The organism is Hydrogenophaga sp. OTU3427 (assembly GCF_038440225.1).
In the GTDB taxonomy this organism is placed as follows: domain Bacteria; phylum Pseudomonadota; class Gammaproteobacteria; order Burkholderiales; family Burkholderiaceae_C; genus Hydrogenophaga.
The window spans coordinates 1-42,060 of the sequence record NZ_JASATI010000041.1 but is presented as its reverse complement, the minus strand read 5'-3'; the positions used below and the strand labels follow the sequence as shown (position 1 = coordinate 42,060).

Annotated in this window: 45 protein-coding genes; 22 read left to right on the top strand and 23 right to left on the bottom strand. The window is 68.7% G+C overall.

All coding sequences use genetic code 11. From position 1 onward, the window contains the following. Window positions 1-407: 407 nt before the first annotated feature. The 6 genes from AAHB17_RS19345 to AAHB17_RS19320 are packed head-to-tail and all read right to left on the bottom strand — an operon-like array spanning window position 408 to window position 6,082. Window positions 408-1,580: an acyl-CoA dehydrogenase family protein gene (locus AAHB17_RS19345; protein WP_342132450.1), complete on the bottom strand. Its 1,173-nt coding sequence runs from the start codon at window positions 1,578-1,580 to the stop codon at window positions 408-410. Between the two features lie 14 nt (window positions 1,581-1,594). After that, complete coding sequence (locus AAHB17_RS19340) at window positions 1,595-2,728, bottom strand: DNA alkylation repair protein (protein ID WP_342132448.1); 1,134 nt, start codon at window positions 2,726-2,728, stop codon at window positions 1,595-1,597. A 3-nt stretch (window positions 2,729-2,731) separates the two neighbouring features. Further along, window positions 2,732-4,354 carry an acyl-CoA carboxylase subunit beta gene (locus tag AAHB17_RS19335; RefSeq protein ID WP_342132446.1) on the bottom strand — a complete coding sequence of 541 codons (1,623 nt, stop codon included), beginning with the start codon at window positions 4,352-4,354 and terminating at the stop codon, window positions 2,732-2,734. Further along, window positions 4,351-5,232, bottom strand: coding sequence for an SDR family oxidoreductase (locus AAHB17_RS19330; protein ID WP_342132444.1), 882 nt, complete (start codon window positions 5,230-5,232; stop codon window positions 4,351-4,353). The genes AAHB17_RS19335 and AAHB17_RS19330 overlap by 4 nt, the downstream gene beginning before the upstream one ends. After that, the gene (locus AAHB17_RS19325) at window positions 5,229-5,888 is read right to left on the bottom strand and encodes a TetR/AcrR family transcriptional regulator (protein WP_342132442.1); all 660 of its coding nucleotides are present in this window, start codon (window positions 5,886-5,888) and stop codon (window positions 5,229-5,231) included. The genes AAHB17_RS19330 and AAHB17_RS19325 overlap by 4 nt, the downstream gene beginning before the upstream one ends. After that, a complete protein-coding gene (locus AAHB17_RS19320) occupies window positions 5,885-6,082 on the bottom strand; it encodes a hypothetical protein (protein WP_342132441.1) in 198 nt (65 codons plus the stop codon). The genes AAHB17_RS19325 and AAHB17_RS19320 overlap by 4 nt, the downstream gene beginning before the upstream one ends. Here AAHB17_RS19320 and AAHB17_RS19315 point away from each other — a divergent pair. Continuing rightward, the gene (locus AAHB17_RS19315; RefSeq protein ID WP_342132439.1) at window positions 6,072-7,475 is read left to right on the top strand and encodes a glutamine synthetase family protein; all 1,404 of its coding nucleotides are present in this window, start codon (window positions 6,072-6,074) and stop codon (window positions 7,473-7,475) included. The genes AAHB17_RS19320 and AAHB17_RS19315 overlap by 11 nt on opposite strands. A 31-nt stretch (window positions 7,476-7,506) precedes the next feature. Continuing rightward, on the top strand, window positions 7,507-8,802 hold the full coding sequence (locus AAHB17_RS19310) for an NAD(P)/FAD-dependent oxidoreductase (RefSeq protein WP_342132438.1): 1,296 nt from the start codon (window positions 7,507-7,509) through the stop codon (window positions 8,800-8,802). Window positions 8,803-8,822: 20 nt separating this feature from the next. Here the strand turns inward: AAHB17_RS19310 and AAHB17_RS19305 are convergent, their stop codons facing one another. The 6 genes from AAHB17_RS19305 to icd all read right to left on the bottom strand — a co-directional run bounded on the left by AAHB17_RS19305 (window position 8,823) and on the right by icd (window position 13,403). Further along, window positions 8,823-10,097 carry an RNA polymerase sigma factor gene (locus tag AAHB17_RS19305; protein WP_342132437.1) on the bottom strand — a complete coding sequence of 425 codons (1,275 nt, stop codon included), beginning with the start codon at window positions 10,095-10,097 and terminating at the stop codon, window positions 8,823-8,825. Between the two features lie 7 nt (window positions 10,098-10,104). Continuing rightward, complete coding sequence (locus tag AAHB17_RS19300; protein ID WP_342132436.1) at window positions 10,105-10,515, bottom strand: VOC family protein; 411 nt, start codon at window positions 10,513-10,515, stop codon at window positions 10,105-10,107. Between the two features lie 29 nt (window positions 10,516-10,544). After that, window positions 10,545-11,075: an SRPBCC family protein gene (locus AAHB17_RS19295; RefSeq protein ID WP_342132435.1), complete on the bottom strand. Its 531-nt coding sequence runs from the start codon at window positions 11,073-11,075 to the stop codon at window positions 10,545-10,547. A gap of 8 nt (window positions 11,076-11,083) precedes the next feature. Continuing rightward, window positions 11,084-11,509 (bottom strand): YciI family protein, encoded by a 426-nt coding sequence (locus tag AAHB17_RS19290; RefSeq protein ID WP_342132434.1) that lies wholly within the window; start codon window positions 11,507-11,509, stop codon window positions 11,084-11,086. An 11-nt stretch (window positions 11,510-11,520) separates the two neighbouring features. Next, window positions 11,521-11,913: a VOC family protein gene (locus AAHB17_RS19285; RefSeq protein WP_342132433.1), complete on the bottom strand. Its 393-nt coding sequence runs from the start codon at window positions 11,911-11,913 to the stop codon at window positions 11,521-11,523. A gap of 236 nt (window positions 11,914-12,149) precedes the next feature. Then, the gene (gene icd, locus AAHB17_RS19280; protein ID WP_342132432.1) at window positions 12,150-13,403 is read right to left on the bottom strand and encodes an NADP-dependent isocitrate dehydrogenase; all 1,254 of its coding nucleotides are present in this window, start codon (window positions 13,401-13,403) and stop codon (window positions 12,150-12,152) included. A gap of 61 nt (window positions 13,404-13,464) precedes the next feature. On the opposite strand from icd, the gene AAHB17_RS19275 reads away from it, so the two are divergent. Next, window positions 13,465-13,917, top strand: a complete 453-nt coding sequence (locus AAHB17_RS19275) for a DUF192 domain-containing protein (RefSeq protein WP_342132431.1) — start codon at window positions 13,465-13,467, stop codon at window positions 13,915-13,917. A 48-nt stretch (window positions 13,918-13,965) separates the two neighbouring features. Here AAHB17_RS19275 and AAHB17_RS19270 read toward each other — a convergent pair whose 3' ends face one another. Further along, window positions 13,966-16,203: an NADP-dependent isocitrate dehydrogenase gene (locus AAHB17_RS19270; protein ID WP_342132430.1), complete on the bottom strand. Its 2,238-nt coding sequence runs from the start codon at window positions 16,201-16,203 to the stop codon at window positions 13,966-13,968. A gap of 231 nt (window positions 16,204-16,434) precedes the next feature. Here AAHB17_RS19270 and AAHB17_RS19265 point away from each other — a divergent pair, with 231 nt between their 5' ends. Then, a complete protein-coding gene (locus AAHB17_RS19265; protein ID WP_342132429.1) occupies window positions 16,435-16,836 on the top strand; it encodes a GFA family protein in 402 nt (133 codons plus the stop codon). A gap of 89 nt (window positions 16,837-16,925) precedes the next feature. Here AAHB17_RS19265 and AAHB17_RS19260 read toward each other — a convergent pair whose 3' ends face one another. Next, window positions 16,926-17,507: a superoxide dismutase gene (locus tag AAHB17_RS19260; protein ID WP_342132427.1), complete on the bottom strand. Its 582-nt coding sequence runs from the start codon at window positions 17,505-17,507 to the stop codon at window positions 16,926-16,928. Window positions 17,508-17,565: 58 nt separating this feature from the next. Then, entirely contained in the window at window positions 17,566-18,873 is a 1,308-nt protein-coding gene (gene xseA, locus AAHB17_RS19255; protein WP_342132426.1) for an exodeoxyribonuclease VII large subunit, read from the bottom strand. A gap of 343 nt (window positions 18,874-19,216) precedes the next feature. Here xseA and AAHB17_RS19250 point away from each other — a divergent pair, with 343 nt between their 5' ends. From AAHB17_RS19250 to adk, 6 genes are all read left to right on the top strand, one after another. Beyond that, window positions 19,217-19,858, top strand: a complete 642-nt coding sequence (locus tag AAHB17_RS19250) for a MotA/TolQ/ExbB proton channel family protein (RefSeq protein ID WP_342132425.1) — start codon at window positions 19,217-19,219, stop codon at window positions 19,856-19,858. Beyond that, entirely contained in the window at window positions 19,855-20,292 is a 438-nt protein-coding gene (locus tag AAHB17_RS19245; RefSeq protein WP_342132424.1) for an ExbD/TolR family protein, read from the top strand. Before AAHB17_RS19250 ends, AAHB17_RS19245 begins: the two co-directional genes overlap by 4 nt. Before the next feature lie 14 nt (window positions 20,293-20,306). Further along, window positions 20,307-21,350 (top strand): tetraacyldisaccharide 4'-kinase, encoded by a 1,044-nt coding sequence (gene lpxK / locus AAHB17_RS19240; protein ID WP_342132423.1) that lies wholly within the window; start codon window positions 20,307-20,309, stop codon window positions 21,348-21,350. After that, window positions 21,331-21,513, top strand: coding sequence for a Trm112 family protein (locus AAHB17_RS19235; RefSeq protein WP_342132422.1), 183 nt, complete (start codon window positions 21,331-21,333; stop codon window positions 21,511-21,513). The genes lpxK and AAHB17_RS19235 overlap by 20 nt, the downstream gene beginning before the upstream one ends. Continuing rightward, on the top strand, window positions 21,510-22,313 hold the full coding sequence (kdsB, locus tag AAHB17_RS19230; protein ID WP_342132421.1) for a 3-deoxy-manno-octulosonate cytidylyltransferase: 804 nt from the start codon (window positions 21,510-21,512) through the stop codon (window positions 22,311-22,313). Before AAHB17_RS19235 ends, kdsB begins: the two co-directional genes overlap by 4 nt. 155 nt (window positions 22,314-22,468) lie before the next feature. Further along, window positions 22,469-23,125 carry an adenylate kinase gene (gene adk, locus AAHB17_RS19225; protein ID WP_342132420.1) on the top strand — a complete coding sequence of 219 codons (657 nt, stop codon included), beginning with the start codon at window positions 22,469-22,471 and terminating at the stop codon, window positions 23,123-23,125. 60 nt (window positions 23,126-23,185) lie between these two features. On the opposite strand, the gene AAHB17_RS19220 is transcribed toward adk, so the two are convergent. The 3 genes from AAHB17_RS19220 to AAHB17_RS19210 are packed head-to-tail and all read right to left on the bottom strand — an operon-like array spanning window position 23,186 to window position 25,098. Beyond that, complete coding sequence (locus AAHB17_RS19220) at window positions 23,186-23,665, bottom strand: DUF6152 family protein (protein WP_342132419.1); 480 nt, start codon at window positions 23,663-23,665, stop codon at window positions 23,186-23,188. A gap of 12 nt (window positions 23,666-23,677) precedes the next feature. Next, window positions 23,678-24,094, bottom strand: a complete 417-nt coding sequence (locus tag AAHB17_RS19215) for a hypothetical protein (protein ID WP_446719622.1) — start codon at window positions 24,092-24,094, stop codon at window positions 23,678-23,680. Further along, on the bottom strand, window positions 24,094-25,098 hold the full coding sequence (locus AAHB17_RS19210; RefSeq protein ID WP_342132417.1) for an asparaginase: 1,005 nt from the start codon (window positions 25,096-25,098) through the stop codon (window positions 24,094-24,096). Before AAHB17_RS19210 ends, AAHB17_RS19215 begins: the two co-directional genes overlap by 1 nt. Window positions 25,099-25,196: 98 nt before the next feature. On the opposite strand from AAHB17_RS19210, the gene AAHB17_RS19205 reads away from it, so the two are divergent. The 3 genes from AAHB17_RS19205 to AAHB17_RS19195 all read left to right on the top strand — a co-directional run bounded on the left by AAHB17_RS19205 (window position 25,197) and on the right by AAHB17_RS19195 (window position 26,830). Continuing rightward, window positions 25,197-25,796, top strand: a complete 600-nt coding sequence (locus AAHB17_RS19205; RefSeq protein ID WP_342132416.1) for an IMPACT family protein — start codon at window positions 25,197-25,199, stop codon at window positions 25,794-25,796. A 115-nt stretch (window positions 25,797-25,911) separates the two neighbouring features. Next, complete coding sequence (locus tag AAHB17_RS19200) at window positions 25,912-26,490, top strand: bactofilin family protein (RefSeq protein ID WP_342132415.1); 579 nt, start codon at window positions 25,912-25,914, stop codon at window positions 26,488-26,490. Between the two features lie 142 nt (window positions 26,491-26,632). Then, entirely contained in the window at window positions 26,633-26,830 is a 198-nt protein-coding gene (locus AAHB17_RS19195) for a hypothetical protein (RefSeq protein ID WP_342132414.1), read from the top strand. Here AAHB17_RS19195 and AAHB17_RS19190 read toward each other — a convergent pair. Both AAHB17_RS19190 and AAHB17_RS19185 read right to left on the bottom strand, forming a co-directional pair. Further along, window positions 26,807-27,970 (bottom strand): acyl-CoA dehydrogenase family protein, encoded by a 1,164-nt coding sequence (locus tag AAHB17_RS19190; protein WP_342132412.1) that lies wholly within the window; start codon window positions 27,968-27,970, stop codon window positions 26,807-26,809. The two genes, AAHB17_RS19195 and AAHB17_RS19190, sit on opposite strands and share 24 nt — an antisense overlap. 76 nt (window positions 27,971-28,046) lie before the next feature. After that, entirely contained in the window at window positions 28,047-30,071 is a 2,025-nt protein-coding gene (locus AAHB17_RS19185; RefSeq protein WP_342132411.1) for a S9 family peptidase, read from the bottom strand. A 123-nt stretch (window positions 30,072-30,194) separates the two neighbouring features. On the opposite strand from AAHB17_RS19185, the gene AAHB17_RS19180 reads away from it, so the two are divergent. From AAHB17_RS19180 to AAHB17_RS19145, 8 genes are all read left to right on the top strand, one after another. Beyond that, window positions 30,195-31,400 (top strand): acetyl-CoA C-acetyltransferase, encoded by a 1,206-nt coding sequence (locus AAHB17_RS19180; RefSeq protein ID WP_342132410.1) that lies wholly within the window; start codon window positions 30,195-30,197, stop codon window positions 31,398-31,400. 20 nt (window positions 31,401-31,420) lie between these two features. Next, entirely contained in the window at window positions 31,421-33,568 is a 2,148-nt protein-coding gene (locus AAHB17_RS19175) for a 3-hydroxyacyl-CoA dehydrogenase NAD-binding domain-containing protein (protein ID WP_342132409.1), read from the top strand. A gap of 1 nt (window position 33,569) precedes the next feature. After that, entirely contained in the window at window positions 33,570-34,313 is a 744-nt protein-coding gene (fabG, locus tag AAHB17_RS19170; protein ID WP_342132407.1) for a 3-oxoacyl-ACP reductase FabG, read from the top strand. 57 nt (window positions 34,314-34,370) lie between these two features. Beyond that, window positions 34,371-35,708 (top strand): HD-GYP domain-containing protein, encoded by a 1,338-nt coding sequence (locus AAHB17_RS19165; RefSeq protein ID WP_342132406.1) that lies wholly within the window; start codon window positions 34,371-34,373, stop codon window positions 35,706-35,708. A gap of 104 nt (window positions 35,709-35,812) precedes the next feature. Beyond that, entirely contained in the window at window positions 35,813-36,766 is a 954-nt protein-coding gene (locus AAHB17_RS19160) for a bifunctional helix-turn-helix transcriptional regulator/GNAT family N-acetyltransferase (protein WP_342132404.1), read from the top strand. A gap of 59 nt (window positions 36,767-36,825) precedes the next feature. Beyond that, complete coding sequence (locus tag AAHB17_RS19155; RefSeq protein WP_342132403.1) at window positions 36,826-37,440, top strand: chromate transporter; 615 nt, start codon at window positions 36,826-36,828, stop codon at window positions 37,438-37,440. Then, complete coding sequence (locus AAHB17_RS19150) at window positions 37,437-38,033, top strand: chromate transporter (protein ID WP_342132402.1); 597 nt, start codon at window positions 37,437-37,439, stop codon at window positions 38,031-38,033. Before AAHB17_RS19155 ends, AAHB17_RS19150 begins: the two co-directional genes overlap by 4 nt. A gap of 63 nt (window positions 38,034-38,096) precedes the next feature. Further along, window positions 38,097-39,284, top strand: coding sequence for a methyl-accepting chemotaxis protein (locus AAHB17_RS19145; RefSeq protein ID WP_342132401.1), 1,188 nt, complete (start codon window positions 38,097-38,099; stop codon window positions 39,282-39,284). Between the two features lie 55 nt (window positions 39,285-39,339). Here the strand turns inward: AAHB17_RS19145 and AAHB17_RS19140 are convergent, their stop codons facing one another. Together AAHB17_RS19140 and rlmB are read right to left on the bottom strand one after the other, a co-directional pair. After that, complete coding sequence (locus AAHB17_RS19140; RefSeq protein ID WP_342132400.1) at window positions 39,340-39,693, bottom strand: hypothetical protein; 354 nt, start codon at window positions 39,691-39,693, stop codon at window positions 39,340-39,342. A gap of 23 nt (window positions 39,694-39,716) precedes the next feature. Beyond that, on the bottom strand, window positions 39,717-40,460 hold the full coding sequence (gene rlmB / locus AAHB17_RS19135) for a 23S rRNA (guanosine(2251)-2'-O)-methyltransferase RlmB (RefSeq protein ID WP_342132399.1): 744 nt from the start codon (window positions 40,458-40,460) through the stop codon (window positions 39,717-39,719). Window positions 40,461-40,627: 167 nt separating this feature from the next. On the opposite strand from rlmB, the gene AAHB17_RS19130 reads away from it, so the two are divergent. Next, a complete protein-coding gene (locus AAHB17_RS19130) occupies window positions 40,628-41,686 on the top strand; it encodes a GGDEF domain-containing protein (protein ID WP_342132398.1) in 1,059 nt (352 codons plus the stop codon). A gap of 23 nt (window positions 41,687-41,709) precedes the next feature. Here AAHB17_RS19130 and AAHB17_RS19125 read toward each other — a convergent pair. Next, window positions 41,710-42,060 (bottom strand): ATP-binding cassette domain-containing protein (locus tag AAHB17_RS19125; protein WP_342132397.1); only part of this gene is annotated, 351 nt, incomplete at its 5' end.

The window sequence follows — 42,060 nt, the reverse complement described above, 5'->3', positions numbered from 1 at the left end:
CCCCCCCCGGGGGGTCCGTTCGGGGGGGGGCCTGGATCTTGGGTCTGGACGCCGACTGCGGGCTACAAACGATGCGCCACCACCACCCGTGCACACCACGGCCCTGGCGCTGCGGTTGGGACCGCCGGCTGGCGTCCTTGCTCGGCACCGCGCGTCGGCGCTGCGCGCCTGCTCGTTCTGGCACGCGCAGCGGCCAGCGGCGCCGAGCCATGCCGTTCGAGGCAGCCCCAACCGTGGGTTCGCGCCGTGGCGTGCAAAGGTGGTGGCGACTTGCCGCACGTGTTCCGTGATCGGCGCGAAGGGGTCAAATCCAGGCCCCCCCCTTTCCGCCCCTGCGGGGGCGGAAAGGGGGGCTGGGGGGGATAGGGGGGGAAACGTGGTGCAACGCATAAAAAACCTCCGAACCCTCAAGCACCAGGCCGCTTCATCATCCCCATCGTCTTGGCTAGAATCCCCATCATCACCTCGTCGGCCCCGCCACCAATCGACGCCAGCCGCCCATCGCGGTACAGGCGCGAGACCTTGTTCTCGTAGGTGAAGCCCATGCCGCCCCAGAACTGCAGGCAGGTGTCGGGCACGGTGCGGTTGAGCCGGCCGGCCTTGAGCTTGGCCATGGTGGCCCATTCGGTCACGTCCTCGCCGGCCACGTAGTGCTCGCAGGCCTGGTAGGTCAGCGCGCGCAGGGCTTCGATCTCGGTCTTGAGTTCGGCCAGCTTGAACTGCACCCACTGCTGGTCGGACAAGGCACCGCCGAACAGCTTGCGCTCCTTGGCATAGTCGATGGTCCACTGCACGCAGTTGGTGAGGCTTTGCAGGCAACTCGCGGCACACCACAGCCGCTCTTCCTGGAACTGCTGCATCTGGTAGATGAAGCCGGCGCCTTCCTGGCCGATCAGGTAGCGTTGCGGCACACGCACCTCGTCGAAATGGATCAGCCCGGTGTCGCTGCTGTGCATGCCGATCTTCTTGATCTTCTGGCCCACCGTGATGCCCTTGCGCAGCTGGCCGTTCTCCCGCATGGGCACCATCACCAGGCTCTTGTTCTTGTGGATCGGACCCTCGCCCGTGTTGACCAGCATGCACATCCAGTCGGCCTGGATGCTGTTGGTGATCCACATCTTGGAGCCGCTGATCACGTAGTCGTCGCCGTCCTTGCGTGCCGTGCTCTTGATGCCGGCCACGTCGCTGCCAGCGCCCGGCTCGCTCACGCCGATGCAGCCCACCATGTCGCCGGCGATGGCCGGTGCCAGGAACTCGCGCCGCAGCTCGTCGCTGCCGAAGCGGGCCAGCGCGGGCGTGCACATGTCGGTCTGCACGCCGATGGCCATGGGCACGCCACCGCAGTCGATGTGGCCCAACGCCTCGGCCATGGCCACGCTGTAGCTGTAGTCCAGGCCCGCGCCACCGTAGGCCTCGGGCTTGGTCAGGCCCAGCAGGCCCAGGTTGCCCATCTTCTTGAACACCTCGTGCGCCGGGAAGATCTCGGCCGCCTCCCATTCGTCCACATGCGGGTTGATCTCCTCGTCAATGAAGCGCTTGAGGGTCTTCTGGATTTCGCGGTGTTCGTGGGTGAACTGCATGGTGTGTCTCCTGGTTATGTCGTCAGATCGAAATGCCCGAGCGGATGGGCGCGGCCATTGAGCAGCAGCGCCACCGCATGGCGGCCGGGGTGGTGGGTGCGCGTCGTCATCTGCGCCAACGAGAGCGTCTTGCCCACCGCCACGGTGTGGCCCGGCGCGATGTCCAGCGTGGCGAGCTTGAAGACCTTGGGCGAGCTGCCGCCGCTGGCCTTGACGTAGTGCACCACCAGGTCGGCCAGCACGCGCTGGCTGCGTGGTGTGGGGTTGTGCAGTTCGGCCTCGATGCGCAGCTTGCCGCCGATGGGTGCCTCGGCCGGCGCGATGCGAACGGCCGCGATATCGAGCGCCGCCTCATGGCCCAGGCCCAGCACGTCGAGCGCGTCGGGGTGCCCCTGCTTGATGAGGAAACGCAGGCCGTGGCGCACCAGGCCCGCGCGCTCGGAGGGCGCACCGTCCAGCCAGCGGCGCGCGGTGGTGGTGGCGTGTTGCGGGTGGTCCTTGGCGATGTCGCCCAGGTGGTTGGCCACCGAGCGCCGCACGTAGGACGAAGCATCGTCCTTGAGCGCCTCCAGCAGCGGCAACGCGAGCGTGGGATCGCGTTGGAATTCGGGCAGGCGCGGCGCCCAGGGCAGGCGCGGGCGCGTGCCTTCGCTGGCGGCGCGGCGCACATGGGCGTTGTCGTCCTGCGCCCAGTCGCGCAGCCGCGCCAGCGTGGCGGCGCGGTGGTGGATCAGGTAGGGCCGCAGGCAGAACTCGGCGGTGAAGCGCTGCGTGAGCGCGTGCTGGGCGCGCAGGGCGGCGTCCCAATGGCCCAGGCCGTGGGCGGCGATGAACAGGCTGTGCGGCAGGTACAGAAAGGCGCTGTAGGGCCGGTCGCCCGCGTCGGGTTCGCCCTTGGCGTCCAGGCCCATGGGGGGATCGAGCGAGTCCACCAGGATGGCCAGCGCCCGCTCCACATCTTCGGGCAGCCGGGCGTGCAGGGCCTCGGCGATGCGCTGGCCGCGCTGCATCAGTTCCAGCCGCTCGTAGCCGGGCTCCACCTGGCGCAGGAAGGTCGCGGTGTCGAAGCCGCGCCAGGCGCGCTTGAACATGGCCGCGATGCGCGGCGGCACGCCGTCGTTCAGCAGGTGCTTGAGGGGCTCGGCCATGGCCTACATCCGCGCCACGCCGAACTGCATGGGCCGCAGTTGGCGCGCCTGCGCCTCGGCGCACATGTCCAGGCACTGCGCCAGCACGGCGCGGGTGTCGCGCGGGTCGATGATGCCGTCGTCCAGCAGCAGGCCGCTGGTGTAGAAGGCATCGGCCTGCGACTCGAACACCTCGACGATGCGCTCGAACTGCGCCTGCATCTCGGCCGGGTCGGGCGTGATGCCTTTGCGCAGCAGGCCGGCCTCGGTCACGGTGCGCATGGTGCTGGCGGCCTGCTCGCCGCCCATCACGGCGGTGCGCGCGTTGGGCCAGGCAAAGAGGAAACGCGGCGCGTAACCCCGCCCGCACATGCCGTAGTTGCCGGCACCGAAACTGGCGCCACACTGGATCGTGATCTGCGGCACGGTGGCGTTGGTCACGGCCTGGATCATCTTGCTGCCGTGTTTGATCATGCCGCCCTGCTCGCTGTCCTTGCCCACCATGTAGCCGGTGGTGTTCTGCAGGTAGATCAGCGGCTGGCCCAGCTGGCACATCTGCTGGATGAAGTGGGTCGCCTTGTTGGCGCCGGCCACGTCGATGGGGCCGTTGTTGCTGATGAAACCCACCGCATGGCCCGCGATGCTGGCCTGCACGCACAGGGTGGCCGCGCCGTACAGCGGCTTGAACGCCAGCAGCTCGGAGCCGTCGGCCAGGCGCGCCATGACCTCGTGCATGTCCACCGGCTCGCGCAGGGTTTCGGGCATGAGCGCGAGCAGGTCATCGGCCGGGTACAGCGGCGGCGGTGCGCCAGCGGGGACGGCCGATGGCGGGGCACGGAAGCTGGCGCCCAGGCGCGCCACCACCTCGCGCGCGATGCCCAGCGCGTGGCCATCGTCCTCGGCCAGGTGCTCGCCCAGGCCGGACAGCGTGGTGTGCATCTCGGCGCCGCCCAGTTCCTCCTCGGTGGCGATTTCGCCGGTGGCGGCCTTGAGCAGCGGCGGCCCGGCCAGGAAGGCGCGCGAACGCCCGCGCACCATGATGACCACGTCGCTCAGGCCCGGCATGTAGGCACCGCCCGCCGTGCCCGAGCCGTGCTGGACGGTGATCACCGGCAGCCCTGCGGCCGACAGCCGCGCCAGGTTGCGGAACAGGGCGCCGCCGTGCACAAAGCCCTCGACGCGGTACTTCATGAGGTTGGCGCCGGCGCTCTCCACCAGGTGCACGAAGGGCAGCTTGTTCTGCAACGCGATCTCCTGCACGCGCAGGATCTTGTCCAGGCCCATGGCCTGGATGGCGCCGGCGTCGATGCCCGAATCGCTGGCCACCACCATGCAGCGCACGCCGCTGATGAAACCAATGCCCGCCAGCATGCCGCCCCCGGGCACCGACTTCGCCGGGTCCTTGCTGTCTTGCAGGTAGCCCGCCAGCGCACACAGCGGCAGCCACGGCGCGCCAGCGTCCAGCAGCAGGGCCACGCGCTGGCGCGGCAGCAGCTGGCCGCGCTTCTCGAACACCGGCAGCGACCGGGCCGAGACCGCGGCGGCCCGCTCCTCCAGCGCGTGCCACTGGGCGATGCGCGCCAGCATGGCTTCGCGGCGAGTCTGCGCCTGAGAGCTGGCGCTGTTCCAGTTCGATTGAAACCTCATGCAAACACCTTGGGCGTGACGTAGCGGTGGAAACCATCGAAGGGCCGCACGGCGTCGCGCTGCTGCACCTCGGCGGGCGCGGCCACCTGGCCCCAGCCCATGCGCACCTGCGGGCGCGCGCCGTCGATGCGCAGCACCGTGCCGCTGATGAAGCTGGCCGCCGGGCTCAGCAGAAAGACGATGCCGGCCGCCGTCTCGGCCTCGTTGCCGAAGCGCCCCAGCGGCACCGTGGTCCGCATCTCGCGCAGCATGGGGCCGGCCTCCGGGGGATAGTGGTCCATGCCGTGCGAGGCGATGTAGCCCGGGGCCACCGCGTTCACGCGCACGCCGCTCCGGGCCCATTCCAGTGCCGCCGTTTCGGTGAAGCTGACCATGCCGGCCCGTGCCGCGCCGCTGTGGCCCATGCCGGGCATGGAGCCCCAGATGTCGGCCACGATGTTGACGATGGCGCCGCCGTGCGCGGCGAAGGACTGTTGGTAACACTCGCGCGCCACCAGGAAGCCACCGGTGAGGTTGGTCGCGATCACCGCGTCCCAGCCCTTGGCGCTGATCTTCTCCAGCGGCGTGATGTACTGGCCGCCGGCGTTGTTGACCAGACCGTCGATGCGCCCGCGCGCGGCCACGATGTCGGCCACCATGGCCTGCACCGCGCCCTCGTGGCGGATGTCGCACACGTGGAAGCTGGCGTCACCGCCATCGGCCTGGATCTCGGCCACGGTGGCCTGCAGCTTCTCGGCGTTGCGGCCCACCAGCACCACGTGGGCGCCCAGCGCGGCCAGTTCGTGGGCGGTACAGCGGCCAATGCCCGAGCCGCCACCGGTGACCACGAGAGTGCGGCAGGCGAACAGGCCGGGGGCAAAAACGGATCGGTAGCTCATCGCACATCCTTCAGAAACAGCTGCAGCGCGGCGTCGGCCACGTCGTCCAGCGTGGCGCGCCGCGCCGGGTCGAACCACTGGGCGCTCCAGTTGAGCGCGCCGAACATCAGCAGCCGCGCCAGCGCCGGATCGCCCCGCAAATGGCCGGCGGCGTGCAGGTCGGCCAGCAGGTCGCCCCAGGGCGCTTCGTAGCGGTTCTTCAAATCGACCACCGCCTCGCGCTGCGCCGGCGTCAGGCTGCGCCACTCGTACAGCATCACCGGAATGAAGTCGCTGTCCGGGCCCAGCAGCACGTCGAGGTGGCTGCGCACCATGGCGCGAAAGCGCGCCACCAGCGGCTGGCCCGGCGCGCCGGCCCCGGCCAGCACCTCGGTCTGGCGCGCGATGGCAAAACGCATTCCCTCCTCCATCACCGCGGCCAGCAGCACCTCCTTGCTGTCGAAGTGGTAGAAGGGCGAGCCCGAGCGCATGCCACAGGCGGCGGCGATGTCGCGCGTGCTGGTGGCGGCAAAGCCATGCTGGCGGAACAGGCGCGCCGCGGCGCGGATCAGCTCCTGGCGCCGGTTGCCGTCGTCGCGCGCCTCGGGCAGCTTGCGCGGACGCCCACGTGGGCGGCGCTCGGCGCTGGGGGTGGAAGTGGGGTCCGGAGCGGTCATGACGCAGGACCATAACAGCTTGGTTTATTTTTGACAAGCAAATGCTTTTTAAAAATAATCAAGCCCATCAACGCGGCGGTGCCGGCGCCGGTCTGTCGCCATTTGGCACCACGACCACCACCCAAATGGACCTCTTCAGAAGGTCCAATCACGCCATCATCGGGGCCTTCACCTTCCCGCCCCATGCCCGACATCACCCCGCTCACACCCCCCTCCCCGATCGAGCTGGCCCAAGCCCTCGAACCCCTGGCCGCGCGCCGCGTCGAATGCGCCATCGGCGACTTCACCTCCATCGCGCGCGGCAAGCGCGTCGCGCGCGACGACTTCCTCGCGCTGGGTGGCTGCAAGCTGCCGTCGGTGGTGCTGGGACTGACACTCACGGGTGGCGAACCCGAGGACGTGATCGGGCCGCTGCTGCCGGCACAGTACATCGACATGCACCTGGTGCCCGACCTGGCCACGCTGGCACCCAGCCCGGGCCGGCCGGGCGAGGCCACGGTGATCTGCGAGCCCACCGGGCGCTGGTGGTCGGCCCGCCACGGACGCGAGATCGACGCCAGCGAACTCTCGCCGCGTGCGGCCCTGCGCCGCGTGCTGGCCGGACTCGACGCGCAGGGCCTGCGGGCCCTGGTGGCGCCCGAGCTGGAGCTGTTCCTGCTGGAGCGCGAGGAAGCCGCCGATGGCTCGGTGCGGCTGCGTGGCGCCCGCGCCCGGCCCGGCGCACCGGCGCGCGAGTCGGCCTGCGAGGCGCTGTCGCTGGAGCGCCTGGGCCACTTCGATGCCTATTTCGACGAGCTGTTCGCCGGCTGCGAACAGCTGGGTATTCCGGTCAACGGCCACGCGCACGAATCGGCGCTGTCGCAATACGAGGTCAACTTCCGTCCCGGCGCGCCATTGGCCCAGGCCGATGCGGTGTTCCGCTTCAAACGCCTGGCGCGCGATGTGGCGGCGCGCCACGGCTTTCTGGCCAGTTTCGCGGCCAAGCCCTTCCTCGACCAGCCCGGCACCGGCACACACTGGCACTTCAGCCTGCAACACGAGGCCCGTGAGTGGCCCCATGTGTTTGCCCAGGCCGACGGCGGCGATACACCCGCGCTGGGCCACTTCGTGGCCGGGTTGCAGGCGCACGCGGGGGCGGCCATGGCCTTCTTCGCGCCCCATGGCATGTCCTACGACCGCGTCGTGCTGTCGGACGCCGCGCCCTCGCACGCGAGCTGGGGCCCCGAGGACCGCTCGCTGGCCTTTCGCATCCCCAGCGCGGGCCCCAGCGCGCGGCGCGTCGAAAACCGACTGCCCGGCGGCGACGCCAACCCCTATCTGTCGGTGGCGCTCACGCTGGGCCTGGGCCTGGCGGGCCTGAGCGCCGGGCAGGCCCCACAAGCCGGGACGGCGGATGCACACGCCCTGCCCACCGCGCTGCCCGATGCGCTGCGCCATCTCGACGAAGACCCCGTGGTCCGCGCGTTGCTGGGCCACCCGCTGGTCGACGCCTACATTGGCATCAAGCACCACGAGCACGCCGAGCGCCAGGGCGCGGCCGACCCGCGCCAGCAGTGGGATCTGCGCCACCTGATCGAACTGGCCTGAAGGCCCCGCCCCCATCCCAAAAGGTCCGCTCATGTTCCGCAGCAGCCCCGAACACGTTGACAGCTACTACGCCGCCACCTCGCGCGACCAGCAGACACCCCGCCCCGCCCTGGCCGAGAGCCGGCGCGTGGACGTGTGTGTGGTCGGTGCCGGCTTTTTTGGCCTGTATTGCGCGCTGGAGCTGGCACGCGCCGGCAAGTCGGTGCTGGTGCTGGAGGCCAGCCGCGTGGGCTGGGGCGCCTCGGGCCGCAACGGCGGGCAGATGATCATCGGCTTTCCGTGTGGCATGCAGCGCCTCAAAGGCGTCATGGGCCAGGAGCGCGCCAAGGCCATGTTCGACGAATCGCTCCAGGCCGTGGCTTCGATGCGCCAGCTCATGCGCGACGAGCAGATCGCCTGCGACCTGGTGCAAGGCCACCTGGAGGTGGCCGTGCTGCCGCGCCGCGTGGCCGACCTGACCGGCTGGATGGAAGAATGCGAAAAGGAGTGGGGTTACCACAAACTGCGCTTCGTGGACAAGGCCACGCTGCCGCGCTACCTGAACTCCGAGCGCTTCCAGGCCGGCATCGTGGACCCGGAAGGCGCCCACATCCACCCGCTCAAGTACGTGCTGGGCCTGGCGCGCGCGGCCGAGAAGGCCGGCGCCGTCATCCACGAACACAGCCGCGTCGACGGCTACACCGAGGACGCGCAGGGCATCACCGTGCGCGTGGCCGGTGGCATGTCGGTGCACTGCGACCAGATCGTGCTGGCCGCCAACGCCTACCTCGACCAGGTGGACCCGCGTGTGTCGGCGCGTGTCCTCCCCGTGGGCACCTTCATCGGCGTGACCGAGGTGCTGGGCGAATCGGTGTGCCGCGGCCTCATCCCCGGCAACCACGCGGTCTACGACAACCAGTTCATCCTCGAATACTTCCGCATGACGGCCGACCACCGTCTGCTGTTCGGCGGCAAATGCACCTACATGGGCGGCACGCCGCCCCAGCTGCCGCAGGCCATGAAGGCCAACATCCTGCGCACCTTCCCGCAGCTCAGGGACGTGCGCATGGACTTCGCCTGGGGCGGCCACATCGACATCACCCTGCGCCGCATGCCCGACTGGGGCCGGCGCGGCGAACGGGTGTTCTGGGCCCAGGGTTTCTGCGGCCACGGCCTGGTGCCCACCCGCGTGGCGGCCACGCTGGTCACCGAGGCCATGGCCGGCCACCCCGAGCGGCTGGACTGGTTCGCCGGCATCACCAACCCGCCCTTCCCCGGCGGCGAAGGCCTGGGCGGCCTCATGCAGGCCGTGGGCATGGGCTGGTACCGGCTGCGCGACTTCGTCTGACGTGGCCGCACCGGCCCGGCTCAGCCCTGGGCCTCGTGCGCCCGCGCCAGCAGCAACTCACGCTCGCGTTCGTTGCCGGCCAGAGCCGCCGCGCGCTCGAAGGCCTCGCGGGCCTCGGCCCGCCGCCCCAGCTTGAACAGCAGGTCGCCCAGCACGCTGGGCAGCCAGTGGTAGCGGGCCATGGCGGGGTGGTCCAGCAGGCCCTCGACGATGGCCAGACCCGCCGCCGGTCCCTGGGCCTGGGCCACGGCCACCGCGCGGTTGAGCTCCACCACCGGCGAAGGCGCGACCTGGGCCAGCTCGCCGTACAGCGCGGCGATGCGTGACCAGTCGGTATCGGCCCAGCGCGTGGCGCGGGCATGGCAGGCGGCGATGGCGGCCTGCAGCACATAGGGCCCGCGCGTGGCACCGGCCAGCTGTTCGCCACGCGCCAGGGCGGCCAGGCCGCGCCGGATCAGCAGGCGGTCCCAGCGTGTGCGGTCCTGCTCGGCCAGCAGCACGGGCTGACCTTGGGCGTCGGTGCGGGCGGCCGTGCGCGAGGCCTGCAGCTCCATCAGCGCCAGCAGGCCGGCCACCTCGGGTTCGGTGGGCGCCAGCTCCGCCAGCATGCGGCCCAGCCGCAGGGCTTCCATGCACAGGGCCGGGCGCATCCAGTCGGCGCCGCTGGTGGCGGTGTAACCCTCGTTGAAGATGAGGTAGACCACCTCCAGCACCGAGGCCAGGCGCGGCGCGAGCTCGGCGCCTCGGGGCACCTCGTAGGGCACATCGGCCTCGGCCAGGCGGCGCTTGGCGCGCACGATGCGCTGGGCGATGGCGGGCTCGGCGGCCAGGAAGGCGCGCGCGATCTCCTGTGTGCTCAGGCCACCCAGCAGCCTGAGCGTGAGGGCCACGCGGGCGTCGGGTGTCAGCACCGGGTGGCAGGCGGTGAAGACCAGGCGCAACAGATCGTCGGCCACGCTGCCGGCGCGGCGCTCGTCCAGGGTGTCGCTGAAATCGGGCACGGTCAGGGCCTCCATCGCGGCCAGGTCGGCCGCCAGCTCGCCGTGGCGGGTTTCGCTCAGCCGCCGGTGGCGCAGGTGATCGAGGGCACGGCGTTTGGCGGTGGTCATGAGCCAGGCACCGGGCTTGTCGGGCAGGCCGTCGGCGGGCCAGTGTTCGAGCGCCGCCACCAGCGCGTCCTGGGCCAGCTCCTCGGCCACGGCCAGGTCGCGCACCAGGCGCATGAGTGCGCCCACGATGGCGGGTGACTCCAGGCGCCAGACGGTGGCGATGGTCTCGTGCAGGGCGGCGTGCACGCGGCGCTTACATCTGCGCGGGCGCGGCGGACTCGTCCATCCAGAACACCTCCCACTGGTGGCCGTCGAGGTCGGCGAAACCGTGCTGGTACATGAAGCCGTGGTCCTGCGGCGTGTTGGGCGTGGTGGCGCCCGCGGCCACGGCCCGTGCCACCAGCTCGTCCACCTCGGCGCGGCTGTCGCACGACAGCGCGATCAGCACCTCGGTGGTTTTCCGGGCGTCGGCCACGGGCAGCTTGGTGAAGCCCTGGAAAAAGGACTCGACCAGCAGCATGGCGTAGATGTTGTCGGCGATCTCCAGGCAGGCGCCCTGCTCGTTGGTGAAACGCGGGTTGAAATTCAGGCCCAGGGCCTTGAAGAAGGCCTGCGAGCGGGCCATGTCCTGGATGGGCAGGTTGACGAAGATCTGGCGCAGCATGGTGGTGTCCTCGGTGGGGGTGGGCGGGGTCAGGGCTTTTCGGCCAGGGCCTTGAGGTTGGCCAGCCCCTGCTCGAAGTCGCGGCCGATCATCTGGTCCATGTTGACGAAGATGCCGATGAGCTTGGGCAGGAAGCTGCTGGGGCCGTGCATGGCCCAGGTGACGCGGGTGGCGCCGCCTGCGGGGGCGAGCGTGAAGTCGACGACGTTGTGGCCCTCGAACGGCTCCCACATGTCCAGCTGCATGGTGACGGCCGTGGGCGCGGTGGACGCGGTGATGCCGATGCGGCCCTTGCCGACGTCCTTGTTGCCCTGAAAGTCGTAGGTCGCGCCAGGGCCGGCCTCGGGCCCGCTGTACTGGCCGGCCATGGCCGGGTCCTTCTGGTTGTAGGGATTCCAGGTGTTGAAGCGGTGCAGGTCGTTGATCAACGGGAACAGGCGTTCGGCCGGGGCGTGGATGGTGGTGGCGCGTTCGACGCGGAAGTGGTCGGGCCGGGTGCTGGCGTAGACCAGCAGCGCGGCAACGGCCACCAGCAGCACCAGGGCAAGGGTCTTGAGCATGGGTGACCTCAGGGCTTGGACTGAGCGTCCAGCTGCTTGAACTTGTCCAGTGCCTCGCTGGGCGGGAACTCGTCGAGCTCGATGATCTGGCGCAGCTCGATGACCGCTTCCTTGCCGCGCCCGGCGGGGTTGGGGAAACGCCGGCTCCAGGCCATGGCTTCCTCGCGCGAGCGCACCTGGATCAGGGTGTAGCCGGCGATCAGCTCCTTGGCCTCGGCGAAGGGTCCGTCGACCACGCGGGTGCTGCCGTCGGCGCCGTAGTGCATGCGCCAGCCGGTGCGGCTGGGGTGCAGGCCACTGCCATCGAGCAGCACGCCGGCGCGGGCCAGTTCCTCGTGGTAGGCGGCCATCTCGGCCATCAGTTCCTCGGGCGCGGCCGGCGTGACCTCGGCCTCGAACTCGGGACAGGACTTGACGATGATCATGAATCGCATGGGAGGCTCCTTCAGCTGGGCTGCAGCATGCTCAGGCGGTTGCCTTCGGTGTCCATGAAGGGCACGTACTCACCCACGCCGGGGATGGTCATGGGCTCGCCCAGCACCTGGCCGCCGGCCGCGCGCACGCGGGCCATGGCGGCCAGCACGTCCTCCACGCCGATGACCACGGACGGCTGCTGCATGTGGGCGGGCATGTCGGCGCTGCGCGCGAACATGCCCCCGCCGATGGCGCCCGCCGGCGCCCCGGGCTTGGCGTCGGTGACGGCGGTGGTCAGCAGCAGGTAGTGGCCCATGTCGGCGCCCAGCATCTGCGTCTGCCAGCCAAAGGCCGCGCGGTAGAAGGCGGCCGCGCGTTCGCGGTCCTGGTAGGACATCTCGAAGTGGATGACGGGGTTCATCATGGTGGGTCTCCGGTTCATGCGCCGACACGGGCGCGTTGCAAGGCGGGCGCGCGTGGGCGCCCGGGTGGACTCCGCCAGCGCATCGGCGGCCTCCACACTCACGACGACGCAGCGTGGCCTTTTTCGACAGCCCGCCGATCCGTATTTACCCTAGGCCAGCGTCCGTCCACAAAAAAGCCCCGGTCCGGCCAGGACAGGGGCTGATGCCGGTGCCCGACCAACCGGGCGCCGTCGACTCACATGTGGTCGATCATCACCTGCCCGAACCCCGAGCAGCTGACCTGGGTGGCGCCGTCCATCAGGCGGGCGAAGTCGTAGGTGACTTTCTTGGACTGGATGGCCTTTTCCAGCGAGCTGATGACCAGGTCGGCCGCGGCCTTCCAGCCCATGTGGCGCAGCATCATCTCGGCCGAGAGGATCTCGGAGCCGGGGTTGACGTAGTCCTTGCCGGCGTACTTGGGCGCGGTGCCGTGGGTGGCCTCGAAGCAGGCCACGGTGTCCGACAGGTTGGCGCCGGGGGCGATGCCGATGCCGCCGACCTGGGCCGCCAGCGCGTCCGAGATGTAGTCGCCGTTGAGGTTGAGCGTGGCCACCACCGAGTACTCGGCCGGGCGCAGCAGGATCTGCTGCAGGAAGGCATCAGCGATGCTGTCCTTGATGGTGATGTCGCGGCCGGTCTTGGGATTCTTGAACTTGCACCAGGGGCCGCCATCGATGGGCGCGGCGCCGAACTCCTTCTGCGCCAGCGCATAGGCCCAGTCGCGGAAGCCGCCCTCGGTGTACTTCATGATGTTGCCCTTGTGCACGATGGTCACGTTGGGCTTGTCGTTGTCGATGGCGTACTGGATGGCCTTGCGCACCAGGCGCTCGGTGCCTTCGATGGACACCGGCTTGATGCCGATGCCGGAGGTGTCGGGGAAACGGATCTTGGTGACCCCCATTTCCTCGCGCAGGAACTTGATGAGCTTGACGGCCTTGGGCGACCGGGCCTCGTACTCGATGCCGGCGTAGATGTCCTCCGAGTTCTCGCGGAAGATCACCATGTTGGTCTTCTCGGGCTCCTTCAGCGGCGAGGGCACACCTTTGAAGTACTGCACCGGGCGCAGGCAGACGTAGAGGTCCAGTTCCTGGCGCAGGGCCACGTTGAGGCTGCGGATGCCACCGCCCACGGGCGTGGTCAGCGGGCCCTTGATGGAGACCACGTATTCCTTGAGCGCGGCCAGGGTTTCCTCCGGCAGCCAGACGTCGGGGCCATAGACCTGGGTCGACTTCTCGCCGGCATAGACCTCCATCCAGTGGATCTGCTTCTGGCCGCCATAGGCCTTGGCCACGGCCGCGTCCACCACCTTGAGCATCACGGGGGTGATGTCCAGCCCCGTGCCATCGCCCTCGATGTAGGGAATGATCGGATCGTCGGGCACGTTGAGCGACATGTCCGGATTGACGGTGATCTTCTGGCCCTGGGCAGGGACCTTGATATGCTGATACATGTAGGCGGGTCTCCGAATGGAAGCAGGACGAACCCGAAAATTCTAGTTGTTATCGCCCACCATGAACGCCACACCCCGACTCTTGTTGCCCTTTGTGCTCGCGGCGGCCTGCGCCTCACACGCGCAGGACGCTCCCCAGATGAACCTGCCGCGCGTCAAACTCGGCGCCGGCATGCACCAGATCGACGCCCAGGTGGCCCTGACCCCCCAGCAGCGTTCCATCGGGCTGATGATGCGCAAGGAGATGCCCTTGCACGAGGGCATGCTGTTCGTCTTCGAGCAGCCGGCCAGCCAGTGTTTCTGGATGAAGAACACGCTGCTGCCGCTGACCGCCGCCTTCGTGGCGGACGACGGCACCATCGTCAACCTGGCCGACATGAAGCCCCAGACCACCGACTCGCACTGCTCGGCCCAGCCGGTGCGCTACGTGCTGGAGATGAACCAGGGCTGGTTCGCCAAGCGTGGCATCGCCGCCGGCAGCCGCCTGCGGGGCGAACCTTTCCGCGCCCAATGAAAAAGGCCGGCGATGGGCCGGCCTTTTTGTAACTCGCGACCTGAACGCTCAGGCCTTCACCGACGCCAACGCGGCGTTGAAGGTGGCGCTGGGGCGCATCACGGCGTCGAGCTTGCCGAAGTCGGGCTTGTAGTAGCCACCGATGTCCACCGGCTGGCCCTGCACGGCCGCCAGTTCGGCCACGATGGCCTGCTCGTTGTCGGTCAACTGCTTGGCCAGGGGCGCGAACTTGGTGGCCAGTTCGGCGTCCTCGGTCTGCTCGGCCAGGGCCTGGGCCCAATACATGGCCAGGTAGAACTGGCTGCCGCGGTTGTCGAGCTGGCCGGTCTTGGGGCTGGGGTTCTTGTTGTTGTCCAGCAGCTTGCCGGTGGCGGTGTCCAGCGTCTTGGCGAGGATCTTGGCCTTGGCGTTGCCGGTCTTCAGGCCCAGGTCCTCCAAGCTCACGGCCAGCGCCAGGAACTCGCCCAGCGAATCCCAGCGCAGGTGGTTTTCCTCCACCAGCTGCTGCACGTGTTTGGGCGCCGAGCCGCCGGCACCGGTTTCGTACATGCCACCACCGGCCATCAGGGGCACGATGGACAGCATCTTGGCCGAGGTGCCCAGCTCCATGATGGGGAACAGGTCGGTCAGGTAGTCGCGCAGGATGTTGCCGGTGGCGCTGATGGTGTCCAGGCCACGGACCACACGCTCCAGCGTGTAGCGCATCGCACGCACCTGGCTCATGATCTGGATGTCCAGGCCGGCCGTGTTGTGCTCGTGCAGGTACATCTTGACCTTGGTGATCAGTTGCGCCTCGTGCGGGCGGTACTGGTCAAGCCAGAACACCACCGGCATGCCGGAGTTGCGGGCGCGGTTGACGGCCAGCTTGACCCAGTCGCGGATGGCGGCGTCCTTGACCTGGCACATGCGCCAGATGTCGCCGGTTTCCACGTTCTCGGACAGCAGCACCTCGCCGGTGTTGATGTCGGTGATGTTGGCCACACCGTCTTCGGTGATCTCGAAGGTCTTGTCGTGCGAACCGTACTCCTCGGCCTGCTGGGCCATCAGGCCCACGTTGGGCACCGTGCCCATGGTCTTGGGGTCGAAGGCGCCGTGCCATTTGCAGAAGTTGATGATCTCCTGGTAGATGCGGGCGAAGGTCGACTCGGGCATCACGGCCTTGACGTCCTTCAGGCGGCCGTCGGCGCCCCACATCTTGCCGCCGTTGCGGATCATGGCCGGCATGGAGGCGTCCACGATCACGTCGTTGGGCGAGTGGAAGTTGGTGATGCCCTTGGCGGAGTCGACCATGGCCAGCTCGGGGCGGCCTTCGTGGCAGGCGTGCAGGTCGCGCTTGATCTCGTCCTGCTTGCTCTGCGGCAGGCTGGCGATCTTGTTGTAGAGATCGACCATGCCGTTGTTGACGTTGACACCCAGCTCCTTGAACAGCTCACCGTGCTTGGCGAACGCGTCCTTGTAGAAGATGCGCACGCAGTGGCCGAACACGATGGGGTGCGAAACCTTCATCATGGTGGCCTTGACGTGCAGCGAGAACATCACGCCGGTCTTGTGCGCGTCCTCGATCTCCTTTTCATAGAAAGCCAGCAAGGCCTTCTTGCTCATGAACATGGAGTCGATGACCTCGCGGTCGAGCAGCGAGACCTTGGGCTTGAGGACGATGGTCTTGCCGCTCTTGGTGATCAGCTCCATGCGCACGTCGCGGGCGCGGTCCAGCGTCATGGACTTTTCGCCGTGGTAGAAGTCGCCGTGATGCATGTGCGAGACATGCGAACGCGAGGCCTGGCTCCACTCGGCCATGCTGTGCGGGTTCTTGCGCGCGTACTCCTTCACGGCCTTGGGCGCGCGGCGGTCGGAGTTGCCTTCGCGCAGCACGGGGTTGACCGCCGAGCCGATGCACTTGTTGTAGCGCGCGCGGATGTCCTTTTCCTTGTCGTCCTTTGGGTTCTCGGGGTAGTCAGGAATGGCATAGCCCTTGGCCTGCAGTTCCTTGATCGCGGCCATCAGCTGCGACACCGAGGCGCTGATGTTGGGCAGCTTGATGATGTTGGCTTCGGGCTTGAGCGTGAGCTTGCCCAGCTCGCTCAGGTGGTCGGGCACGCGCTGCTCTTCGCTCAGGTACTCGGGGAACTGGCCCAGCACGCGGCCGGCCACCGAGATGTCGCTGGTCTCCACGGTCACGCCCGCGGGCGCGGCAAAGGTGCGGATGACCGGAAGAAAGGCACTGGTCGCCAGCAGCGGTGCTTCGTCGGTCAGGGTGTAGATGATGGTGGATTGCTGGGAACTCATCTCTTGTGTCCAGATGTGGTTGTGAGAAAAATGCCACCGGCCCAAACGGCAACCGGCCCAAACTTATGACAATCCCCGATTTTGCTTTCAGTGGTCTGACCCTGTGGCCATTTTTTCCTTCAGATTCCCACAATACAAAATATCATCCCAAGGAAGTGCGCTTTTTTTGCAAAAAAAGGCCCATCCGGGCATGCGAGGGATGCATGACCGGGCAACGCAGGAGGCATAACCATGATGCAAACCTACCGCGGCAGCTGCCATTGTGGTGCCGTCCGCTTCGAGGCCGACCTGGACCTTGACCAAAACAGCTACCGTTGCAATTGCTCCATCTGCCGGCGCACGCGTTTCTGGCCCGCCGTGGCCCGGGCCGACGGTTTTCGCCTGCTCGCGGGCCAGGAGGCGCTGACCGAATACCGTTTCAACACCCACAAGAACCAGCACTTCTTTTGCCGGCACTGCGGCGTGCGGGCCTTTGGCGTGGGCAACGAGACGCCCATCGACCAGATGTACGGCGTCAACATCGGCTGCCTCGAAGGCCTGAGTGAAGAGCAGCTGTCGCGCATCCCCATCACCCACGTGGACGGCCAGCACGACCGCTGGGACGCGGCACCCGTGTTCACGGCCCACCTGTAGCTGCGCGGGCCACGGCGCGCCAAAAGCAAAAAGCCCGAGGCGCGCGGCGCTTCGGGCTTTTTGGTCGCGGCGTCGAACCGCGATCAGGTTCAGGCGAAGTTGGCTTCGGCGAAGGACCAGTTGACCAGCTTGTCGAGGAAGGTCTCGACGAACTTGGGACGCAGGTTGCGGTAGTCGATGTAGTAGGCGTGTTCCCACACGTCCACGGTCAGCAGGGCCTTGTCGGCGGTGGTCAGCGGGGTGCCGGCGGCACCCATGTTGACGATGTCGACCGAGCCGTCGGCCTTCTTGACCAGCCAGGTCCAGCCGGAACCGAAGTTGCCCACGGCGCTCTTGACGAAGGCTTCCTTGAAGGCGGCGTAGCTGCCGAACTTGGCGTTGATGGCCGCGGCCAGGGCGCCCGAGGGTTCACCGCCGCCGTTGGGCTTCATGCAGTTCCAGAAGAAGGTGTGGTTCCAGATCTGGGCCGAGTTGTTGTAGATGCCACCGCTGGACTTCTTGACGATGGACTCCAGGTCCATGGCCTCGAACTCGGTGCCCTTCTGCAGGTTGTTCAGGTTGACCACGTAGGCGTTGTGGTGCTTGCCGTGGTGGAACTCCAGGGTTTCCTTGGAGTAGTGCGGCGCCAGCGCGTCGATCGCGTAGGGCAGTGCGGGCAGGGTGTGTTCCATCTTGTGATCCTCTCGTGTTGTGGTCAAGAAAAGCGCATTGTAGGCAGACCGCATGACCTCAGTGTCTTGTGGTCAATCGGTCCACGGTCAGGCCCAGCTCGCCATCGGCCAGCACCGCCAGCACCGCCTGCCCGGCGTGGGCCTGGGTGACGCTGGTGAGCGCGTGCCCGGCGTCATCGCTGAGCCAGGCGTAACCGCGTTGCAGCACCAGACGCGGATCGAGCAGCGCCAGCGCCTGCTCGGCGCCCGCCAGGCGCTGGCGGCTGGTGTCGAGTTGCCGCGCCAGCGCCTGCGGCAGGCGCTCGGCCAGGCGCCGCAGACCATGTTGCTGGCGCTCGGCCTCCAGGTGCACCCGCCGCGCCAGCCGGGCCTCCAGCGCCTGCAACTGGCGCTGCCCCTGGGCCAGCCGGCCGGACGGTCGACCCAGGCGCACGGCCAGGCGGTCCAGCTGCTGGGCCCGCAGGTCCAGCGCGTCCTGCGCCGCACGCGCCATGCGCGCCTGCATCAGGTCCACCACCGCGAGGAGGTCGGCCCGCGCCGGCGCACACAGCTCGGCGGCGGCGGTGGGCGTGGGCGCGCGCAGGTCGGCGGCGAAGTCGCACAAGCTGAAGTCCGTTTCGTGGCCCACGCCACAGACCACGGGCATGGGTGCCTCGGTCAACTTGCGCACCAGGGCCGGATCGTTGAAGGCCCAGAGGTCTTCCAGCGAGCCACCGCCACGCACCAGCAGCAGCACTTGCGGAGCGCCGCAGGCGCGGTGCTGGGCGTAGGCCCGGTCCAGGGCGGCGCACAGCTCGGCCGGCGCCTGCACGCCCTGCACCGCCGCCGGGAACAGCGTCACCGGCAGGTGTGGCACGCGGCGCGACAAGGCCGTGGCCACGTCGCGCAGGGCCGCCGCGCCCAGCGAGGTGACCACGCCAATGGACTGCGGCAGCGGCGGCAGCGGCCGCTTGCGCGCGGCATCGAAGCAGCCTTCGGCCTCCAGTTGCGCCTTCAGCCGCAGGAACTGCTCGAACAGGGCGCCCTGCCCGGCCCGGCGCAGGCTCTCGACGATGAGCTGCAGGTCGCCACGCGGCCCGTAGACGTCCAGCCGGCCCTGCACCTCGACCAGGTCGCCCTCGGCGGGGTTGAAGTCCAACAGTTGGGCGGCGCGCCGGAACATGGCACAGCGGATCTGGCCGTTGGCGTCCTTGAGCGAAAAGTAACAATGCCCGCTGGCCGCGCGCGAAAAGCCCGATATTTCGCCACGCACCGCCGCCGGATTGAAGCGCGCCTGCAAGGTGTCAGCAATGGCGCGCACCAGCGCCCCAACCTGCCACACGCGGCCCCCAGCAGCGGGCTCGGCGGCCCGGAAGCCTTCATTCATGCGGCTCTCCGAGGCAAATCTGTCCACAAATGGCGTCATTGCTGGCATGCCAACCGTTCAACCGCATGCCCGCACCAAGATGGAGCCAAGATATTGATTTCAAAGCGTTTTCCACTGCCTGCGAAACGATCAATCTGTCAGAGGGCCCGAAAAACAAGGGCCGGCGCGTGGAGCGGGCCCGGTTCTTCACAAAGTTATCCACAGAAACGGTGGACGAAGGACAAGGGGCTTGGCGGTCACCTGGCCGCCCATGGCGCGCGGGTGCCGGGAGCGCCGAATGTGGGCTGGCCGCTGGGCCATAATCCCTGACATTCCCGCTTGCCCGCATTGTCTGGAGCCCGCATTGCTGAACATCATACAAGCCGCCGGCTGGCCGATCTGGCCCCTGATCGCCTGCTCCGTGCTGGGCCTGGCCCTGGTCATCGAGCGCTTCGTGTCGCTCAAGACGGCCAAGATCGCGCCGCCCCAGTTGCTCGATGAAGCCATCATGGTCTCGCGCACCGGCTTGCCCGGTGCCGAGGTGATCACGCAACTGGAGCAGAACTCGGTGCTGGGCGAGGTGCTGGCCAGCGGCTTTCGCGCCCTGCAGGGCAACCCGCGCCTGAACGAAACCGACCTGCGCACCCACATCGAGGGCGCCGGCCGCCGCGCCGCCGCCAAGCTGCAGCGCTACCTGGGCGCGCTGGCCACCATCGCCTCGGCCGCTCCGCTGCTGGGTCTGCTGGGCACGGTCATCGGCATGATCGAGATCTTCGGCTCCCAGGGCGCCGAAGGTGGTCTGGTGCCCGGCGGCGGCAACCCCGCCCAGCTGGCCCACGGCATCTCGATCGCGCTCTACAACACCGCCTTCGGCCTGATCGTCGCCATCCCGGCGCTGATCTTCTGGCGCTACTTCCGCGCACGGGTCGACGACTACCTGCTGCAGTTCGAGCTCTCCGCCGAGGCCTTCGTGCGCCACCTGCTGGCGTTGCGGAGACCGGCATGAACTTCCGGGGCCGGTCGCATCGGGGCTCGGACGAACCCGAAATCAACCTCATCCCCTTCATCGACGTGCTGTTGGTGGTGCTGATCTTCCTGATGCTGACCACCACCTACAGCCGCTTCACCGAACTGCAGGTGCGCCTGCCAGTGGCCGACGCCGAAACCCCGCGCCAGCAGCCGCGCGAGATCGTGGTCGCCGTGGGCCAGGACGGCCGCTACGCGGTCGACCGCAAGGGACTGGAATCCGGCACGGTGGAAGCCCTGTCGGCCGCGCTGCAGACCGCCGCGGCGGGCCGCAACGACGCGGTGGTCATCATCAGTGCCGACGCCGCCGCCAGCCACCAGGCCGTCATCAACGTGATGGACGCGGCCCGCCGCAGCGGCCTGCCGCAGATCACCTTCGCCACCCAGAGCTCGGCCACCGCGGCGCGGCGCTGAGCCCGCCCCGTGCCGTGAACGCCGCCACCGAAAGCGCGTTGCGCCAAGCCTGGCAGGGCCGTGGCTGGCTGGCGCGCCTGCTCTATCCCGCGAGCCTCGTCTACCGCATGCTGGTGGCGCTGCGGCGCGCCCTCTTCGCCCTCGGCTGGCGGCAGGCCACGCGCCTGCCAGTGCCGGTGATTGTGGTGGGCAACGTGGTGGTGGGCGGCGCCGGCAAGACCCCCACCACCATCGCCGTGGTGCGACACCTGCTGGCCCGCGGCTGGCGCCCGGGTGTGGTCTCGCGGGGCCACGGGCGCAAAGGCACGACACCGCAGGCCGTGACCAACACCACCGATGCGGCCGACAGCGGCGACGAGCCCCTGCTCATCCGTCGCGCCACCGGCGTGCCGGTGTTCGTGGACCGGCGCCGCGCAGCGGCCGGCCGGGCCTTGTTGTCGGCCCACCCGGAGGTCAACGTCATCGTCTGCGACGACGGCCTGCAGCACCTGGCGCTGGCGCGCGACCTGGAGCTGGTGGTGTTTGACGACCGCGCCCTGGGCAACGGCTGGCTGCTGCCGGCCGGCTTGATGCGCGAGCCCTGGCCGCGCAACAGCCGCGTGCCCGCCCTGGTGCTGCACCAGCAGCGCCACACCGCGCCCACCTTCTGCCCGGGCTTCGTGGCGCGCCGCACGCTGGCCCCCGACGCGCGGGACGCGGCCGGACATGCCATCCGCCTGGACACGCTGTCCGCTGGCGGCCCACTGCACGCCCTGGCCGGCATCGCCCGCCCCGAGGTCTTCTTCGACATGCTGCGCGAGCGCAGCCTGGCCTTGTCGAGCACCTTTTCCCTGTCCGACCACGCCGACCTGGCCCCGCTGTGGCCGGGCATCGCCGCGCAATGTGTGCCCGGCAGCACCCTGCTGTGCACCGAGAAGGACGCCGTCAAGCTCTGGCCACTGCTGGGCGAGGATGCCCCCCGCGTGCTCGCGGTGCCGCTGGTCCTGTCGCCGGAGCCGGCCTTCTTCAGCGCGCTGGACGCGCAGCTATCATCCCGCCATGGACCCCAAACTCCTTGAACTGCTGGTGTGCCCCGTGACCAAGGGCCCGCTGACCTACGACCGCGAGAAGCAGGAACTGGTTTCGCGCAGCGCGCGCCTGGCCTACCCGGTGCGCGATGGCATCCCCATCCTGCTTGAAAACGAGGCCCGCACGCTCACCGACGAGGAGCTGGCATCTTGAGCGCCGATGTGGCCGTGCCGGAACACACCGGCTTCACGGTGCTGATCCCGGCGCGCCTGGCCTCCACCCGCCTGCCCGACAAGCCACTGGCCGACATCGCCGGCCTGCCCATGGTGGTGCGCGTAGCGCGGCAGGCCGCCGCGTCGCAGGCCCGCCAGGTGGTGGTGGCCACCGACAGCCAGGCCGTGATCGACGTCTGTGCCGCCCACGGCGTGCGCGCCCTCATGACCCGCGCCGACCACCCCAGCGGCAGCGACCGCCTGGCCGAAGCTTGCGACCTGCTGGGCCTGCCCGACGGCGACATGGTGGTCAACGTGCAGGGCGACGAGCCGCTGATGACCGCCCAGCTCGTCAACGCCGTGGCCGACGCCCTGGCACAGCGCCCCGACTGCGTGATGTCCACCGCCGCCCACCCGCTGCACCACGCGGCCGAGTTCGCCAACCCCAACGTGGTCAAGGTGGTGCTGGACCGCCAGGGCACCGCGCTCTACTTCAGCCGCGCGCCCATCGCCTGGTGGCGCGACGGCATGGCCCAGGCCTGGACCCAGGGCCTGAGCACCCTGCCCACGCCGGCACCGCTGCGCCACGTTGGCATCTACGGCTATCGCGCTGGCTTCCTGCGTCAATTTCCGACATTGGAACCGGCACCGATCGAACAGATGGAGTCGCTGGAACAGCTGCGGGTGCTGTGGCACGGCCAGCGCATCTGTGTGCACGTGACGCGGGACGCCCCCGGCCCAGGCGTGGACACGCCGGAAGACCTGCAGCGGGTGCGTTCGCTGCTGACCCGCTCGGCCTGAGCCGCCTCAAACCGTCGGGGCAAGGGCCGGGCGCTGTAAGCAGCCCGCAGGCCAGCCCATGCTATCCTCGAAAAATGGATGCCTTGCTTGGGCGTCAGGCCGCCTGGAGACGAGACGCTGGCCGCGATTTTTGAAACTTGCACAAAAGGAACGCGATGAGACTGATACTGCTGGGTGCACCGGGCGCGGGCAAGGGCACACAAGCCACCTTCATCTGCCAGAAATACGGCATTCCCCAGATTTCCACCGGCGACATGCTGCGCGCTGCGGTCAAGGCCGGCACGCCGCTGGGCCTGCAGGCCAAGGCGGTGATGGACTCGGGTGCCTTGGTCAGCGACGACATCATCATCGGCCTGGTCAAGGAGCGCATCGCCCAGTCCGATTGCGCCAAGGGTTTCCTGTTCGACGGGTTCCCGCGCACCATCCCGCAGGCCGACGCCATGAAGGAGGCCGGCGTCAAGCTGGACTACGTGCTGGAGATCGATGTGCCCTTCGACGCCATCATCGAACGCATGAGCGGGCGCCGATCGCACCCCGCCTCGGGGCGCACCTACCACGTCAAGTTCAACCCGCCCAAGGTGGCTGGCCAGGACGATGTGACCGGTGAACCCCTGATCCAGCGCGAGGACGACAAGGAAGACACCGTCAAGAAGCGCCTGGAGGTCTACAGCGCCCAGACCCGGCCGCTGGTGGACTACTACAGCCAGTGGGCCGCCAAGGACGCCGTCAACGCGCCCCAGTACCGCAAGATCAGCGGCACCGGCAGCGTCGAGGACATCACCGCACGCGCCTTCGAGGCCCTGTCGCGCTGAGACGCTTCCGCCAGACGACAGACAACCCGGCCTCGCGCCGGGTTTTTTCTGCGCGCTGCGTCAGGTCGGGCTGGAGCGCATGCCGTAGACCTTGCCGCCCAGGAACAGGTACTCGGCCCGAAACACCGCCGCGCCCTTCTCGCCGCTGAAGGTGAAACCCAGCAGCGCCAGTTCGGTGCCCACGGTGATCTCGGGCACCTGCCACTGCTGTACGCGCGACAGCGGCGCCAGCTCGATCTCCCAGCGGCGGTCGCTGCGTGTGGGCAGTTGTGCCTTGGCCAGCAGCCCTTGGCCGTCCACGGCGGCGCTCTGCGCGGGCAAGGTGCGCTGGGCCAGATCGGCGGGCAGGACCAGCGGCTGCCGGGCTTCGAGCACCAGCTCCACGTGGGGGTTGCGCCACTTCACCTCGACCGCGCGGCCCTCCAGGTACAGCGGGCGCCCCTGGTCGAAGCTGCTCCAGCCGTGGTGGGCCCGTGCCACCGGCAGCCAGGCGGCCAGCGCCGCCAGGCCACCCAGTTGCAGAAAAGGTCGTCTCAACATCGTGCTGCTCCTTCAAACGTAGGCGATCCAGCGACCACAGGTGAGCACCAGCAGCCAGATCACGGTGGACACCCCCATGAGGGCGCGTGCGGTCGCGTCCAGCTTCTGCAGCGAACGACGGCCGTGAAACCAGCCGGCATTGCAGCCCGCCAGCATGATCAACAGCATCTTGACGGTGAACACCCGGTTGGCCAACAGCTCCTGCGGCATGGTGCCAAACATCGTCAGGCCCGACACCGCCGCCAGGACAAACCCCGCGCTGGCCAGGGTCAGGCTCAGCCGCGCGAGCGGTTCGGCCGGCAGGGCCGCGCCCAGGCCGAACACCCGCAGCTCCAGCAGCACCAGGTTGCCCAGCAGCAAGGCCACGCCCAGCAGGTGGAGCACCTCCAGCATGGGGTAGGCCCAGGCATGGGCCGCCAGCGCGGCCATCACGGCGCGGTGTCCAGCAATTCCAACATGAGTGCAAGACGTGCCTTCACCGGCGACAGGCCGGCGGTGTCGGCCAGGGCCCCGGCCCCCAGCACCCGGCCGTAGGCGCAGCGGCTGCCACGGCGCACGGCCACGCCCGCGTCCTGCGCCGCCTGCAAGGCCGCCAGCAGCTCGTGGTGCAAGGTGCCGTTGCCGGTGCCCGCCACCACCAGACCACGCAGGGCATCGCCCCCGCGCGGCGCGTGGGCCAGCAGGGCACGCACCAGCGTGCCATCGGCCCCTGCGTGGCTGGTGACCAACTCCACCCGTGGCCAGCTGGGTGCGTCCAGCAGGCGCTGCAGCCGGGCGGGCATGCCTTCGCCACGCGGCCAGTCCTGCCATTGGCGCAACTGGCCGTCCTCGACGCAGGCCAGCGGGCCGGCGTCGCCGGAATCGAAGGCGTCGAGCCGGTAGGTGTGGACCTTCTGCACATGCTGCGCGGCGTGCACCTGGCCCGCGCACACGGCCACCACGCCGCGCGCTCCGGGCGTGGCCGCCACCAGCAAGGCATCGAGCAAATTCTGCGGACCGTCGGGCGCCAGGGCCGTGGCCGGACGCATGGCACAAGCCATGACCACCGGCTTGGTCGGCGCCAGCAGGGCCTGCAGCAGCCAGGCGGTTTCTTCCAGCGTGTCGGTGCCGTGGGTGACGACCACACCGGCGACCTCGGGCCGTGCCAGGTGTGCGGCCAGGCGCTGCAACAGCGGGCGCCACACGGCCGGCCCCATGTCCTTGCTGTCCACCTGTGCCACCTGTTCGGCCTCCAGCGTCCAGCCGGCCAGCGCGGGCTGGCTGGACGCGATGGCCTGCACCCCCGCGAGCAATTCCGCCACGCCGACCTCACCGGCGGTGTAGCCCACATGGTCGTGCGCGCTGCCGGCGCGTCCGGCGATGGTGCCGCCGGTGCCCAGCACCACCAGGGTGGGGGCGGCGGACGGGCGGATGGCGGTGGTCGACGGCGGCATGGGTTCTCCGGGCGCGGCAAAGGCGGATCGTGGCAGGCCCGACACTGTAAGCCAAGCCGCGCCCACCGCGGGATGGGCGCGGTTACAGTGCACACCCCATGGCGCTCACCCTGTCCCACCCCGCGCAACACGAGCTCGTCATCAAGAAGAGCCGCTTCATCGCGTGTGTGCAGCCGGTGGCGGACCGCCCTGCGGCCCAGGTCATCGTGGCGGGCCTGCGGGCCCAGCACCCCGGCGCGGCCCATGTGTGCTGGGCCCTGCTCGCCGGCGGACAATCGGCGGCGGTGGACGATGGCGAGCCCAGCGGCACCGCTGGGCGGCCCATGCTGGACGTGTTGCGCCACCAGGACCTCGAAGGCGTGCTGGCCACGGTGGTGCGCTATTTCGGTGGCGTGAAACTGGGCGCCGGCGGCCTGGTGCGGGCCTACACCGACGCCGTCGCGCAAGCGTTGCTGGGCGCCACCAAGCTGCCGCTGCAACGCCTGTGCGCACTGGCCTGCAGCGTGCCCTACGCGCTGGAAGGCATGGTGCGGCGCGAGCTCGACGCGGCCGGCGCCAGCCTGCTCGACGTCCACCACGACAGTGTGGTGACACTGCGCTTTTGCCTGCCCGACACGCAGGCGCAGGCACTGGCCGCGCGCCTGAACGAAGCCGGCCAGGGCCGTCTGGCCTGGCTGCGCGGCGACGAAGGCGGCTGAGCGCCGCGCCCCACACCACTCGTTACGGCTCTTGCCAACCGGTACGCCGTGTGTCCGCATGCCACGCCTAGCATGGCCACTCCCCTTTTTTGTGTTTTATTGACGAAGGAATGGCATGGCCCTGCAATCACCGTTTTTTGGCAAGCGTGAACCCGAAACCCTGACGCCGCGCGCATCGAGCCCCACACCCACCCAGCCCCGCACCGGCCTGCATCCCGCCACGGTTGGCAACCCGGCACCAACGGCGGCCTCCAGCACGGCCACCGCCCCGGCACCGTCCAGCCAGCCCCCCACGCTCGATGCCGTGGCCCCCGAGCGGCGCGAAGGCAGTTCGGCCAGCAAGCTCACCGTGGGCCCACACATCCGGCTCAAGGGCGTGGAGATCACCGATTGCGACACCTTGTTCGTCGAGGGCATGGTCGAGGCGACCATGGATTCGCGGGTCATGGAAATCGCCGAGCCGGGCAGTTTCAAGGGCTCTGCCGAGATCGACGTGGCCGAGATCCACGGCCAGTTCGAAGGCACGCTGACCGTGCGCCAGCGCCTGGTGATCCACCCCACCGGGCGGGTCAGCGGCACGGTGCGCTACGGCAAGATCACCATCGCCGAAGGCGGCCAGCTGTCGGGCGACATCGGGCTGCTGGGTGCCGCCGCCGCCCGGGTCGGCGCCCTGCCCGCACCCGCCAACGGCTGAGCCACCCAGCCTCGCCCCAGGCCGGCCCCCCGCCCATGCGCAACGATTGCTTACGCGCTTTGCGAGAGCGCTTGGCATGTAACCGGGGTGCCGACCTAGCATGAAGTCCTCGCAACCACACTGCCCCAACGGCAGCCCAGCCATGCAGACGCCTTCCACTTCGACCGGCCAACGCGATCCGCTGACCCGCACCCGCAAGACCTTGTCGCCCATCAACGCCGCCCAGCGCGCGGGCTACAAGCTCGATGCGGTACCCGTTGCCGGCGCCGCACAGGCGACGCCCACGGTGCCGGGCCACGCGCCGGCGGGCCGGCCGTCAACGCCCACCCAGCCCCATTGAGCGGGTGATCACCTCTTTCATGATTTCGTTGGTGCCACCGTAGATGCGCTGCACCCGCGCATCGGCGTAGGCCCGGGTGATGGGGTATTCCCACATGTAGCCGTAGCCGCCGTGCAATTGCACGCACTCGTCCATCACCTTGCACTGCAGGTCCGAGCACCAGTACTTGGCCATGCTGGCGGTGGCGGTATCCAGCTGGCCCACCGCCACCAGCTCACAGCATTTGTCCACGAACACCCGCGCCACCTGCACCTCGGTCTGCAGTTCGGCCAGCGTGTAGCGGGTGTTCTGGTAAGCCGCCACCGGCTGACCGAACACCTTGCGCTCCTTCACGTAGGCCACCGTCCAGTCGATGGCGGCCTGCGCCGCGGCCACCGCGCCGATGGCGATCTGCAGGCGCTCCCAAGGCAGTTGCTCCATCAGACAGATGAAGCCTTTGCCTTCCATGGCCGGGCCACCCAGCAGGTTCTCGGCCGGCACACGCACGTTGTCGAAAAAGAGTTCGGACGTGTCCTGCGCCTTCAGGCCCAGCTTCTTCAAGCGCTTGCCTTTTTCGAAGCCCGGCATGCCGCGCTCCACCAGCAGCAGGCTGGTGCCCTTGGCGCCGGCCGCCGGATCGGTCTTGGCCACGACGATCACCAGGTCCGCGTGCCAGCCGTTGGTGATGAAGGTCTTGCTGCCGTTGAGCAGGTAGCTGCCGTCGGCCTGCCGGATCGCGGTCGACTTCACGCCTTGCAGGTCGCTGCCCGCAGCGGGTTCGCTCATGGCGATCGCTCCGACCATCTCGCCGCTGGCCAGCAGCGGCAGGTACTTGAGCTTCTGCGCCTCGGTGCCGTAGTGCAGGATGTAGGGCGCAACGATCTCGCTGTGCAGGCCAAAACCGATGCCGCTGAAGCCGCCCGCGCTCAGGGTTTCCATCTGGGCCACCGAATACAGCTTGTCGGCGCCGGCACCACCGTAGGCCTCGGGCATGGTCATGCAGAGAAAACCGTTCTCGCCGGCCTTGCGCCAGACCGCGCGGTCCACATAACCCTGCTCCTCCCAGGCCTCATGGTGGGGTGCAATCTCCTTGTCGCAGAAGCGCTGGAAGCTGTCGCGAAAGGCGGCGTGGTCGGCGTTGAACAGCGTGCGTTCGATCATGGTGGGGTCTCCGTTAATTTTGGAAAGCATTTGCTTTTCAAAACTATACCCCCATCGCGCTCCGGCAGGGAAGCGCTCAGCGGCCGCGCGGCATCAGCTCGTACAGATCGAAGCCGGCGCTGCGCCCGCCCAGGCAGGTGGCCAGGGTGTCCTCCACCGTGCGCCACAGGGCCAGCCGGTTGCGCCATTTGCTGATGCTGTGCCCTTCGTCCGGGAACAGCAGGTACTCGACCGGGTGGCCGCGCTGGCGCAGCGCGGCCACCACATCGTCCGAGTCCTGGCGCAGAACGCGGATGTCGTTGGCGCCGTGCACCACCAGCAGCGGCGCGCTGATCTGGCCGAGGTAGGACACCGGCGAGTTGCGCAGCATCTCGGCGCGTTGCGCGGGGTCGGCCGGGTCGCCGTAAAAACGGATGAACATGTGGCGGTTACGCCAGAACGGTGGCCAGCTCTCGATCGAGCGCGGCCAGTCGGCCACACCCACCACGTCGATGCCACAGCGGTAGCCGTGGCGCTTCTGGGCCAGCTGAGCCAGCACGGAAAAACCGCCAAAGCTGGCGCCCATCACCGCCATCCGCTTGGGGTCGGCCACGCCCTGGTCGATCGCCCACTGCACACCTTCGGCGATGTCCTGCTGCAGCCGGCCGTTGGATTCCATCGCGCCGGCCCACATGTGATCCCGCCCATAACCGGCCGAACCGCGGTAGTTGAGCTGCAGCACCGCGTAACCGCGGTTGACCAGCATCTGCCGGGCATTGAAGGTGGCCGGCGCCCAGGTGTCGCGCGTCCAGGGTCCGCCATGGATGTCCACCACCAGCGGCACCGGGCCGCTCACGCCGCGCGGACGGGTGAGGTAGCCGTGGATGCGGCGGCCGTCGGAGGCGGTGAAGACCAGGGGCGTGACCGGCGACAGCACCTGCGCTTCTTCCGGGAAATAGGTGTCCAGCCGGGTCACCGCGCCACTCTCGCGGTCCCACAACAGCTCGGCAGCGTCAAACTGCCCCTGGCTGCGCAGGATCACCCGCCGTGCCACGTCGTCGCGCCCCTGCAAGCGCGTGAACACCGGCGCGGCCGGCAAGGCGCCCTGGGTCACGGCACGCGACACCACGGTGTCCATCTGGGCCTGCCAGGCGCCATCAAAATAATGCATCTGCGGGTGATCGGGCTCCACCACATAGCCCACGGGCGGGCCAGCCATGCTGGCGAACGAGGCCTGCGCCACATCCACCTGCGGGTGTTGGGCCAGCACCTGTTCGGCGCCGCTGGCGGTATCGATCTCCACCAGCGCGGCCTTGTCGCGGCCCAGATTGGACAAGGCCCAGAGCTTGCCCAGGGCTGGGTCGATGCGCAGCACGTTGAGGTAGTCGAAACCGCCCCAGGTCTTGAGCACGCGCCAGCCGGCGGTGGCCTCGCGCAGCTCCAGCGCGGCCCCCGAGCCGTCGTCTTGACCCAGCTGGCGAATGCGTCCGGTCAGCCGGGCGTCCGTACCCACCAGCCAGGCCAGCACCGCGCCGTCGCTGCGTGCCACCTCGGTGACCTTGCGTGTGGCGGCATCGGCCTCGTACAGGTCGAAGGTGGAGCGGTCGCGCTCGTTGCTGGCGAAGAAAAACCGCGCGCTGCCGGCCGGGCCACGCGCCACCACGTAGGCACGCACGCCGCGTGCCGGTGTCACGGTCCACGCCCGCAGCCCAGGCGCCTGCGCGTCCAGCACCCGCAACTGGGTGTTCTCGTCGCCGCGCTCGTCCTTGCTGAAGACAACAAAGCGGCTGTCGGGCAGCCAGTTGTGGTAACCGCCACCCCGGCCCGGGTTGCCGGTGGCGTAGGTGCGCACGGCCTGAGCATCGTCGACCGGGCGCACGGCCAGCCCGGTGTCCGTTCCCACGGTCTGTGACCACAACAGCCACTGACCATTGGGCGACAGCACAAAACCGCCGGTGCGCTCGGCATTGGCCACAAAACGCCGAGCCGGCACCAGGGGCGCCAGCCGCTGGGCCTCCTGCGCCTGCAGCAGCGTCGGGTGGCTGGGCGCGGTGGCACAACCCGCCAAACCCAGGCCCACGCACACGGCGGCCAGCGCCGCCCAGCACCGTCGATGTCCCATCAGCAGCCCTTCAAACGATTTTTCTGATAGCGCAGCATAGCGCCCAGTCATGTCACAATTTATACAGAGCAATTGCTCTGCGAAAAATATACTGTCGGCCAACCCCCACCGCTGGAGACCCCCATGACCGAAGCCTATGTGTTCGACGCCATCCGCACGCCCCGCGGCAAGGGCAAAAAAGACGGCAGCCTGCACGAGGTCAAGCCGATCAACCTGCTGACCGGTCTGCTGACCGAGTTGCAGCGCCGCAACGGCTTCGACACCGCTCGGGTCGACGACGTGGTGATGGGCGTGGTCTCGCCCGTGGGTGAACAGGGCTCGGTGATCGCCAAGACGGCCGCGCTCAAGGCCGGCTGGGACTGGACCTGCTCGGGCGTGCAGATCAACCGTTTTTGCGCCTCGGGCCTGGAAGCGGTGAACCTGGCCGCGCAAAAGGTGCGCAGCGGCTGGGAGGACCTGGTGGTGGCCGGCGGCGTCGAGAGCATGAGCCGCGTGACCATCGGCTCGGACGGCGGCGCCTGGGCGCAGGACCCCGAGACCAACAGCCAGACCGACTTCGTCCCACAAGGCATTGGCGCCGACCTGATCGCCACGCTGGAGGGCTTCAGCCGCAACGATGTGGACGCCTATGCGGCCGAGTCTCAACGCCGCGCGGCGGCCGCGCGCGACGCGGGCTATTTCGCGCGCTCGGTGGTGCCGGTGACGGACTTTCTGGGCCAGACCATCCTGGACCACGACGAGTTCATCAAGCCGCGCACCTCGGTCGAGTCGCTGGCCGGGCTCAAGCCCGCGTTCGAGCAACTCGGCGCCATGGGCTTCGACGCCGTGGCCATCGGCCGCTACCCGCAGGTGGAGCGCATCCACCACGTGCACCACGCGGGCAACTCGTCGGGCATCGTGGACGGCGCCACCGCCATGCTGATCGGCTCGGACACGGCGGCCAAGTCGCACGGCCTGACGCCGCGCGCACGCATCGTGGCCGTGGCCCTGTCGGGCGCCGACCCCACCATCATGCTGACCGGGCCGACACCTGCCGCACGCAAGGCCCTGGCCAAGGCCGGCCTCACGGTCGACCAGATCGACCTGTTCGAGGTCAACGAGGCTTTTGCCGCCGTGCCCATGAAGTTCATGAAAGACATGGGCGTGCCGCATGAGAAGGTCAACGTCAACGGCGGCGCCATCGCCATGGGCCACCCGCTGGGTGCCACAGGCGCCATGATTCTGGGCACCTTGATCGATGAGCTGCACCGGCGCCAACTCCGCTACGGCCTCGCCACGCTCTGCGTCGGCGGCGGCATGGGCATCGCCACCATCGTTGAACGCATCTGAACCCCAGCGGAAACATCCCCATGATCACGAACACCATCCGCTACGAACTGGCCGACGGCATCGCCACCCTCACCTTTGACGAACAAGGCTCGCCCGTCAACACCATGTGCCACCAGTGGCAGCAGGACCTGCAGGCCGTGACCGCCCGGGTGCTGCTGGACAAGGAGCACATCCAGGGCATCGTGCTGGCCTCCGCCAAGACCAGCTTTTTTGCCGGCGCGGACCTCAAGGCCACCATGCGCCTGACGCCCGCCGACGCACCCGCCGTGTTCACCGAAATCGAAGCCATGAAGCGTGCCTTCCGCGTGTTGGAGACGCTGGGCAAGCCGGTGGTCAGCTGCATCAACGGCGCGGCCCTGGGCGGTGGCTGGGAGGTGGCGCTGATCGGCCACCACCGCATCGCCGTCAACGACCCCAAGGTCCAACTCGGCCTGCCCGAGATCACCCTGGGCCTGATGCCCGGGGCCACCGGCATCACCAAGATGGTCCGCCTGCTGGGCCTGATGGGCGCCCAGCCCTACATCCTGGAAAGCCAGCTGTTCAACCCGGCCGAAGCCCAGGCCCTGGGCCTGGTGCACGCGCTGGTGGACAGCGCCGAACAGCTGCGCCCGGCCGCCCTGGCCTGGATCGCGGACCACCCCACGGCCCAGCACCCCTGGGACGACAAGGCCTACAAGATCCCCGGTGGCACACCGGCCAACCCCAAGATCGCGGGCGCGCTGACGGTGGCGCCGGCCATGCTCAAGCAGAAGACACGTGGTCTCTACCCCGCGCCCGAATACGCGCTGGCGGCCATGGCCGAGGGCGCGATGGTGGACTACGACACCGCCCTGCGCATCGAGAGCCGCTACCTGGCCAAGCTCATGACCACGCCGGTGGCGCGCAACATGATCAACACCTTCTTCTTCAACATGAACGCCATCAAGAGCGGGCAGTCGAGGCCGAAGGACGTGCCACGCTACAAGCCGCAGAAGGTGGGCCTGCTGGGCGCCGGCATGATGGGCGCGGGCATCGCCTACGCCCAGGCCAGCCGGGGCATCGCCACCGTGCTCAAGGACGTGTCGCTGGACAAGGCCGAGGCGGGCAAGGCCTACAGCCACAAGCTCACCCAGGCACGGGTGGACAAGGGCCGCATGGGCCCACACGACCAGGCTGCGCTGCTGGACCTCATCACCGCCACCGACAACACCGCCGACCTGGCCGGCTGCGAGCTCATCATCGAGGCGGTGTTCGAAGACCGCGCCCTCAAGGCCCGCGTGACGCAGGAGGCCGAGCCGCGGTTGGCGGCCGGTGGCTTCTTCGCCAGCAACACCTCCACCCTGCCCATCAGCGGCCTGGCCCAGGCCAGCGCCCGGCCGGAGAAGTTCATCGGCATCCACTTCTTCAGCCCGGTGGACAAGATGAAGCTGGTCGAGATCATCCGCGGCGCCCAGACCGATGACGAGACCGTGGCCCGCGCTTTCGACTACGTGACGGCGCTGGGCAAGATCCCCATCGTCGTCAACGACGCGCGGGGTTTCTACACCAGCCGCACCTTCGGCACCTTCGTGATGGAAGGCGCGGCCATGCTGGGCGAAGGCATCCCGGCGGCGGTGATCGAAAACGCCGGCCTGCAGGCGGGCATGCCAGTGGGCCCGCTGGCGGTACTGGACGAGACCGCGCTCTCTTTGAGCGTGCACGTGCTGGACCAGACCCGCGCCGATTTCGCCGCCGAGGGCAAGACCTACCAAGCCACGCCGGGCGAGCTGCTGGTGGAGCAGATGGTCAAGGCACTGAAGCGCCCAGGCCGCGCGGCCGGAGGCGGCTTCTACGACTACCCCGCAGGCCAGAAAAAGACCCTGTGGCCCGAACTCAAGACCCACTTCGAGAAGCCTGGCGTGGCGTGGGACATGGCCACGCTCAAGGACCGCCTGCTCTACCGTCAGGCGGTGGAGACCGCACGCTGCCTGAGCGAAGGCGTGCTGACCACGGTGCACGACGCCAACATCGGCTCCATCTTCGGCATCGGTTTCCCGGCCTGGACAGGCGGCGCCATGCAGTTCATCTACGGCACCGGCATCGCGGCCTTCGAACAGCGCTGCGCCGAACTGGCCGCACAATGCGGCGCGGGCTTTGCCCTGACCGACGCGGTCAAGACCACCCTTCGACAACACCAACCCACGTACTGAAATGCCACGTCTCCCAGGAAAAATCGCCATCATCACCGGCGCGGCCCAAGGCATCGGCCTGGCCACCGCGCTCAAGTTTGCCCAGGAGGGCGCCACCGTGGTGGTGTGCGACATCAAGCAGGCCGGTGTGGACGCCGCCGTGGCCCAGTGCCAGGAGGCCGGCGCCACCGTGCTGGGTTGTGTGCTGGACGTGACCCAGCGCGAGATGGTGGACGCCGTGGTGGCGCGGGTGTTGGAACGCTTCGGCCGCATCGACGTGCTGGTCAACAACGCCGGCATCACCCAGGACGCGCGCCTGCAGAAGATGACGCTGGAGCAGTTCGACCGCGTGATCGACGTCAACCTGCGTGGCGTCTTCCACTGCGCCCAGGCCGTGGTCGACACCATGGTGGCCCAGGGCAGCGGCGTCATCCTCAACGCCAGCTCGGTGGTCGGCATCTATGGCAACTTCGGCCAGACCAACTACGCCGCCACCAAATTCGGCGTGATCGGCTTCACCAAGACCTGGAGCCGCGAGCTGGGCCCCAAGGGCATACGCGTGAACGCGGTGGCGCCCGGTTTTGTGGAGACACCCATCCTCTCCACCATCCCCGACAAGGTGCTGCAGGAGATGCGCGACCGCGTGCCGCTCAAGCGCCTGGCCCGTCCACAAGAGCTCGCCAACGTCTACGCTTTCCTGGCCAGCGACGAGGCCAGCTACGTCAACGGCGCGGTGCTGGAGGTGTCGGGCGGGATGACGGTGTAACGAAAATGTAAACTGCGATCCTCTCGATCTGACGTTTGCCCTTTCTTCAAGCGCTTGATGACATCGCCCACCTCTCCTTCCGACCTCGTTCCGCCCATCGAGTCCGAGCATTTCACACGGGCGGTCACCGAACTGGGCGACAAGCGGCCGGTGGTGGCCAAGGAGGCGATCTTCAACGCCCAGGGCGTCAAGATCGTGGAAAAGGGCACGGCGATCAACGCCAAGCTGTACGAACGGCTGACGGCCCACAAGCTGCCCCAGCCCATCGAGGACTCGCTGGTGGCAGAGGACGTGGTCAACGGCCACATCCTGCGCGAGGAGGTCGAGCTGATGCTTGAGCGCGAGCCCTTCTACGCGCGCATGGTGGATTCACCGGCGGAACGGGCCAAGCGCCTGGACATCATCGAAAAGCTCCCCCTGCCCGAGGCCATGGCCTTCCAGCTCACACTGGGCCGTGACGTGCGCCCCAGCGTCTACCGGCACAGCCTGCGCGCCATGTGGACCATGGTCTGGCTGGCCCACCACCCCCTGGGCAAACGCTTCGAGCTCGGCGAAGCCGCTGCGGTGGGCCTGCTGCACGACATCGGCATGTTGCACCTGGACCCGACCCTGCTGGACAACAAGGCCCCGCTCACCCGCGCGCAACGCCGCCAGCTCTATTCCCACCCCATCATCAGCATGATGCTGATCGAGCGCCACCACGTGTACCCGAAGGAAGTGGTGCGCGCGGTGTTCGAGCACCACGAATGCCTGAACGGGTCGGGCTACCCACGCAACCTGATGGCGGCCGACGTCAGCCCGCTGGGGCGCTGCATGGCCGTGGCCGAGGTGGTGACCGCGATGATCAGCGGCGACAACACCGGGGGCGAGCTGCGCCTGTCGGTGTTGCTGCGCATGAACATGCACCGCTACGACACGGCCCTGATCACGCGGGTGATGGGCCTGCTGCGCCCCGAACTGGACCCGGGCAGCCAGGCGGTCGAGCCCCTGGCCGACCCCGTGGCCCGGTTGCGCGAGATCGACGACATCGTGGCCATCTGGCCACGCGACGCGGCGGCGCTGGAGGCGCTGACGCCCCAACGCGAGGCCGGCCTGGCCATCGTGACCCAGCAGATGGGGCAGCTGCGGCGCAGCCTGGCCGAGGCGGGGCTGGCACCGGCCCAACTCGACCAGTTGGGCGATGCCGCGCTGGACCCACTGCTCGCGCGCGAACTGTCGCTGCTGGCCAAGGAAGCCACTTGGCAATTGCGCACCCTGGCCCGGCAGGCACGCCGGCGCTGGCGCGCGGGCGAGCAGGGGGAATACCCGGTGATGCTGCAGACCTGGATGGACCGCTGCGACGCGCTGGGCGATGCCCTGCTGAGCGACACCGAACGGGCCCACCAGGACGACTGAGCCCTTCCCCCAGGACAAGAAAGCAGCGGCAAGGCCGCGATCCATAATCATGCCCAAGTCAATCAGTTGCTTGCCAAAGTCAATCAACTGATCCAGAATCCGGCATGCCCGATACCCCACCCTCCCCGCAGTCCACACCCGTAGACCCCGACCAGGTGCGTGCGCTGCGCGCCTTCAACCGCTTCTACACCCAGCGCACCGGCCTGCTCGATCCTTACCTGGGCAGCGCCTTCTCGCTCACCGAGGTCCGCGTGCTGTACGAACTGGCGCACCACACGCCGTGCACGGCCAGCGAACTCGGGCGCCGCCTGCTGCTCGACGCCGGCTACCTCAGCCGCATCGTGCGCCGCTTCACCGGCGCCGGCTGGATCACGCGCAGCCCCTTGCCCGGCGACGCCCGGCAGCACGCACTGGGCCTGACCCCGCAAGGCCGCGCCGCGTTCGAACCCCTGCAGCAGCGCTCGCGCGACGAAGCCGCCCACCTGCTGGCCCCGCTGGCCCCCGACCAGCGCCAGGCCCTCGTGAGCGCGCTCGCGCGCGCTCAGCGCCTGCTGGCCCCGGACGCGCCCGCGCCGGCACGCACCGCCGTGCTGCGCGACGTGCGCCCGGGCGACATGGGCTGGGTGGTGCAGCAGCACGGCGAAATCTACGCCCGCGAGTACGGCTGGAACAGCGAATTCGAGGCCCTGGTGGCGGAGATCGCGGCGGGCATGATCCGCCGGCACGACCCGGCCTGGGAACGTGGCTGGATCGCCGAGCTCGACGGCGAGCGCGTGGGCTCCGTGTTCGTGGTGCGCAAGAGCGAGACCGAGGCGCAGTTGCGCCTGCTGATCCTCAGCCCCGCCGCGCGCGGCCTCGGCCTGGGCGCTCGCCTCGCCGACGAATGCCTGGCCTTCGCACGCGCCAAGGGCTACCGCAAGATGGTGCTGTGGACCAACAGCATCCTGAGTGCCGCGCGCGCCATCTACGCCAAGCGCGGTTTCACCCTGGTGCACAGCGAGGCGCACCACGGCTACGGCAAGGACCTGGTGGGCGAGACCTGGGAGCTGGCCCTGTAGCGCCCGTTCACGCCCACGGACGGGCCACACCTCGCTGCGGCCCACCCGATAATCCGGACATGCCACCACCCGCCCAGATCCCTCCCGACACCGCCAGCGCGCTGGCCGCGCCCCGCTCCAAGACCGACCTGTTCGTCTCCTTCACGCGGCTGGCCCTGCAGGGCTTTGGCGGCGTGCTGGCGGTGGTGCAGCGCGAGCTGGTGGAGAAGAAGCGCTGGATGAGCCGCGAACAGTTCGTGGAGGACTGGGCCGTGGCCCAGATCATGCCCGGCCCCAACGTGGTGAACCTCTCCATGATGATCGGTGGGCGCTACTTCGGCCTGCCCGGCGCACTGGCCGCGCTGGCCGGCATGCTGGCGGCGCCGCTGGTCGTGGTGCTGCTGCTGGCCGCACTCTACGGCACCGTGGCCGACGCGCCGGCGGCCCAGGGCGCGCTGCGCGGCATGGGCGCGGTGGCGGCCGGACTGATCACGGCCACCGGCATCAAGCTCATCGGCGCGCTGGAGAAAAACGCCATGGGCCGGGGCGTCTGTGTGCTGCTGGCGGCGCTCACCTTCGTGGCCATCGCCCTTCTGCGCTGGCCGCTGGTGTGGGTGCTGCTGGGCATTGGCGGGGCCGCCTGCCTGTGGGCCTACCGGGTGCTGGGCCAGGCGCCCGGGGAGCGCTCGGCATGAGCATGGCGCCCACGCTGGCCAACTGGCTGGACCTGTTCACCCACTTCGCCTCGCTTTCGCTGCTGGGCGTGGGCGGCGCCATCACCACCGCGCCCGACATGCACCGCTACCTGGTGCACCAGAACGGCTGGCTGAGCGAGACCCAGTTCACCTCCTCGATCGCGCTGTCGCAGGCCGCGCCCGGCCCCAACGTGCTCTTCGTGGCCCTGCTGGGCTGGAACCTGGGCCTGAACGCCGGCGGCGGGCCAGCGGGCGGCCCCATGGCCTGGTGGCTGGCCTTGTTCGGCGTGGTGGTGACGCTGACCGCCATCATGCTGCCCTCGTCGGTCCTGACCTACACCGCCACCCGCTGGGCCCACCAGAACCGCGAACTGCGGGCGGTGAGGGCCTTCAAGACCGGCATGGCCCCCATCGTGATCGCGCTGCTCATCGCCACCGGCTGGCTGCTCAGCGCGACCCACAACCAGCCGACCCGCGACTGGCCCCTGTGGCTGCTCACGGCCGCCGCCACCGTGATCGTGTGGCGAACCCGGCTGCATTTGTTGTGGCTGATCGGCACCGGCGCGGTGCTCGGTGCATTCGGTTGGGTGTAACTCAACGTAACCGATTTAATATGACAGTCTTTTGCAATTTGCCCTGAGAAAGACAGCAAGAAGATGGCCATCGGAGACTTGAAGTTCAGCACCCGCCTCATCATCACTTTCGGGGTGGTGATGCTGCTGGTGGCAGCCCTGCTGGGCATAGGCGTGACCCACCTCAACAACCTGCGCCGCGAGGCGCAGGCCGTGGCGGGGCAGCAACGCGAGGACACCGCCGGGCTGCGCGCCGCGGTGGATGCCACGGGCAACACCAGCCTGGCCATGTACGGCCTGGGTGCCGCAGCCCTGCTGGTCAGCATCGCGGCGGTCGTGGGCCTGTCCCGCAGCGTGGTGGAGCCCCTGGGCGAAGCCATTCACATCGCCGAAATCGTGGCCTCGGGCGACCTGAGCCAGGACTTCGAGACCGAGCGGGGCGGTGAATTCGGCCGCCTGCTCGAGGCGCTGGGCACCATGGAGGACACGCTCACCGACCTGGTGGGGCGCATCAAGACATCGACCGACCTGATCGCCGATGCCTCCAAGGACATCGCCGCCGGCAACCACGACCTGTCGCTGCGCACCGAGGAGCAAGCCTCGTCGCTGGAGCAGACCACCGCCAGCATGGCCGAACTGACGTCCACCGTACGTCAGAACGCGGAACGCGCGCAGCAGGCCAGCCGCATGGCCATGGCCGCCTCGGAGGTGGCCGCGCGGGGTGGCGCCGTGGTGGGCGACGTGGTGCAGACCATGGACGCCATCAGTGCCAGCTCGCGCAAGGTGGTGGACATCATCGGCGTGATCGAGGGCATCGCCTTCCAGACCAACATCCTGGCGCTCAACGCCGCCGTGGAAGCCGCCCGGGCCGGAGAACAGGGACGTGGCTTCGCGGTGGTGGCCGGGGAAGTGCGCAACCTGGCGCAGCGCAGCTCGGCGGCGGCCCACGAGATCCGCAACCTGATCGGCGACTCCGCCAACCAGGTGGACAGCGGCGCCAAGCTGGTCGGCGAAGCCGGCCGCACCATGCAGGAAATCGTCGACTCGGTTGGCCGCGTGGCCGGCCTGCTGGGCGACATCTCCGACGCCTCGGCGCGCCAGCGCGAGGGCATCGAACATGTGAACCAGGCCGTGGCCCACATGGACAACGCGACCAAGCAGAACGCGGCGCTGGTCGAACAGGCCTCGGCCGCGGCCACGGCGCTGTCGGAACAAGCCGGCCAGCTGATGGCGGTGGTGGGCGAGTTCAAGCTCGACGCCGACGAGGCCTGAACCCTGTCGCGTTGCGGCGCACGGCGCCGTGCCCAGGGGGCACGGCCGGGCCGCCTCAGCGTGGGTTCTCGAAGAACACCGCGTTGGTGTAGTCGCTGATCTCGAAATACACCTTCTTCTCGCCGGGATCGACCTGCATGTTCAGGTTTTCGTCCAGCACCCCATAGCCGTAGCGGTAGGCGCGCGGCTTGCCATCCTCGGTGCCCAGCGCGGTGCTGATCTTGTCGATCTTCAGGAAGCGGCGCACGATCTTGTCGCCCGCGTAGACCTCCAGCACACCGTTGGTGCCGGTCCAGTTCTGGATCTCGCGGCTGAGCTTGTTCTGCTGCTCCTGGGTGCAAGCCGCCAGGGCCAGCACCGCCACCAGCAGCCAGATCCCACGGCCCGCAAAAGCCCGACGTGTCGTCATCGTGTTCGTCCTTCCGCTGCGGTTCAGGTCCGCTGGCGCAGCGCTTCGTACAGGCAGACGCCGCTGGCCACCGACACGTTGAGGCTCTCGACCGCGCCCTGCATCGGGATGCTGACCAGTTCGTCGCAGGTCTTGCGGGTCAGCTGGCGCATGCCATCGCCCTCGGCGCCCAGCACCAGCGCGGTGGGGCCCTTGAAATCCATCTGGTACAGCGTCTTGGGCGCATCGTCGCTGGTGCCCACCACCCAGATGTTGCGCTCCTTGAGTTCGCCCAGGGTGCGCGCCAGGTTGGTGACCATGAAATAAGGCATGGTCTCGGCGGCGCCGCTGGCGACCTTGGCGACCGTGGCGTTCAGGCCCACGGCGTGGTCCTTGGGCGCGATGACGGCGTGGGCGCCGGCTCCATCGGCCACACGCAGGCAGGCCCCCAGGTTGTGCGGATCGGTCACACCGTCGAGCACCAGCAGCAAGGGCACCTTGCCCGCCTGCTCCAAGCCGTCCAGCAGGTCGTCCAGCGAATGGGCCTGGTCGAGCGCCTGCACCCGCGCCACCACCCCCTGATGCCCATGGCTGCCGCAGAGCTTGGCCAAGCGCATGCCATCAGCGTCCAGCAGGCGCAGGCCAGCCTCCTTGGCACGCTCCACAAACTGCCGCATGCGGGCATCGCGGCGCGTCGGATCGACGTAGAGCTCCAGGATGGAAGCGGGCGCGGTCTTGAGGCGAACGCCAACCGCATGGAAACCGAACAGGACTTTGGGTGCAGACATGTGCCGATTATCCCAGCGCGCACCCCACCACCGCCCCAGCCCCTGCTGAGCCCCCCCAGGCACCGCAAGTGTTAACCATAGTCAAGCGATGCCAGCACACCGGATAAACGTCACACAATGTCCATCGGTCCCGCGGGGGACCCGTAAGCTGGAAGCCAAAAAAAGACATGAGCACCGCTGCCCTGAAGATGCCGCTGCTGCTGGAGCGCCTGGGGTCGATGACTGCCATCCGCGACACCGAACTGCTGGAACAAAGCCTGCTCAAGACGCTGGGCGCCGAACTGGGCGTGGCCGATCTGTCGCTCTACAAGACCGACGAATACCAGCGCTGCATGGGTGTGCTGAACCACCACCGATCGGTACTGATGGAGCGCGACGGCGTGGAGCGGGTGACCGAACGGATCGAGACCGTCTACCAGAACGTGGACATCCCGGCCGATGTGGTTTCGCTGATGGACAACGTGCACCTGACCCACAAGCCCAGCCACTGGACCGTGCGGGACAGCACGCTGATCGTCTATCCGCTGTTGAACGGCCAACGCCTGTGCGGGCACATCGTGCTGCGCAAGCCGCAACCCTTGAGCGACACCGAAAACGCCATTGTGCACGGCGTGCTGGAGGTCTATGCCAACTACTACAGCCTGCTGGATGACAGCCAGCGCGACCGACTGACCGGCCTCTACAACCGCAACGCGCTGGAAACCGGCGTCGAACGCATGTGGCCGCTGCTGGCCCAGCACGGCCGGACCCAATCGCCCTCGCGGCGGCGCACGGCCGAGTACGACTACTGGCTGGCCATGCTCGACATCGACCACTTCAAGCGGGTCAACGACAACCATGGCCACGTGGTGGGCGACGAAATCCTGCTGCTGGTCTCGCGCATGGTGGCCGACTGCTTCCGCAAGGGCGACCTGGTCTACCGCTATGGCGGCGAGGAGTTCCTGGCCATCACCAGCGCCGCCTCCGAAGCCGATGTGCTCGACGTCATGGACCGCGTGCGCCTGCGTGTCGAGGGCCACCGTTTCCCGCAGGTGGGCCACATCACCATCAGCATCGGCGTGGCCCGGGTCGACCCGCAGCACTCGGCGCAGGAAATCATCGCGCGGGCCGACCGCACGCTCTACCAGGCCAAGCGCGACGGCCGCAACCGCACCTATTGCTACGAACTGCTGCGTGCCGAAGGGGTGTTGCCGACCCTGCACTTCGGGTCGGCCGAATTGTTCTGAGCGGGCTGCTCGCGGCAGCCGCTTCAGTTCACCATGCGCCCGGCCTCGATGGTGATGCGGCGCTCGCAACGCGCGGCGATGGCCCTGTCGTGAGTCACCAGCACCAGCGTCGTGCCCAGTTCGCGGTTGAGCGCGAACATCAGCTCCATCACCTTTTCGCCCGTGGCGAAGTCCAGGCTGCCGGTGGGCTCGTCGGCCAGCAACACGGCAGGATGCACGACAAAGGCCCGCGCCAGCGCCACCCGCTGCTGCTCGCCGCCCGACAGGAGCTTGGGGTAATGGCCCAGGCGCTCGCCGAGGCCCACGCGCCGCAGCATCTCGGTGGCGGGGGGCCCCGCGGGGGGGCGCCCCGGCCCCGCCCCCGGCCGCCGAAC

Coding starts and splice junctions, on each gene's coding strand:
- AAHB17_RS19290 (WP_342132434.1), bottom strand. CDS start 11,509: ATGCGATTCATGATCATCGTCAAGTCCTGTCCCGAGTTCGAGGCCGAG.
- AAHB17_RS19315 (WP_342132439.1), top strand. CDS start 6,072: ATGCCCGACATCACCCCGCTCACACCCCCCTCCCCGATCGAGCTGGCC.
- AAHB17_RS19210 (WP_342132417.1), bottom strand. CDS start 25,098: ATGCCGCCGTCGACCACCGCCATCCGCCCGTCCGCCGCCCCCACCCTG.
- adk (WP_342132420.1), top strand. CDS start 22,469: ATGAGACTGATACTGCTGGGTGCACCGGGCGCGGGCAAGGGCACACAA.
- AAHB17_RS19320 (WP_342132441.1), bottom strand. CDS start 6,082: ATGTCGGGCATGGGGCGGGAAGGTGAAGGCCCCGATGATGGCGTGATT.
- AAHB17_RS19155 (WP_342132403.1), top strand. CDS start 36,826: ATGCCACCACCCGCCCAGATCCCTCCCGACACCGCCAGCGCGCTGGCC.
- AAHB17_RS19340 (WP_342132448.1), bottom strand. CDS start 2,728: ATGGCCGAGCCCCTCAAGCACCTGCTGAACGACGGCGTGCCGCCGCGC.
- AAHB17_RS19275 (WP_342132431.1), top strand. CDS start 13,465: ATGAACGCCACACCCCGACTCTTGTTGCCCTTTGTGCTCGCGGCGGCC.
- AAHB17_RS19160 (WP_342132404.1), top strand. CDS start 35,813: ATGCCCGATACCCCACCCTCCCCGCAGTCCACACCCGTAGACCCCGAC.
- AAHB17_RS19140 (WP_342132400.1), bottom strand. CDS start 39,693: ATGACGACACGTCGGGCTTTTGCGGGCCGTGGGATCTGGCTGCTGGTG.
- AAHB17_RS19220 (WP_342132419.1), bottom strand. CDS start 23,665: ATGTTGAGACGACCTTTTCTGCAACTGGGTGGCCTGGCGGCGCTGGCC.
- AAHB17_RS19215 (WP_446719622.1), bottom strand. CDS start 24,094: ATGGCCGCGCTGGCGGCCCATGCCTGGGCCTACCCCATGCTGGAGGTG.
- AAHB17_RS19180 (WP_342132410.1), top strand. CDS start 30,195: ATGACCGAAGCCTATGTGTTCGACGCCATCCGCACGCCCCGCGGCAAG.
- AAHB17_RS19270 (WP_342132430.1), bottom strand. CDS start 16,203: ATGAGTTCCCAGCAATCCACCATCATCTACACCCTGACCGACGAAGCA.
- AAHB17_RS19145 (WP_342132401.1), top strand. CDS start 38,097: ATGGCCATCGGAGACTTGAAGTTCAGCACCCGCCTCATCATCACTTTC.
- AAHB17_RS19150 (WP_342132402.1), top strand. CDS start 37,437: ATGAGCATGGCGCCCACGCTGGCCAACTGGCTGGACCTGTTCACCCAC.
- AAHB17_RS19175 (WP_342132409.1), top strand. CDS start 31,421: ATGATCACGAACACCATCCGCTACGAACTGGCCGACGGCATCGCCACC.
- AAHB17_RS19285 (WP_342132433.1), bottom strand. CDS start 11,913: ATGATGAACCCCGTCATCCACTTCGAGATGTCCTACCAGGACCGCGAA.
- AAHB17_RS19165 (WP_342132406.1), top strand. CDS start 34,371: ATGACATCGCCCACCTCTCCTTCCGACCTCGTTCCGCCCATCGAGTCC.
- AAHB17_RS19295 (WP_342132435.1), bottom strand. CDS start 11,075: ATGCTCAAGACCCTTGCCCTGGTGCTGCTGGTGGCCGTTGCCGCGCTG.
- AAHB17_RS19345 (WP_342132450.1), bottom strand. CDS start 1,580: ATGCAGTTCACCCACGAACACCGCGAAATCCAGAAGACCCTCAAGCGC.
- AAHB17_RS19325 (WP_342132442.1), bottom strand. CDS start 5,888: ATGACCGCTCCGGACCCCACTTCCACCCCCAGCGCCGAGCGCCGCCCA.
- AAHB17_RS19205 (WP_342132416.1), top strand. CDS start 25,197: ATGGCGCTCACCCTGTCCCACCCCGCGCAACACGAGCTCGTCATCAAG.
- AAHB17_RS19300 (WP_342132436.1), bottom strand. CDS start 10,515: ATGCTGCGCCAGATCTTCGTCAACCTGCCCATCCAGGACATGGCCCGC.
- AAHB17_RS19265 (WP_342132429.1), top strand. CDS start 16,435: ATGATGCAAACCTACCGCGGCAGCTGCCATTGTGGTGCCGTCCGCTTC.
- AAHB17_RS19130 (WP_342132398.1), top strand. CDS start 40,628: ATGAGCACCGCTGCCCTGAAGATGCCGCTGCTGCTGGAGCGCCTGGGG.
- AAHB17_RS19200 (WP_342132415.1), top strand. CDS start 25,912: ATGGCCCTGCAATCACCGTTTTTTGGCAAGCGTGAACCCGAAACCCTG.
- AAHB17_RS19330 (WP_342132444.1), bottom strand. CDS start 5,232: ATGAGCTACCGATCCGTTTTTGCCCCCGGCCTGTTCGCCTGCCGCACT.
- icd (WP_342132432.1), bottom strand. CDS start 13,403: ATGTATCAGCATATCAAGGTCCCTGCCCAGGGCCAGAAGATCACCGTC.
- AAHB17_RS19260 (WP_342132427.1), bottom strand. CDS start 17,507: ATGGAACACACCCTGCCCGCACTGCCCTACGCGATCGACGCGCTGGCG.
- fabG (WP_342132407.1), top strand. CDS start 33,570: ATGCCACGTCTCCCAGGAAAAATCGCCATCATCACCGGCGCGGCCCAA.
- xseA (WP_342132426.1), bottom strand. CDS start 18,873: ATGAATGAAGGCTTCCGGGCCGCCGAGCCCGCTGCTGGGGGCCGCGTG.
- AAHB17_RS19245 (WP_342132424.1), top strand. CDS start 19,855: ATGAACTTCCGGGGCCGGTCGCATCGGGGCTCGGACGAACCCGAAATC.
- AAHB17_RS19195 (WP_342132414.1), top strand. CDS start 26,633: ATGCAGACGCCTTCCACTTCGACCGGCCAACGCGATCCGCTGACCCGC.
- AAHB17_RS19335 (WP_342132446.1), bottom strand. CDS start 4,354: ATGAGGTTTCAATCGAACTGGAACAGCGCCAGCTCTCAGGCGCAGACT.
- AAHB17_RS19310 (WP_342132438.1), top strand. CDS start 7,507: ATGTTCCGCAGCAGCCCCGAACACGTTGACAGCTACTACGCCGCCACC.
- AAHB17_RS19185 (WP_342132411.1), bottom strand. CDS start 30,071: ATGGGACATCGACGGTGCTGGGCGGCGCTGGCCGCCGTGTGCGTGGGC.
- AAHB17_RS19235 (WP_342132422.1), top strand. CDS start 21,331: ATGGACCCCAAACTCCTTGAACTGCTGGTGTGCCCCGTGACCAAGGGC.
- rlmB (WP_342132399.1), bottom strand. CDS start 40,460: ATGTCTGCACCCAAAGTCCTGTTCGGTTTCCATGCGGTTGGCGTTCGC.
- AAHB17_RS19190 (WP_342132412.1), bottom strand. CDS start 27,970: ATGATCGAACGCACGCTGTTCAACGCCGACCACGCCGCCTTTCGCGAC.